Raw genomic sequence first — 49,698 nt, forward strand, 5'->3', positions numbered from 1 at the left:
TCGGCGGGGGAGGGTGGCCCCCGAAGGGGGGCAGGAGAGGGGAGCGACGGTGAAGGATGAGGCGGTGGCCTTCACCCCGGACCGGCGTTGTCCTGAAACCGGGGTCCGCTCTCCCGACCCCTGCTGACGCAGGGGCCACCCTCCCCCGCAAAGGGGGGAGGGAGAGCGGGTGCGTTGGGCCGGCGCCTGTGGCCAAGCTTGCCTTGTCAAAGCCATATCCCCGCGGTACGGCAACCCACGCCCAAGGCGCAAGCGCCGTCGGAGACATGGACCGGCGGCGGCCTGCGTCGTTCGTCCGTCAACACGCTCTCTGGGGGCCCGATGCGGCGCCGTCTCGTCCAGTCCTTTGCGCGCCTCGCCCTGCTCGGCCTCGCGGGCTCCGGCCTCGCCGGCTGCGTCAGCGAAGAGCTGCGCCACGGCTACCAGATCGACCAGGCCGCGCTCGGCACGATCAAGCCCGGCATGAGCCCCGAGCAGGTGTTGCAGATCCTGGGCACGCCGTCGACGGTCTCCACGGTGGGCAACAAGTCCTGGTACTACATCTCCCAGAACACCAGCCGGACGATCATGTTCCTGGGCGAGCAGGTCGAGGACCAGAAGGTCACGGCGGTCTACTTCACCCCCGGCTTCAAGGTCGAGCGCGTGGCGCTCTACGGCCTTCAGGACGGCAAGGTGTTCGATTTCATCGAGCGCACCACGCCGACCAGCGGCGCCGACCGGGCCTTCCTCAGCCAGCTGTTCCGTGGCCTGACCCGCTACGAGCCGTTCGGCTCCGGCAACGGCGCCAGCGTCGTCCCGGGCGCCAACCGCGGCCTCTGAACAAAAGCCAGGGGTTTCCAAAGGGCTCGGCCCTTTGGCGGGGTTCGGGGGCGGCGCCCCCGAAGCTTGCAGGGCTCTGCCCTGCACCCGCAAAAGGTCTCGGACCTTTTGAAACCCTGACTCGCGTCAGACCAATTCGGGCCGCCGCAATAGGCTCGTGATCTCCTCCGGCTCGGAGAACAGGTATTCCGGGCCGAGCGCCGCGAAAGCCCGCGCATCGGTGTACCCCCAGGCCACCGCCCCGAACGGGCAGCCGAGCGCCCGCGCCGCCTCGAGATCCCGAACCTCGTCGCCGACGCACAGGGTCCGCTCCGGGGCGACGCCCCGGCGGGCCAGCAGCGTCCGCAACCGCCGCCCCTTGCCGAACAGCGAGGCGCCACAGGCATAGGCCGCAATGCGCGCCGCGTTCTCCGGGCCGAGCACCCGGCGGACGGTGTCCTCGCGGTTCGACGACAGGATCGCCAGCGGCACGCCCGCCGCCGCGAGATCGGCCAGCATCGCCGGCACGCCGGGAAACAGCGCGATCCGGTCCGCGTCGCGCGCCGCGAGCGCGTGCATGTGGCGGGCGATGAACGGCAGCTTCCAGCGCGGGATGCCGAAATGGGCCACGATCGCCCGCGCGCCCTGCAGCCGCAGGGCCTCGACCTCGTGCGCCTCGACCCGGCGGAAGCGGTAGCGGTCAGCGACGCCGTTCAGGACCGAGCAGAACCAGTCGAAGCTGTCGGCGAGGGTGCCGTCGAAATCGAGCACGACGAGGTGCGGCGCGAATCCCCCCGGGCTGTGCGTCATCTTCAGTGGCGGAGATTCTCGAGGGGCACGCTGAGCCGCATCAGCAGGCCGCCCGGCGCCCAATCGTGCTCCAGCACGCCGTCGAGCTGGCCGGCGACGCTGCGCTCGGCCAGCACGGTGCCGAACCCCTTCCGGGAGGGCTTTTCCGTCACCGGGGGGCCGCCGGCCTCGGCCCAGGTGAGGGTGTAGCGCTCGCCGTCGCGCAGGCCGCTCAGGGTGACGCCGCCCTCCTTGGTGGAGAGCCCGCCATACTTCATCGCGTTGGTCGCTTGCTCGTGCATGATCAGCGCCAGCGCCGTGGCGGTGCGCTCGCCGATCGCGGCATCGTCCCCGGAAATCGCGACGCGCGCCCGGCCACCCTCCTCGTAGGCGGCCATGATCAGGCGCATCAGCCCGAGCACCGTCTGGCCCTCGACCTCGGGGGCGCTGTCGGGGGAATGCGGGCGGACGTATTCGTGGGCCCGGGCCAGGGCGCCGAGCCGCTCCCGGAAGGCGGCGGCGAAGGGCTTGGCCGCCGGGTCGCTCCGGGCGGTAAGGGCCGCCAGCCCGCCGACCACGGCAAAGATGTTCTTGATCCGGTGGGACAGCTCGCGGATCAGCAGGTCGCGGGCTTCCTCGGCGCGCTTGGCCTCGCGCAGGTCCCGGGTGACGGTGGCATAGCCGATCTCGGCGCCGGTCGGGTCGCGCACCGGGAAGATGTTGAACAGGACCGCGACCGGCTCGCCCGTGCCGAAATGCCGGAAGGCGAGCTCGCCCTCCCAGAAGCCGGAGCGCCGCACGGCCGGCATCACGGTCTGGGAAAGCACCCGGCGGCTATCCGCGCAGAAGAAATCCTCCATCCGGTGCTGCCGGGCGGTGGCGAGATCGGGCAGCCCGACCAGCGCCAGGGCGGCCTCGTTGAGATGGGTGATCGCCCCGTCCAGGGTGGTCAGGCCGATGAAGTCCTTGGAGGTCTCCACGATGGCGGCGAGCTTGCGCGCCTCGGCCTCGGCCCGCTTCAGGTCGTCGATATCGGTGCAGGTGCCGAACCAGCGCTCGATCCGCCCGTCCGCGTCGCGGATCGGCATGGCCCGGCCGAGCGTCCACCGGTAGGTGCCGTCGCGGTGGCGCAGGCGGTACTCGATCTCGTAGGGCTCGCCGGTGGCGAGCGAGTGGCGCCAGCGCGTCCAGGCCCGCTCCTGGTCGTCCGGGTGGAACACGCCGTTCCAGCCCTCGCCGTCGGTGGAGCCGTAGGGCATGCCGGTGAATTCGTACCAGCGGTCGTTGTAATAGTCGTGGAACCCGTCCGGCAGGGTGGTCCAGACCATCTGGGGCATCGCCGCGGTCATGACCCGGAAGCGGCGCTCGCTGGCGGCGAGCTCGGCCTCCCGGGCGGCGACCCGGGCATGGGTCCGCCGGTATTCCAGCAGGGTCGAGATCTGGCGCGCCAGGGCGGTGAGCGTCGCGGTCTGGTCGGCATCGAGGCCGTCGGGCCGCACCGTCCGGTCGAGGACGCACAGGGCGCCGAGGGGGATGCCCTGCGAGCCCCGGATCACCGCCCCTGCGTAGAACCGGAAACCCGGCCCCCCGGTCACCAGCGGGTTGTCGACGGTCCTCGGGTCGGCGGCGAGATCGGGGATGACGAGGCACGCGCCAGCCTCGATCGTGTAAGCGCAGACCGAGCAGTTGATCGGCAGCTCACGCTGGCCCAGTCCGAATTCCGACTTGAACCATTGCCGCTCGGCATCGACCAGGCTGACCAGGGCGACCGGCGTGCGGCAGACATGGGCGGCGATGCGGACGAGATCGTCGTAGAGCGGCTCCGGCTCGCTATCGAGTATCGCGAGGTCGTGCAGTTCCGCGAGCCGGTCCGCTCTGCTCCAGCGCCGGTCGGTCGGTTCGAGATCCGCGCGTGTATTTGAGGGCGGCACATCCATGGTCTCGCGCTCAAATAGGCGCGGGACGGCCGGCTGCCTAGGCGTGACCACAGATTATGGTTTTCACGACCGCGGCAACGGGCCACCTCTACCGTCATCGCGAGAGGCGCAGCCGAACGCCCCCTGGGAAAACGCCCCCCTGCGATCTCCACGGTGCCGGGGTCCGTCGCGCAGGCCCCGGCACCGCATCGACGCCGATCAGGCGGCGCGAGCTTCGCTTAAGGTCGGATAGTCGGTGTAGCCTTTCGGTCCCTGGCTGTACCAGGTGGCGGCCTCGTCCTTGGCGAGCGGGGCGCCCTTGGCGATGCGCTCGACCAGATCCGGATTGGCGATGTAGGTCCGGCCGAACGCGATCGCGTCGGCCTGCCCGGCATCCAGCACCTTCTGGCCGCTCACGCCGTCGTAATCGGCGTTGAGGATCAGCGGGTTGCGGAACACCTTGCGCATCGCCGGGGCAATCGGCGGATGGTCGGCCTTGCCGAAGGTGCCGTCCGGGCCGGGCTCGCGCATCTCCAGGAAGGCGATGCCGCTGTCGGCCAGCGCCTGGGCGGCGGCCACGAACAGCGGCTCCGGATCCGAATCGTTGCAGCCCTGAATCTCACCGTTCGGCGACAGGCGCACGCCGGTCCGCTCGGGCCCGGCGACGCCTGCGACCGCATCGGTCACCTCGCGCAGCAGCCGCACGCGGTTGGCGATCGAGCCGCCATACTGGTCGGTGCGGTGGTTGGTGCCGTCGCGCAGGAACTCGTCGATCAAGTAGCCGTTCGCGGCGTGGATCTGCACCCCGTCGAACCCCGCCGCCAGGGCGTTGGCGGTGGCGCGCTCGTAATCGGCGAGCAGCCGCGGGATCTCGGCGACCTCCAGCGGGCGCGGCTCGGCATAGGGCTTCTTGCCGGAATAGGTGTGCGCCTGGTCCGGGGCGACGATGGCCGAGGCCGCGACCGGCTTGTCGCCACCCAGGAAGTCCGGATGGACCAGCCGGCCCATATGCCAGATCTGGCAGACGATCTTGCCGCCGCGGTCGTGCACGGCCTTCACGATCGGCCGCCAGGCATCGACCTGGGCGTCGGACCAGATCCCCGGTGCGAACGGCCAGCCCAGCCCCTCCTGGGAGATGCCGGTGGCCTCGGTGAGGATCAGCCCGGCGCCGGCGCGCTGGGCGTAATACTCGGCCATGAGCGGGGTCGGCACGTGCTCGCGCGTGGCGCGGCCGCGCGTGAGCGGCGCCATGAAGATCCGGTTCTTCGCCTCGATGGCGCCGATTCGGATCGGGTCTAGCAGGGACGGCATGGAAACCTCGTGCTGGTGCGGCGGGGCCGCGTCCGGTGGTCAGGCGCCGAGGTGGCGTCGCGGCGCGGTGATGCCAAGGTGCAGCGCAACATGGGGGATCGGTCCGTGCGCGAGCGCACGTCTCATAGCGATGAAATCAGCCCGGGGTTTTTGGGATTCGGGGGTGGGGTGATTCCTCATGTGTCAGACTCACGCCGCACTCGGCCGCGAGCCAAGCGAGCCGCCGCGTCATCTCGTCTATCGCAGGAGCACGATCAGGCATGCGGACAAGTCGCGCCGCCATCGTGTGGAGCGAAAAGAGTTTCGCTCGGACTCCCGATTTCAGCCACGCCTTGTCCTTATCTCGCCAAGCAACGGCCTTGGACAGGGCAAGGTCGTCGGGATCAGGGACGACCGCTGTGACCCCGGGGCAGCCCGTACTCTCGTAGATGATTGTGCGTGCTTCCCAATCGGTCGGCATCACGGCAGTCCCGGGCGAGACCCCATCGCAATAGTAGCCGAATTGCCGGTGGAAGCTGGAGCCCTGGCCGATACTGGCCTCGATGGCATCCGAGAGATCCTCGGAGTTCCGGACGCCGGGCACGTACAGGTCAGCTTCCGGAGTCAGCAACATGTCTCCGGGGATGTTCCGGCAGCGTACGAGGACGACCGCGGAACCAACGAGCACGAATCGTCGGTGGCCTGTCACCCCCTCGGCGGCGCGAAGACAATGATCGAGCCTGTCGCGGCGCATCATGGCGTCAGCTTCGCTCTCCGCTTCTTTCCTGGGCGCGGGGCCCCTGCGTCCGTGTCTCTTCGGGTGGGAGCACCACGAAGACGGGCTGGGTGTCGCGCAGGAGATCCCCTTGGGCCGTGTCCTCCAGCATGCAACGGACGATCTGCCGGACATCTTGGTGGAGGAGATCGGTCCATAGGACATAGTACCGGGATTGCCGCAGGTCGGTTCGGACGTGCCGTTCCAGGTAATCCCGCGCATTCGCCAGCAGACCGGGCTCGTCGACGAGCCGCACGGCGACACGGCGGGTCCGCTCGTAGGACCGACGCTTGCTTAGGTCGTGGAAATCGACCTTCATCGGCAGCGCGCCGACGAAGCGCTCTCCATCGGTCATGAGACTCACCTCGAAGCTTGTCCTTACCCATCACGGCGAAGACCTGCCTTAGAAAATCACGCTGCTTGTCGAGGTCAAGCCAGGTCCGGACTCGCGAGGAACATCTGCGATAAGCTGGCTTCCGAGTTGCTCCCGGCAGCCCCGGTCGCTGAGTGAGCCGCTGAACTTCAGCGCCCGGACCCGATTTCGCGCGCCCGAAGGCGGCGGCGAATCCTTGCAAACCTCGGCGTGGCTTCAACAACGATCATTCATGGAGGACGGCCATGCCCCCCCTGATCGTAAGTCTGACGCCGGAGATGGTGGCGTTCGTGAACGGGCTGACCCGCTCCGGCGGCTCTGCGTCGGTGAGCGCGGTCGCGCGCGACGGCCTGCGTCGGCTGGAGTCGGAAAAGGCTTCCGCGGAAGAGAAGCACGCGATCCTGAAACGCGCGATCGAAGGCGGGCTGGCCGACGCGCAGGCCGGCCGGTTCAGCGACAGGAGCGCGCGCGAGATCGCCCGGGATATCCTCCGGACATAGTCGCCGCGGGGCAGGGAATGGGTCGCAGCCGCGCCCGCGAGTGCCTGCGCTAGCTCAGCGGCATGGATCGCATCTTCCCCATGACCCGGGATGCCGGGCTCGACCGTCTCTCCGCCTTCCTGGCGGAGGCGGGCGCCGATTACGCTGCCGCCCGCAACACCGACCGCGGCATGCAGGCGCGGCCGACCACCTCGGCGCTGTCGCCCTATCTGCGCCGGCGCCTGATCACCGAGGCCGAGGTGGTGGCGGCCGCCGACAGCGCCTTCGGCGACGGCGGTGCCGAGAAATTCGTGTCCGAGGTGTTCTGGCGGACCTACTTCAAGGGCCATCTGGAGACTCACCCGGCCGCCTGGACGGACTTTCTGGCGCTGGCTGCGGCGGATCGGGAGCGGCTCGCCGGCGAGCCTGGGCTGCGCCGGACCTACGAGCGCGCAGTCGAGGGCCGGACCGGCCTCGACGGCTTCGACGATTGGGTGCGCGAGCTGGTCGAGACCGGCTGGCTGCACAACCATGCCCGGATGTGGTTCGCCTCGATCTGGATCTTTACCCTGCGCCTGCCCTGGGCGCTCGGCGCCGCCTTCTTCCTGCGCCACCTCGTCGATGGCGACCCGGCGAGCAACACCCTGTCCTGGCGCTGGGTGGCGGGCCTACATACACGGGGCAAGCCCTACGTCGCCCGCGCCGAGAACATCCGGCGCTACACCGAGGGCCGGTTCGATCCCGCCGGGCTCGACGAATATCCGGATTCCCTCGACGAATCGAACCCGCCGCGCGAGGTCGCGCTGCCGCGGGCCGATGCGGCGCCAGCCGGCGACGTCGCCCTGTTGTTGCATCTCGACGACCTGCACCCGGAGAGCCTGCCCTTGGGCGACGCCCGGGTGGTCCGGGTCGGCGGCCTGGTCGCCCACGCCCCCGGTGCGTCCGATACGGTCCGGGCCGCAGATTCCACCGCGATGGCCGATGCCCTGGCGCGGGCGGAGGCGCATTTCGGCTGCCCGGCAGGACCGGTCACCCCGGATTGGTCCGCTGCCCATCCGATCGTCACGGGCTGGGCCCCGGTCGGCCCATCCGCGGATACCCTCCCGGCCGAATGCCTGCGCGTCCGGCGGACCTGGGACGAGGTCGCCTGGCCGCTGGCGACCCGCGGCTATGCCCGGGTGAAGAAGGCCATCCCGCAGCTGCTGCCGCATTGATCGTCGGGGCGGTGCCGAACGTCGCGGCCGGGATGGACAGGCCGCCGGCCGGACTGGCGCGACAGCCCCGCCAAGTGTCGAGGATCATGGGCCGGCTTCGGGGATGGGGCGGCGGGCCCGGCGGCTAGGACCAACGACCCGTGAAAGCCGGCGTCATTGCGTTTGCGACGCGCCCGCGCCCGTCACGTCAGGTCAAACCCGCTCCACCAGACGCCGCGACCAAACATTTGCCAATCCTCCGGCCCCGGCTCGAAACCCGCCGTTAACCTTAATCAGTGATTTGCCAGATCATGAGTGGCTTCGCGCGAACTGTACCTGTCGCCGCGCAAGGATAGTGAATTATGCGGCTGATCGTCGGCACCTTGATCGTCTTCGCCTGCGTCTTCGGCAGCTACGCGATGATGGGTGGCCACCTGCTCGTCCTTTGGCAGCCGTTCGAGTTCGTCATCATCCTCGGCGCAGCGATCGGTGCCTTCGTCATCGGCAATACCGGGCCGGTGCTCAAAGCCGTGCCCGCCATGCTGGGCACGCTCGTGAAGGGCCCGAAATACACGCAGAACTCCTATGTCGAGCTGCTGGGGATGCAGTACTCATTGTTCAAGCTTGCAAAGTCGAAGGGTTCGATGGCGCTCGAGCCGCACATCGAAGATCCGGGCGAGTCGACGCTGTTCAACGCCTTCCCGACCTTTGCGGCGAACCACCACGCGGTCGAGTTCGTCTGCGACTACATGCGGATGGTGACGCTGGGCGCCAACAACGTCTACGAGATCGACGCGCTCATGGACGAGGAACTGCAGACGCACCACCAGGAGCAGGAGCGCGTCGTCTCGGCCATGCAGTCGCTCGCCGACGGAACACCGGCGCTCGGCATCGTCGCCGCCGTGCTCGGCGTGATCAAGACGATGGGGGCGATCAAGGAGCCGCCGGAGGTGCTGGGCCATCTGATCGGCGGCGCGCTGGTCGGCACCTTCTTCGGCGTCTTCATCGCCTATGGCTTCTTCGGGCCCATGGCGCAGTCACTCAAGAGCCTCTTCGAGGCCGAGTCCAAATACTTCCTGTCCCTCAAGGCCGGTCTGCTCGCCCATATCGGCGGCCAGCCCCCGGTGATGGCGGTCGAATTTGCCCGCAAGTCTCTGATGAGCGACGTCCGCCCGACCTTCAACGAGGTGGAAGCGGCGACCGCCGCCCTGCCCGCCCAGAACTGACCCGGTATCCGGCAGGGACGCGATGACCACGATCATCATCAAGAAGGTCAAGAAGGCCGCGCATGCGCACCACGGCGGGGCCTGGAAGATCGCCTATGCGGACTTCGTGACCGCCATGATGGCGTTCTTCCTGCTGATGTGGCTGATCAGCATGACGACGCAGGAGCAGAAGAACGGTCTGGCGGAATACTTCGCGCCTTCGGCTTCGAGCCCTGCAACCAGTGGCGCTGGCGGCATGCTGTACGGCACCGCCCTGGACACGTCCGGCAACAAGGCGTCCACGCCCCGCGACGCAGGGAGGGGCTCAGCCGAGCCGGAGGACAAAGCGCGCGCGACCAGTCCGGGCCGCGCCAGCGATCGCGATGCCAGCCGCCCCGCCGCCAGCGTGCAGGCCGACTTCAGCGCCATCGCCAGCCTCCGGCAGGCGCTCCAGACGCTGCCCGACATCGCCGAGCTGTCGCACAACATCGTGATCGAGCCGACCAAGGAGGGCGTGAACGTGTCCCTCGTGGACGAGGACGGCCGCTCCATGTTCCGCGAGGGCTCCATCGACCCCTACGACCGCACCCGTCGCGTGCTGCAGGCGCTCGCGCCCGCCCTGCGCCAGTTGCCCAACCGCCTGTCGATAACCGGCCACACGGCCGCCGCGCGCCCGGGCTCGGCGCGGGCCGTCGAACCCTGGAACCTCACCGCCGGGCGTGCGCTCGCCGTGCGCGAGATCCTGTCGGGGGCCGGGGTTCCCAACGACAACTTCACGTCCGTGGTGGGACGCGCCGACACCGAGCCGGTTTTCCCCGACAATCCCTACCTCGCGCCGAACCGACGGGTGACGATCACGCTGCTCCACGCGAACCCGCCGGCGCCCCCGAACCTGTTCCGCTGACGACACGGCGCCTTGCCGCTTGAGAGCCTCTCACGAACGCCCTCTGCGCTGCGTCGTGGGGCCTGCTTAGGGGCGGCCAGAGGCCGGCCGCTTTTCCGGCGCGCCTTCTCCGAAGCCGACGCGCCGCTTTCGACCCAACCCAGCCGCCTGGAATTCCGTTTGCGTTTCTCCAAAGCAGTCGTTCGACGCACGTCCAGCAACTTCGGCTCGGGGTGGGTAGCGGTAGTTGGCCGTTTGCCCGGAAGCGGGCCTTCGGCTTTGCGCCCATCGCGGTCGTTCAGGAAGCCTTCGTCCATTCCCGCGACGTGTTGCCGCTCCTCCCCGGCGACGCGGCGTCCTGGCCCGGCCGGTGACGCGGTTGGTGGCCGCGCCAGTTCCGGTAAAGCGTCCGCCCTCAGGTGTTCGAGGCTCTGAAATCGCGCGGCGCGATTCCGAAGCGCCGACGGAAGGCGGTGCTGAAGCCCGACGCGTTGGTGAAGCCGCACCGGAGCATGATGGTCGCGATGCTGTCGCTGGCATGTGCAGGCGCCGATAACTGGCGATGCGCCCGGTCGAGGCGCGCGTCGCGGATCGCCGCCGCCACGCCCTCGCCGTCGGCGAAGGCGGCGTAGAGACGGCTGCGGGAGACGCACAACGCTCGGTACAGGGCGTCGGGACCGAACCCTGGATCGTGTAGGCTGCGTTCGATGTGCACGGCGGCCAGTGACCGCAGCGCGTCCGCTGTGACGTAGCCCATGGGAGCGCCCACCAAACCCCGGAACAGGTGGAGGGTGCCCTCGACCGCGATGCCGGCCTCGGCCTCCGTCATGCCCGGCACCAAGGCCGCGTAGGACCGGAGGTAGGTCGCGAACAGCGCATTGAGGGCGCCGTGGCCGATCAGGCGCCCGGCGTAGGCTTCCGGCTCGCCGACATGGGCCCTGAAGGCCGCGCGCGTCGCGCTAAGCCGGATCTCCTCGTAATCCTCGTAGGCCCCGATCAGGAACGGGCGTCCGGAGTCGGTGACGCTGATGTCGCCGGGAGCCATCCGCCCGCCCCGGGTCCCTTGTTCGAAGTACTGGGTCCCGCGCAGGACCAGGGCGATTGTGATGGTGTCGCGCCCGTCTTGGCGGACATGGCGCGCCGTGCGCTCGACATCGACCCGCGGGCCCTCGGTATGCAGCAAGGTGCTGTGGGCCGTGACGGCGACGAGGCGACTGGCTGCGAACGACCGCCGTTCCTCGGGCCCGGCGCTGGAGACGCCAGACATGGCCAGCGCCGTGTCGCGCCAGAACTCGAACGCGCGCTTCGACTCGACCTCGGCCGTGCTCTGCCTCAGCGTTTTGACGCGGGGGCGCTCGGTCAATCTATACTCCCTGGTTCAGACGCTTGGAGATCGAGACTCGCTCCGTCTGCAAGGTATGTCTGTTTCTAGATTAGCAAGACTTCGAATTTAGCATTTTTCGTATGCGTATGCACCGCATGCTGGGTCAGGGTCGGAAGCTAAAGCAGGTCGATGGTTGAATAAGCACCTGTAAAGGGAGGTGTCAGAGGCAGCGCCAGCTTTGATGGGCCGACTGTTTCAACGCAGGCAACCCCCTTCGGCCAGGATAGGTCACATAGCTGGGCCAGATTGACCGCAAGCGGACCTTCTGAACTTCATAGAAGGGTCGGAAGCAGCCGCTCAGACGGCCAAGCGGATCGAGTTGAGACCCTGGGTCTTTCGTGGAGCATCATCTTGCTCCGAAAACAAGAATCGTCTTTCGGGATGATGCGCCAGGGTTAGGTCAGGCCGAGACGTTCCCGACCGCGGCGACGGACGGTGACAAACGAGGTCAGGCCGCCGCCTCGTCGCGGTGGTCCTGCATGGCGGTGAGCGGCGCCTCCAGGTGGCAGACGAGGCCGGTCGGCGCGTAGGTGAGCCGGACTTGCCCGCCCACCTCGGCAGCGAAGCTGCGCTCGATCAGGCGCGAGCCGAAGCCCCGGCGTGTCGGCTGCGTGAGGATCGGCGGCCCGCCATGCTCCGACCAGGTCAGGCAGAAGCGCGACGCGCCGCCCTCGTGGACCACGTGCCAGCGCAGGTCCACGACGCCGACGTCGTTGGCGAGGGCGCCGTACTTGGTCGCGTTGGTGGCGAGTTCGTGCAGGGCGAGCGCCAGCGACAGCGCGGGCTTGGCCGCCAGGGGGACGTTCGGGCCGCTCGCGCGGATGCGATGCGGGGACACCCCGCGGTGCACCGCCAGCGCGCCGTCCACCACCTCCTGGATGGGGGCCTCGGTCCAGCTCGACGCGGTGAGGATGTCGTGGGCCCGTCCCAGGGAGATCAGGCGGGACGAGAACGCCTCGCGCATCGCATCGACGTCGGTGGCGCCGCGCAGGGTCTGGCTGGCGATGGCCTGGACGAGGGCCAGCGTGTTCTTGACCCGGTGCTGAAGCTCGCCCGTGAGCAGGCGCTGATGCTCCTCGGCCCGCTTGCGCTCCGTGATGTCGAGCATGGCGCCGATCATGCGGATGGCCCGCCCGGCCCCGTCGCGGATGACGTAGCCGCGGTCGAGGATGCTGGCGTAGGAGCCGTCCGCCCGCTGGAAGCGGTATTCGTCGCTCCAGACGAGGCCGGCGCCATCGATGACCGCATGGATCGAGTCGGCGATGCGCGCCCGGTCGTCGGGGTGGATGTGGCCGATCCACCAGTCGCCGGTGGGCTCCGCGGCGTCGAGCGCGTGGCCGTGGGCGGTCTGGAGGGCCTCGTTCCACAGGATGTGGTTCGTGATGAGGTTCCAGTCCCAGATCGCATCGTTGGTCGCCCGCGAGGCCAGCCGGTAGCGCTCCTCGGTCTCGCGCAGGACCTGCTCCGCCCGCCGGCTCTCGGTGACGTCGCGCGCCGTGCCGATCAGGCGCACCGGCCGGCCGGCCTCGAACAGCGTCTGGCCCTTGGCCGAGACCCAGCGCTCGACCCCGTCCTCCGGGGACACGGTGCGGTACGTAATGTCGTAGGCACCGCCGCCGGCCGGATCGAGCGCGGCCTGGACCGCCGCCTCCGCCCGGGCGCGGTCGTCCGGGTGCAGCCGGGCCAGGTAGACCGCGAGGTTCACCGGCGCGTCCGGTCCCAGGCCGAAGAAAGCGCGGGTGCGCAGGTCCCATTCCAGCACGTCCGCAACGAGGTCGTAGTCGAAGATGCCGGTCCCGGTCGCCTCGACGGCGAGGTGCAGCTGCTCGCGCGCCCGGTGCAGGTCCTCCTCGATCCGCTTGCGGTCGTGGATGTCGGTGTTGCTGCCGAGCCAGCCCGTGACGGCACCGCCGGCATCGCGCATCGGCTCCGCCCGGATCAGGTACCACCGGTACGCGCCGTCGTAGCGGCGCAGGCGCGCCTCGGTGTCGTAGACGCTGTCCCGGGCGCGGGCCTCGTCCCAGGCGCGCGTCAGGCCATCCCGGTCGTCCGGGTGGATGACCTCGCCCCAGCCGGTCGGCAGCGCCTGCTCGGGCGTCTGTCCGGTGTAGGCGTACCAGCGGTCGTTGAGGTAGCTGACCCCGCCGTCGGGATTGCCGAACCAGACGATGGCCGGCGCGAGCTCGGTCAGGGCCTTGAAGCGGCCCTCGGCGACCTTGCGCTCGTGGATGTCGAGCGACGTCCCGATCCAGCTCTGGAGGGTCCCGTCCGCGTTATGGACCGGCTTCGCCCGGGACAGGAACCAGCGGTATGCGCCGTCCGCCCGCCGAAGCGGGAACTCGACCTCGTAGGATCGTCCGGAGGTCGCCGCGGCCAGCCACGCCCGCCGGGTGGGCTCCCGGTAGTCGGGATGGATCACGGCCATCCAGCTCGCCTCTCCGGTGATTCCGGGCGGCAGGCCGGTGTAGTCGTACCAGTAGGCATTGCAGTAGGTGACGTTGCCCTCGGCATCGCCGAACCACACGACCTGCGGGCTGACCTCCACCAGCGAGCGGTAGCGCATCTCGCTCGCCTGCAGGGCCGCCTCGGTCGCGCGCTGCGCGGTGCGATCGCGCAGGATCTTGAGGAAGCCGATGACGTCGCCGCCATCCGACTTCAGGGGCATCAGCTCGCCCGAGGCCCAGAAGCGGCTGCCGTCCTTGCGCAGGTGCCAGCGCTCGTCGGGGGCGCTGCCGTTCTCCAGCGCCAGCGCCATCTCGGTTTCCAGCCGGGCGCCGATCCGGTCCTCCGGCGTGAAGAACACCGCCGCCGGGTGGCCCAGCATCTCGGCCTCGCTCCAGCCGAGCACGTTCTCGGCGCCCGCATTCCAGCGAGTGACGTTGCCGCGGGCGTCGGTCGCGATGATCGCGTAATCCGTCGCGCTGTCGAGGATACGCTCGTGGAGCAGGCGCTGCTCGGCCTGCTCCCGCAGGGACCGGCGCAGCTCCATCTGCGCCATGGTCTGCCGGGCCAGGCGCATCAGCCCCTTGCGCTGCCGCTCGGTCAGTTCGTGAGGCTTGGTGTCGAGGACGCAGACCGTGCCGACGGGATGGCCCTCGGCGGTCTTCAGCAGCGCACCGGCGTAGAAGCGCAGGCCGGGATCGGCGACGACGAGGGGATTTCCGACGAAGCGCGAATCGCGCGACGCGTCCTCCACGCAGAGGAACTCCTCCTGCAGCAGCGCCTGGCGGCAGAACGAGGATTCGAGCGGGGTCTCGCGTACGCCCAGGCCGATTTCGGCCTTGAAGAACTGCCGTCCGTCCCCGATCAGGTTGACCACGCCGATCGGGGCGTCGCACAGCTCGGCGGCGGCCTGCGCGATCTCGTCGAAGTCGCTCTCGCGCGGGGTGTCGAGCAGGCGGTAGCTCTCCAGCGCCCGGAGGCGCGCCGTCTCGCTCGTTGGGGTCGAACTCATCCTGAAGTCCCGCTCGGGGCTGGCAGATCGTTCCATCGCACACGGTTACGTCGAAAGTCCCGCAGGCCCCGGAAACGTCGCCCCGCTCCGCCCCTTGCGGCGCCGGGTGATCACCCGTCGAAGGATACGGGAGAGCGGCTCGACCGAGTAGGGTTCGTGCAGGAGATTGAGGCCGTGCGTGCAGTCCCGGGCCAGCACGTCGCTGTCGCTGGCGGTCAATACCACGGGACGGTCGCCGTGGGGCCGCCTGATCTCCCTGGCCAGGTCGCCACCGTCCATGCCCGGCATGACCACGTCCGAGAACACGGCGTCGACGCGCGTCGCATCCCGCTCAAGTTCCGCCAGCGCCTACCGCGCATCGGCGGTTAACACCGTCTCGTGGGCGAGGTCGTACAGCGTCCGGGTCGCGCGAACGACTGTGCTGGTGCTGGCGACGCGGCCCGATCGCAGCACCGTCTTGATGAGATCGTCCTGTTCCGGGTAACCGGGACGGTGATGGTTCTGCGCACGGCCGGGGCAATGGCACGGTCCAGTCAGACTGGGGCTTACAAGTCTCTTGCAAGGACCTCGCCTGCCGCAGCCGTGCGCCCGGAGGCGCCCGGCCGCATCGCTGTTCACGGATAGGCTGAGCGTCTGGTGGGTCGCCATGCTGTTCCGCCGCGCCGAGGGCCGGGCCGTCTCGCGCCGCGAAGCGCCCCGCCGAGAAGGCGGGGCCAAGTTCAGGCGTCCTGCGCGGCCGGGGATCGGATCGGCAGCGTCCAGCCCGGCCTGACGAAGTGGCAGGTATATCCATCCGGCCGCCGCTCGAGGTAATCCTGATGCTCCGGTTCGGCCTCCCAGAACGGGCCCACCGGCGCTACCTCGGTCACAACCTTGCCCGGCCAGAGCCCCGACGCGTCGACGTCGGCGATGGTATCCTCGGCGACCCGCCGCTGCACATCGTCGACATAGTAAATGGCCGAGCGATAGCTCAGGCCGCGATCGTTGCCCTGCCGGTTCGGCGTCGTGGGGTCGTGGATCTGGAAGAAGAACTCCAGGATGCGCCGGAAGCTCGTCTTGGCCGGGTCATAGATGATCTCGATGGCCTCGGCATGGGTGCCGTGGTTGCGGTAGGTCGCGTTCGGCACGTCACCGCCCGTGTAACCCACGCGGGTGGCGCGTACGCCGTCCTGGCGCCGGATCAGGTCCTGCATGCCCCAGAAACAGCCGCCCGCCAGTACCGCCCTCTCGTCCGTCATCGTGCTTCCTCCGTAGGACCGGAACGTCCCTTCGTGTCCCATAGATGGGAACGACGATCGCACTTCGCCCAGTCCGGGGGCGACATCGCCCGCATCGCGCAGGCCAGACGCCCTCAGCGCCCGGCGCCGGGCTCGTGGATCGGGCAGCCGTTAAAGCGCTGGCGGAACTCGGCCGAATGCCGGTAGGGGGCGTTGCGGGCGCGGTTGATGTTGCCGAGCGGTCGATGGGCGGCGAGCCCCGTCCAGACGCTGAAGCGCATCTCCTCGTCGACCGCCTGGACGCGGGTCTCGTCCCAGCTGTCCTGCGGGCGGACGGTGATCAGGCCGACCCGCTGAAACGGCGCCTCGTCCTCGTTCCAAGCGACGGTCGGGTCCTCGACGGGCTGGCGCGCGAGGTCGCGGCAGAGCTGGACCCGGAATTCCCACACGGCCTCGATCCCCTCCATCTCGGACCGGACCGTCTCGCGAATCGCGTTCGGGCGGCCGGAGGCATCGATCTCCGTGCCGGTGAGCGCGGTCAGGCCCGGGGCGACGGGGGCGACCGAGAACTTGGCGATATGCTCGCCGTACCGGAACGGGGTGACGCTGTAATAGGTCTCGCCGAGGGGATCGACGTTGGGCGCGCCCCCGAGCGAGCCGATGGTCGGGCTCTCGATGCCCACGGCCGTCAGGGCCTTGTTGACCCCGCGCAGCACCGTGGAGGCCGCGACCTTCAGGCCCTCCACCCGGTCGGTGGTGCCGGCGAGCAGCTTGAGGCTGCCCAGGAATTTTTGGGCGTTCGGGGCCTGGAAGACCTTGCCGTTGACCATGATGAAGTTCTGGGTGGTGCCCTCGGCATCAGGCAGCCGCTCGCCCGCGACGTCCAGGACCTTCAGGGCGAGGCCGCGGGGCAGCGAAACCGCGTCGGGCAGGATATCGCCGGCATTGGTCGACAGCCGCATGTAGACCTTGTGCTCGCCGGGCTTGGCGAACAGCCCCTGGGCCAGTTCCGGCGGCAGGTTCGGGTCGATCCTGAGGACGCCTTCCAGAATGCCGTGCGCCTTGGCGTGGACGGAGCGGACGGCATGACCCGAATCGTCGGCGACCGTCTGGAGAATGGTGTCGAAGGTCTCGTTCAGTCCCTCGATGGTTTTAGCCTCGTCGGGCTGCATGTGCTCGACATCGGGGCTGTAGTAGACAGGTGCTTGCAACATCAGGCGCTCCGGCTCGGCTCGGTATCGGAGTGAACACCGCCGGTCGTCCGCCGTTCCGAATTGCGCGCCATTCAATTATCTGTGAACAGCTTGCTGGAACGCAGGAAATGGGCGGTGATCGTTACCGATGGGGCGTGGCAAACGTCCGCTGTTCTCACCGCCTGGAGTTGTGAGGTGCGTCTCCAGCCTATCCTGCCGGACAACCCGGACTTGCCTCACGGCTTCCTTCAGATGAGGGCGCGCATTCCCGGCGCTGCTTCGCGGCAACGGAACAGCGTCGGGCCTCTCGGCGATACCGCGAGCCAACGGGGACCGCCCCCCCGATCGCATCGATCCGGTCGGACCCGAGGCTGACTCGGCAGGAACACCGAGCAGAGCCTTCAGCTGATAGAGACGCCGTTCCTGCCGGTCAGCCTTCGCGACGAAGGGCCGGTCGTTCTCCGGTCTCACAGATGGCCAGACGGGCGTGTCGGCTCCCAGCGTGATCCGGTGCCGTTGCTTGCGCTGACCGACCCTCGCTGCTCCAGACGCATGTAACGTGGTCGGAGGCACAGGTTCGACGCCGCTTGCGCGGGCTGCAGCCGTCGCCGAGCGATCGCACTGTTACCCAGCGTTACCCGGGTGCATTCGGCAGATTGTGAAATGATAACTGAGTGTTGGCGCGCCAGCCTGAACAAAAGCGCGAACACCTATGTCATTGAGATAGTGAGATAAATTTAAATCCCCCGCTGCTATCTCGGACTTCGCTGCCAAGGCATGCCCTTACCTTGCCGCAACGCGTCGTCCAAAAGCGGACGTAGAAGGTGGTCTGAAGTCCTCGGTTCGACGCCGACGGCCCATCGTGCGCCGAAGCCAACTGCTGCTACGAAGCTGAACTCGTGGAGGCTAAACTCGGCGCAACATCGGGGGCGTGATCGCCAATAGCCAGATGTGTTTCCTGGTCGACAATTCGCAGGAGTTGCGCGTAGGTGGACGCGACCGGCCAGAGGAGGCCCAGTTCTCGTCTGGGCGCCGGCTCGGGAAGGGCATGCTTCGTGAGGGTCAGGCCCTCCGGCCAGGGCAGCGTCCGATTGGGCACCAACGAGATGCCCAAGCCGCGATGAACCAGCACGGCGATGGCATCCAACGCGTCCAGCTCGATGCGGTCATTCGGGCGGATGCGCTGCTGGCGCAGGTAGTTCTCGGCGATCTGGCCGGACCACAGGGACCGGTCGTAGCGCACCAGAGGCCGCTCCCTAAGGAGTTGAAGCGGATCGGCGCCGGGGTCGCCCGCGGGCGCGATCACGACGTAAGGTTCTGCCCGAAGCGGCCGCCACATGAAGCTCTTCGGGAGCTTGAACGGAGGGTGGAAGAGGAACGCTCCGTCGATCTCAGAGCCGTTCAGCTTGTCAAAGACCTGTGCCGACGATCCCTTCTGCACGATGATCTCAAGATCCGGAAATTTCTTCGCCAGGGCGGGGAGAATGTCGCACAGGACAGTCGTGACCGCGGTCTGGGCGACGCCGAGCCGGATCTGCCCCCGGGGACGCTCCTCGTCCTGCAATGTCTTCAGCTCCCGCAGGTTGCGCAGGATCCCGCTCGCGCGAACCGCGACCTCTACGCCGGCCAGCGTCGGTTTCGAGGTACGGCCAGAGCGGGTCATGAGCGGGAAGCCGAGTTCCTCCTCCAGGCTGCGGATCCGCAGGGTGAGCGTGGTGGGGGCGATGTTGAGCCGCCGCGCCGCTTCCGCAACCGAACTACTCTCGGTAACGGCCACGAAGCTTTCGAGGAAGCGGGTGTCCACAATTCAGGATTCCTGAGGTCTGAACGCAGGCTTTACCCCGTTTATCGAAATTGCCCGCCTGTTCATAGTCACGCCAACAAGGCTCTCGGTCATACCAGAGCCAAAGGCGAAGGGCGCAGGCCCTTTCCGAGGGAGTTGGAGCGGCCATGCAGGACCAATCAGGAAGCGTGCTGTCTGAAGCTGAGCTGGGCGCGTTGGCGACACGGTCGCTTATCGGACTGGGTCTCGATCCCAAGGACGCAGCCGACACGGCCGGGATCCTCGTTTTGGCCGAGATGTTCGGCCTCGGAACGCATGGCGTCGGCCGGATCGAATCGTACGGCGAGCGGCTCGATATCGCCGGCATCAATCCGCGGCCGTCCATCACGGTGGAACCCGTGGCGCCCGCCCTGATCCGAGTGGATGGCGACAACGGCGTCGGCCCGCTGGTCGGAATGCGAGCCATGGAGGCCGCCATGCAGGCGGCGGCCACGACGGGCGTCGCGTTGGCGCTCGCCCGCGGCAGCAACCATTTCGGCCCAGTTTCGCCGTACAATTACATGGCCGCCCAGGCGGGGTTCGCGAGCCTGATCGGCAGCAACGCCACCACCACCATCGCGCCCTGGGGCGGCAGCGAAGCCCGGCTCGGCAACAGCCCATGCGGCTTCGGTTTCCCCAACCCGGGCGGCGACCCGATCATCCTCGACATGGCGATCAGCGTGGCGGCGCGCGCCAAGATCCGCAACGCCGCCAAGGCCGGGCAGCCGATCCCCGACACGTGGGCGACCGACCGGACGGGCCGGCCGACCACCGATCCGAACGAGGCCCTGAACGGCTTCCTCCTGCCGATCGGCGGGCACAAGGGCTACGGCCTCGCCCTAGTAGTTGACCTGCTCGCCGGGCTGCTGTCGGGCGCCGCCTACCTCACCCACGTAAAGTCATGGGTCGATGCGCCCGAGGAACCCCAGAACCTAGGCCATTACTTCCTGTTGATCGACACCAAGCGGCTCGGCGCCTCCGACTGGCTGTCCGGGCGGATGAGCGATTTCGCCGACATCCTCCACTCCACGCCGCCGGCGGACCCGAAGGCGCCGGTGCTGGTGCCTGGCGAGATCGAGAATCGGAACCTCGCGCGGGCGCGACGTAAGGGAGTCCGGCTCGATCCGTCGCTGCTCGCCAAGCTCCAGGCGCTTGCGGCGCGCGTGTCTCCCGGCTGATCCGAACACGTCGCCTATCGGCGACAGGCCGGCACCATTCGTCAAAGGCCCTGACCACAAGGGGCGTGAGCGGGGAGGCATCCATGAGCGAAGCCATTCGGTACTCCTTGGGCGCGGCGGTCGACGACGAGGCCCTGAAGAAGGCCGCCTTCGCCAAGGTGATTTGGCGGATGCTGCCGATCCTGACGCTGGCCTACGTCTTCAACTTCCTCGACCGTACCAATATCGGCTTCGCGGCCCTTCAGATGAACCGCGATATCGGTCTGTCGGCGACGCAGTTCGGCTGGGGCGCTGGCATCCTGTTCGTCGGCTATTGCGGCTTCGAGATCCCGGGCAACATGCTCTTGTACCGGTACGGTGCCCGGCTGTGGATCTCACGCATCATGATCTCGTGGGGCCTGGTGTCCTGCGCCATGGCGTTCGTGGCCGGCCCGACAAGCTTCTACCTGCTGCGTTTCGCGCTGGGCGTGGCCGAGGCCGGCTTCTTTCCCGGCATTGCGTACTTCCTGTCCGCCTGGTTCCCCGCACAATACCGAGCTCGCATCCTGTCCTGGTTCCTCGTGGCGATCCCGGTGTCGTCGGTCCTCGGTGGCCCGCTCGGTGGAATGCTGTTGGAGTTCGACGGCCTCGGGGGCTTGGCCGGATGGAAGTGGCTCTTCATCATCGAGGGTGTGCCCGCGACCATCATTGGGTTGGTGCTCTTGAAGATGCTCGCCGACAAGCCGCAGGACGCCACGTGGCTGAGCGCGGACGAGAAGCGGGTCATCATCGCCAGCGTGGAAGGCGAGAAACGCGACCGTGCCGTCAGCCATTTCGGGACCGCGCTGCGCGACATCCGAGTGTGGATGTGCACCCTCGTGTATCTCGGCTTCACGGTGGGCTCCTACGGCATCCAGATCTGGCTGCCGCAGATCCTCAAGGGGCAGAACCTCACCAACCTCCAAGTCGGCTGGATCTCGGCGATCCCCTACCTGGCGGCCAGCGTCGGCATGATCCTATGGGCACGCTTCGCCGACCGCTCGGGCAGGAAGATCACCAATCTCGCGCTCTGCTGCCTTCTAGCCGTCGTCGGCTTCCTGATCGCCATCTCGACGGGCCGGTTCGACCTCTCGTTGCTCGGTCTGACGGGTGCGCTCGTCGGTGTAACGGCTGCCCGGGCGATCTTCTGGTCCATCCCCACCCGCTTTCTCACGGGGATCGCGGCCGCGGGCGGCATCGCCTTTATCAACACGATTGGCACCACGGGCGGGTTCTTCGGCCCGACCATCGTGGGCTGGCTCAAGGACGCGACCGGTTCATTCGAGGCTGGGCTTCTCGCCATGGCCGGGTTCCTGGCGATGTCGACGGTCGTCGCCGTCCTGCTCAAGCGCGTCATCCGCGACGAGTGAACGGGTGGCCGCCGTCCACCCACAACGCGAGAAGAAGCCAACCGGATAGGAAACGCCACGTGATCGCCCGGAGAACCATCCTGACCGCCATCGCCGGCAGCATCGCCGCCCCCACGCTTTCGGCCGCTCAGCCCGCCACCGGCGCCCCCTCGAGCCGCTTGGCACTCTACGCCAATGTCGGCCCCGACCTCATCCACTATGACGTGGACGTCGAGGCCGCGACCCTCACACGGCGCGGCACGGTCACGCTGCCGGACAGCGTGCAATACGCTTGGCCGCACCGCTCGCGGCGCTTCCTCTACGTCGTGACCAGCAGCACGGCCCCAGGGAACGGCGCCGCCCCGAGCAACTCGCACCATCTCGTGGCGCTGAGGATCGGCGATGACGGCGCTTTGACGCCGCACGGGGCGCCCGTGGTGCTTCCGACGCGCCCCATCCACATGAGCACCGACATCCCGTCCGAGAACATCCTGGTCGCCTTCAACAAGCCCTCCACCCTGCGCGTCTACCGCATCCGGGCCGACTGCACGCTTGGCGAGGAGGTCCGCCAAACCGGGCCGGTCGAGGCCGGCATCTATGCCCACCAGGTGCGCGTGACCCCGGACAACAAGACGGCCATCCTGGTCACGCGCGGCAACGAGGGCACGGCCGCGCAGCCCGAGGAGCCCGGCGCCCTCAAGGTGTTCGACTACGCCGGGGGACAACTCAGCCACGAGATCTCGATCGCACCCGACGGTGGCCGCAATTTCGGGCCGCGTCACCTCGATTTTCATCCAAGCCGGCCCTGGATCTATCTGTCCATCGAGACTCAGAATCAGGTCTGCCTCCTGCACATGGCGGACGGCAAGATCGGCCCCGACCTGCTGTTTCGGACCGGAACGCTGGCCGAGCCCGGCAAAGATCGGGCGCGCCAAGCCGCGGGCCCGATCCACGTCCACCCGAACGGGCGCTTCCTGTACGGCTCGAACCGGGCTGAGCAGACGGAGGATGTTCAGGGCACACCCGTGTTCAAGGGGGGCGAGAACGGCATCGTGGTCTACGACCTGGACATGGGGACGGGCGAACCCAAGCCCATCCAGCATGTCGATACGCGCGGCATCCATCCGCGCACCTTCCACATTGACCCGAGCGGACGGATCTTGGTCGCCGAGCACAACCTGCCGGTCACGGTGCGCGACGGAGACGATTTGAGGGTGGTGCCGGCCGGTCTGTCGGTGTTCCGCATCGGGGCTGACGGAAAGTTGGACTTTGCCCGCAAGTACGACCTCGACGTGAAGGATCAGACGATGTTCTGGATGGGCATGGTGCAATCATGACTGCCTCCGCAACCCTGGACGACCTCACGTCGGTCCGCTCCGACCTTGCGCCCAGTGGCACGTTGCGGGCCGCCATCAATTTCGGCAATCCAGTCCTGGCTCAGAAAGACTCGGAGACGGGTGAGCCTCGTGGCGTCTCGGTCGTCCTCGCGACCGAGCTTGCCCGGCGCCTCGGCGTGCCTGTCGCGTTCACTACGTTCGAAGCCGCCGGGAAGGCTTTTGCAGCTCTGAAAGCAAACGAAGTCGATATCGCGTTCCTCGCACTCGAACCCGAGCGAGCGGCGGACGTCGTCTTTACGGCACCGTACGTCGTGATCGAGGGCACCTACTTGGTCCGCGACGACTCACCCCTCAAGGTGATCGACGACTTCGACCAGCCGGGAATACGCATCGCGGTCGGCCTGAACGCGGCCTACGACCTGTTCCTGACTCGTACCTTGAAGAACGCCGAGCTGGTTCGTGCGCCGACGTCGTCAGGGGCGGTGGATCTCTTCCTGAGTGAGGGCCTGGAGGCGGCGGCCGGCGTGCGGCAGCCCCTTGAGGACCACGCGCGTGCGCAAGACCGTCTGAGGGTAGTCGCCGGGCGCTTCACCTCCATCAATCAGGCAATGTGCATGACACCCGGGCGAAGCGCCGGCCTGCGTTACCTCGCAGCCTTCGTAGAGGATGCCAAAGCGTCCGGTTTGGTGTCGGTCGGTCTCGTCCAAAGCGGGCAGGACGGAGGTCTGGTGGCGCCCCGCTCGGACACGAGGTGAGTCTCATCACCGGAGATGCAGTGATCCAGCAGGTCCGCTTTCTCACTCCGACACCGCGGTAGCGGCCTTTCGGCTTTCGGCCAAACTCGGCTGCCAGGTTCGTCCTTGGGGTAGCTGAGCAGGGTGGTTTTGCGTCGGTCCGCTTTCATACATCTTTGCAACGAAGCGGACGTTGTCGCTGCGCCCGGTCGCTACCTTTCTCAGACGTGCGGTAAAGCTGGCGTAGGCCCGCATCCACTCATTGCAGGAGGCCGTCAAACCGCAACTTACCTGCCCCCGATCAATTGAAAAGTGTGAAAGCGAACGTGCAGACTATATTTTAGACCTCCACCACATCAGCGAAAGATGATTTCCCGCGCAGGCGCGACTACTCCGACGAGCGTCACGTACCGCATTGGCTGCTGAAGCGCTTCCGCCCTCGGGACCACGAGGGACCGCTACTCCTCATGGACAACGATGCCGACACCCGCGAACGAAGGTCGGCCCGCCTCACTCGAGACAGCTGGCGCATCGTCACGGTCGAGAACGAAAAAGTCGGGCTCGCGGCCATCGCGTCTGAGCAGCTCTGCCTCATCCTTCTCGACCTGATGATGCCCGAGATGAACGGCTTCGCCTTACTGAACATTCTCCGAGCCACGCCGGAATAGGGTTGGATACCGGTCGTGGTGCTGACCGCCGAAGCCGTGGATGGCGAGGACCGTCATCGCTTACCCGGGCGGGCTGATTGGAACCTTCAATAGGGCCAGATCGGCTTTGACGACTCGCCCACCCTGCTGCGTTTGGTGGTCTTGCCGACACCGGTTTAATTTTCCGAAGGCCATCGCGCTGACGGCTCGCGGAGTCTTGCACCACCGGACTGTAAGATTACCCAGAGGCCGCTGCCGTTTGGTGCTACGGACCCCGTGCCCCCACCGGATATCCCATGGCCCATACCGGATACAACCCGCTCCTCGTCACGCTTTCAATCGTCATCGCGGTGTTCGCGTCCTACGCTGCCCTCGACCTCGGTGCCCGCGTTCGGCGTCCGGATGCCGGTGCGCGGTGGGCCTGGGGCGCCGGCGCAGCAGTGGCGATGGGCGGCGGCATCTGGTCGATGCATTTCGTCGGCATGCTTGCCTTCGAGATGGGCATGACTGCGGCCTACGACCTGGGTCTGACGCTCCTGTCACTGCTGATCGCGGTAGGTGTCACGGCCGGCGCCTTTGCCTGGGTCGCACGCCGGGGAACGGGTGCGGGCTCGTTGCTGGTCGCGGGTCCGCTCATGGGCCTTGGCGTGGCGGCGATGCACTACACCGGCATGGCGGCGATGCGCGTGCCTGGCAACCTGGCCTACAACCCTACTGTCGTGACGGTATCGGTCGCCATCGCGGTAACAGCTGCGACTGCCGCCCTCTGGCTGACCTTCCGCCGTAATCGGCCCTGGCAGAAGCTGGCCGCCGCCTGCGTGATGGGGCTTGCGGTCGCCGGGATGCACTACACCGGGATGGCCGCGGCGACCTTCACCGCGCAGGAGGCCGGCGCCCATGCGGCCCACGTAGCCACCCTGGCGGCCGGCCAACGCGACCTCGCCCTGGCGGTAGCGGGAGTCACCTTCCTCATCCTGTTCCTGGCGATGATCGCCTCCTCGCTCGACCAACGTCGGGTACAGCGACGCCTGCACGTCAGCGAGGCGCGCTTCCGATCCGCCGTTAGGGCCGTCAACGGCGTGATGTGGACCACCGACGCCGCCGGGCATTTCGTCGAGGAGCAGGCAGGGTGGGCGGAGATCACCGGGCACACCCCGGAGCAGTACATGGGCGCGGGCTGGGCCAAGGCGATCCATCCCGAGGATCTTCCGGCGACAGTCGCGACGTGGACCGAAGCGTTGCGTGCTGAGGCCCCGTACACGGTCGAGCATCGCGTGCGTACCGCCGAGGCGGGCTGGCGCCGGTACGTGGCGAGGGCAGTGCCGGTGCGCGATGCCGACGGCGCGATCCGGGAGTGGGTGGGCGTCCACGAGGACATCACCGAGCGTCACGCGTTCGAGCTCGCACTCAAGGAGGCGAGGGACGCCGCCGAGGAGCACAGTCGGGCCAAGAGCCGGTTCCTGGCTAACATGAGCCATGAGCTCCGGACGCCGCTCTCGGCCGTCATCGGCTACTCCGAAATGCTTGAGGAGGAGGCGGAGGAACTCGGTCAGGAGAGCCTTCTCAAGGACCTCGGCAAGATCAAGTCGAACGCCCAGCACCTCCTAGGCCTGATCAACGACGTGCTCGACCTGTCGAAGGTCGAGGCCGAGAAGATGGAGCTCTATCCCGAGGACATTGACGTCTCTGCCTTCGTCACGGACGCGGCGGCCACGGTCGAAGCCCTGATCGGGAAGAAGGGAAACGTCCTTGTGCTCGACGTAGCCGATGGCGTGGGCCAGGCTCGAACGGACGCGGTGAAGCTGCGCCAGTGCCTGTTCAACTTACTCTCGAACGCCGCCAAGTTCACCGAGGGCGGCACCATCACCCTTGAGGCCGGGCGGGAGGCGGGCGCCCGCGGCGACTGGCTCAAGTTCACGGTACGGGATACCGGCATCGGCATGAACTCCGAGCAGGTCGGGCGCCTGTTCGAGCGCTTCACGCAAGCCGACGAGAGCACCACGCGCAACTACGGCGGGACCGGCCTCGGGCTGGCTCTCAGCCGCGCCTTCGCCCAGTTGCTAGGCGGCGACATCTCCGTCACGAGCGTCGAAGGCGAGGGAACAAACTTCACCCTGCGCGTGCCGGCGGCGGCACCGGACCGGACGGTCGATATCGCGCCGGACGCGGTACCGGAGAACGGCGAACGCATGGATGACCTGGTACTCGTCATAGACGACGAGGCGTCCCAGCGCGAGCTCATGACCCGGTTCCTCGAACGCCAGCGCTTCTCCGTGCGCACGGCGGGGGACGGGCGCACCGGCCTCACCCTAGCCCGGTCGCTCAAGCCTCGCGCCATCCTCCTCGACGTGATGATGCCCGAGATGGACGGCTGGTCGGTCCTCGCTGCCCTCAAGTCGGATCCCGAAACCGCCGGTATTCCGGTGGTCATGGTGAGCTTCGTCGCCGACGCGACGCTCAGTGCGTCGCTCGGAGCCATCGAAGCTGTTCCGAAACCAGTGGACTGGGTGCGCCTCCGGACGATCCTGGACCAGTTCCGGGCAGCGGACGGCGACGTCCTCGTCGTCGACGACGACGCGGACATGCGGCACCGCCTACGAACAGCCCTGGAACGCAACGGCTGGAGCGTCCGCGAGGCCGGCGATGGCCGTGAGGCGCTGGATCAGGTCAGGCTCGGCATGCCGCGCCTGGTCCTCCTCGACCTCACTATGCCGGTGATGGATGGGTTCTCGTTCCTCGACCGCCTGAGGGGATTGCCGGGTTGCGCCGACGTGCCGGTGGTGGTCCTCAGTGCCCGGGATATTACGGCCGATGAGCGTGACCGGTTGTCTGAGGCCGATCGCGTCCTGCGCAAGGGAGATTCTAGTCTCCAGGACATCGCCACCGAGTTGCGCAAACTCGACAACCGCCAAGTCATCAGGTCGACCTAGGACATCTGATCGGACAACCGTGCTCATAGCGACACGACGGTCGAGCGCTGGCATTATGGGGACTACGACGAGCTGCGTCGCCACCACCAAGTGTCTGTAGAGGCCTACAATTACGGCCGCCTCTCGACGACCCTACGGGGGCCGCACACCCTACGAATTTATTTGCTAAACCTGGGCGAAATAGCCTCAATGCTTCAGGCTCCATCAGTCACGCCATATGCTTAGACCAAATATCTAGGAACGTCCGCTTGCTGGCCGTGCAATGGGGCAAAAACCTTCGACCAGAACGGGTGAATTTCAGCTAGTCTGCTTTGGGGCAGCGGTGCATGGAAGCGGACATTCTCGCCGAGCTTGCTCACGACCCGTTGCAGACCCCAGGAACGTCCACTTCCGGGCAGCTTGGTGGACGATGTCTAACGGCCGGAGTGGGTGGATTTCCACCGGTCTGTTTCTGAGGGCATGAGGTTCACCCTATTCGGCAGCGACGTGGGCTCGGCCATCCGGCCGCTCGCGGGCACCGCCTGGAGCCGGATGGCGTCCATCGGTAGAGCCTACAGCTGCGCCCTGCCAGGCCAGTCGCAGGCGCGCGCACGCTTGGCCCAGCCGTTTGAGGACCGGTTCTTCTTCGCGGGCGAGGCGACGCATCCCTTCGACTTCACGACCGCCCATGGGGCCCATGACAGCGGTCAACGGGGCGCCGACGAAGCCATGGCGGCGTTTCGGAACAGGCATCCGCTCGGTCGGCGAGGTTTCAATGTCACCGCGGGAGCGCGATCCATCCGGTAGGACCTCAGTCCCGATCGCGCAGAGCCGTAGTCGACGACGACCTCGACATCGGCGCACGCTCCATCCTCGTGCGCCGCGCTCTCAGATGTGGAACCCGAAGGTGTCCGCGAACCCGCGCCGGCCGGTTGGGGTCAACGTGACGACCCGCCCGTCCCGGGCCCGATCAATCCAACCAAGTTCCTCGCAGCGGCAGCACAGCGCAGCCCCGAGGCGGCCGGCGAGGTGCGGTCGCCGCTCGCTCCAGTCCAGACATGGGCGACAGAATAGGCGCTTGGTCCGGCCGACGGGCTCGACCGGCACCCCGAACCGCGCGAGCCAAGCACGGCCAGCCTCAGTCGCCTCGCCGGCCTCTTCGCCCAGAACGATCAGGCCGCGCGATACGAGCGCGTCGGCGATGGCTACACCGAGACGTCCTGCAAGGTGGTCGTAGCAGGTTCGAGCCTCGCGCAGTTCCGGACTGATCCGGGGCGTTGCGCGCCGCGCGATTGACTCCGGCCCGGCTGCCGCCACCACCAGAATGGTCTCCAGCATCCGGGCGACCTCGGGCGTGGCGAGCCGGAAGTACCGATGGCGGCCCTGGACGGTGACGCCGAGCAGGCGTCCCTCGACCAGCTTCGCGAGGTGACCGCTCGCGGTCGGTGCCGTGACGCCCGCCGTGTGGGCCAGTTCCGTCGCCGTCAGTGCACGGCCGTCCAGAAGGGCCGTGAGGATGTTGGCCCGTGCCGGATCCCCTATCAGGGCGGCTGTTCCGGACATGCTGGCGGCGCTCGTCATCACGGGATCATAAGGCCTGCCTGGTCGTCGATCACGACGAAACGCTTCGGTCGAGGCCGAAGCGTTCACCGCAGACATCGGACGCCTCCCATCGCAAACTCCTCGTCAATCCGCTGGAGACGACGCCACGCCATGAGATCCCTCTCGGCGGAAGCATCTCAGCCTGACCCAACCCACCGTGGAGGGGAACCATGTTCTCGGTCATCTTCGAGGTTCATCCCGGCGCAGGGCGGAGGGAGGCCTATCTGGAGCACGCCAAGATGCTGAAACCGGAACTGGAGGGCATGGACGGCTTCATCGACAACGAGCGCTTCGTGAGCCGCACGCGACCAGGTCGGGTGTTGTCGCACTCGACCTGGCGGGACGAGAAGTCGGTGATCCGCTGGCGCACGCATGCCGGCCATCACCTCATCCAGGAGAAGGGCCGGTTCGAGATCTTCTCGGACTACCACCTTCGCGTCGGCGAGGTAACGGCGGACAGCCACCCGCCCCAGGGTCATGCGGTGCGCGAGCAGCGCCTCGACGCGACTGAAGTCGGCCGCAGCAAGGCGTGCCTGCTCATCGAGGCAGCGCCTCGCGAGGGCCAATCCCTGCCCGACGACTTGGTCGGCGCGTTGGGGCTCGCCCCAGCGGGCGACGGCCTTGTCGCCGCAGACGTGTTCGATTCCTTCTACAATCCGGGCAAGGTCATGCTGCTGTCGTCGTGGATCGATGCAGATGCGGCCTCGGCGTTCACCCCCGCCGTGCCGGCCGAGGCCGCGCGCATCCGTGTACGAAGCGTTCGCGTAATCCGAGATTACGGCATGTTCGACCGGCGCGAGAGCCCGCAGTTCTACCCGCCGGTCGACCAACGGGAGCGCCGCTGAACGCCTAAGATATCCTGAACCAGTCTGAGATGTCCCAGGTCCGCGCTGCTTCAGGATTTTCGGCGTCGGGCGATCCGCCCGCTACAGTGCGTTGCCGGCCGCCCGCAACGGCGGGATGCGTTTCGCCGGTGACACGTTGGGTTTCACCGTGGAGGGTACTCGGATCAGGTCCGTCTGAGGTGTGATCCGTTGGTTCTGTGCTCATCGTCCTGAAGCTCCATCGCGGGAGAGTTGAAGCTGCCCGGACCATCCAGGACGCGCCGCCCTCAGGCATGTCAGGCCGCTGTGTCGGCCAGGCTCGGATCGGGGGTCGCGTTGCAGCCGCCTGCCCTCAGAACCCGCTTGGTCGAGGCCGGGTACTTAGCCAGGCCACCGACCGGCCCGGCGAGCGGGCGGACCGGCCTGGGCGTGAGGTTGCCCAGGCAGTTCGGGCAGTGCCCGTCCAGCACGCCGGTCGTGCAGTCGTGGCAGAACGTGCACTCGAAGGTGCAGATGTAGGCTTCCCTGCTGTCAGGCGGCAGGTCGCGGTCGCAGCACTCACAGTTCGGACGCAGTTCCAGGATCGCCATCGACACCTCCATGCTTCGGGTCGCCGTCGTCCGGGACGGGCTCGCGCGAGACACCGACCAGGTAGGGGGCGCGTGCCGGGACCGTGCACGCGAAAAGGACCTCGGCCGGAGGACGCGAGGGTTGCCCGGCCGGCCAGCCCTCGCGGAGCCAGGTCCGGTAGGGAACGAGGGTGCCGCGCCCGCGCCGGGCGGCCTTGCGGCGGGCGTTGCCGGTGTTGATCGGGGACACGAAGGCTTGGTCCCCGAACTGGTCCAGCACAGCGGCGCCGTCGAAGGTCAGCAGCACCTGGGGGCGACCGCCGCAAGCTCCCCAATGGCGCTCCATGCGCGCGCGGTCGGGCCAGAGGAAGACGAACCCGTTGAGGAGCGCGTACCAGTCCCCAGGGTCCATCCCGTCGTCGAGCGCCGGGGAAAGGGCCGCCGGCGGCATCGGCCGCTGGTCGCGGACCACGACGCCGTTCGGCAGGCGCAGGCAGTCTGGCCGGTGGCCGCGCAGGATGGCGGCGCGCTCGGTCTCCACGAGCCCGGCCCGCACGAGCAGGCTCTCGGCGCTCATCAGCCCATGCGCTTGGATCGAGTCGAGATTGCTCGCTTCGGCGAGGTGATACAGGCGGCCGGGCGGCCGCCTCAAGCGGCGCGTCGGGGGCCCGGACCGCCCGCCAACGCCTTGCGGTCCGGGCGTCACGCCAGAACCTTCCGGTTGGACGCGGACGCGAGCGCAACGACCGGCGGCGTGTCGGTGGCGCTCACGAGGCGCCACGTGACGAACGTCGCGACGAGCATGAAACCGAGGCTTGCCAGGAAGAGGGCCTGGTATCCCCCGGCGAAGCTCGCATGCGCGAGTTCCGCGAGGGCCGGCGTCCCGGCTCGCGACAGGTCGCCGGCCGTGATCTCGCCGATGAGCCGGAGCCGCTCGCCCGCGTCTAAATCCGGCATCGCGCCAGCGATCATGGAGGCGACCCTGCCGTAGAGGACGGCCCCGAGTGCCGCCAGGCCGAGCGAGATGCCCATGAAGCGCATCGTGCCGGCGATGCCCGAGGCCATCCCGCCGCGTTCCCTCGGGATCAGCGACATGCCGATCTTGGTGGTCTCGCTGTTGAGCAGGCCTGAGCCGGAGCCGATGAGGAGCATGCCGGGCACCATCGGCTCGTATGCGCGCAGCCGCACGACCGCGGCGAAGGCGAGCAGGCCCACGCTGACGCTCGCCAGACCCAGGGTCAGGATCGCGCGGCCGGAGTACCGGATGATGAGATGTCGGTTCACCAGCCGCGGCACGAGGAAGAGCGGCAACACCATGGGCAGCATCATCAGCCCAGCCGTCCCGGGGCCGTGGCCGAGCCCGCTCTGCAGAAGGATCGGCACGAAGGTTAGCATCGTGAGGATGCCGCCCGAGAACGCCAGCTGCGCGACGTTCACGCCCAGGTACGACGGGCTGCGGAAGTAGGCGAGCGAGACCATCGGTCGGTCCTGCCGCAACTCCACGAGGACGAAGGCGGCGAGGAACAGCAGGGCGCCGGTCAGGCCCCCGTCGATCCAGGGGTCGGCCCAGCCGCGATGGTTGCCCTCGATGAGCGCGAACGTTGCCAGGAACAGTCCGGTGCCGAAGCAAAGGACGCCGGGCAGGTCGAGGCGGACCGCGCCGGGGTCCTTCGAGTTCTCGATGACCTTCGCGGCCAGGACGATGAGCGCGGCGCCGATGGGCAGGTTGACGTAGAACGCCCATTCCCAGCCGAGGTATTGGGTGATGAGGCCGCCGACCACGGGGCCGGAGGCCATGCCGATCCCGATGACCGAGCCCCAGAACGCGAAGGCCCGGGCGCGGGCCTCGCCATGGACGGCGTGCGAAAGCGCGGCCAGGGACGCGCTGAGCTGCATGGCCGCACCGGCCCCCTGAAGGGCCCGACCAGCGACCAGCACGGAAAGGTTCGGCGCGGAGCCGCACAGCAGCGACGCGAGCGTGAAGACCGCCAGCCCCGCAACCAGCAGGCGCTTCCGGCCGAAGCGGTCCGCCAGCGCGCCGGCCGGCAGCAGCAACGAGGCGAAGCTCAGCATGTAGGCCGTCACCACCCACTCGATGCCGGCGAAGCTCGCGTCGAGTGAGCGGGCGATGGCCGGCAACGACACCGAGACGATGTTGGCGTCGAGCTGGAGCATGAACGCCGGCACCGAGGTGCAGAGCAGGACGAGGAGGTGGCCCCTCGCAGGCTTCGAAGGCATGGTCATTCGGAAGCCTCGCACGTCGCTAGGTTTTGATGCTTCGGTCGCGACCGAAGCATCGTCTCGGACGGCCTCCATCCTGCCGGGAGCCGGTTCGCAATCGCCGTCCGACGCCGTGTCATCCAGCCGTCCTCGGTACCGCTTCGGTGGCCTGGCCGATACGACTAGCCGCGCCGCGAACCTGATCGAACGTGGCCTCTCCGGCCGCAAAGGGAGGCGCCTCGATCGCAGAGATCCGCGCCGCGCTCCCCTTCGCGGTGTCGGAGGACAGTCGTACCTGGCCGACCAGCGTCGGCATGTCGGGGTCGTGCCGCGCCAGGGCGTAGGACGATGGATCCGCACCGGCCACGGCCGCGTGGGCCTCCGCCTTGTCGAGCGAGGTGGGGAGGATGGCCGGACCGCGCGTGTACACGGGTACGGACGCCCCGTGGAGGAAGAGGGACATCATCAGTTCCTTGTGATGCCTCGAAGCGAACCGGGACGGAACTTCAGTCCTCGTTCCAGGTAAGGGGCCCAAGGAAGTCGAGCTTGCCGACGTCGACGCCGTCATGGCGAAGGATCGCGTAGGCCATCGCCACGTGGAACAAGACGTTCGGTACGACCATCTGCAGGAGGTAATCCTTGCCGCCGAGAGTCTTCCCGCCCGCCCAGTCGATCCTGACCCGGCGCTCGCCCGCGCCCTCGTATTCCTCGCGCGCCACGCTTTCCGCGAAGGCGACCGTCTTCCGGATGCGGGCGCGCACCTCGACGATGGTCCGCTCGTCGTCCGCGTGCCGGGGCGGTGTCTGCCCCGACAGCCAGGCCGCCCCGCCCTTGAGGTAATCGCAGGCGCTCTGAACTTGGTAGACAAGGTTCCTCATGTCCGGCGCGAGGCGACCGGTCATGAGGACGCCGACGTCGAAACCCCTGGCCGCCGCGTGCGCCTCAGCCTTGTCTAGGAAGGTCTCGACGTTCCTAAGCGCCTGGACGCACTGGGTGATCACCTGAAAGTACATTCTCGGCCCCCTCACGGATCGGCTTGGGTTCAGCCGTGGCTGGCTTGGGACGACACGGGTCCGTCGCGGCGCTCCCGCTCTTGGGAGTGCCTGGCCCGGGTGGGACGGTCCGCTACCGGCGCCGGCCAGGCGGCCATCGCGATCCTGCCGACGTTCAGGAGCTTCTCGCGGCTCGCCCCATCGCGGGACAGGACGGCCAGGCCCCGCACGAGTGAGTGCACGAAGGCGGCGAGACCTTCGACGTCGACGTCTGCCGGTACGTCGCCGTCCTCGATGCCCTTCCGGATGCGCTCGCCGAGGTAGACCTCGGACGATGCGCGGTGGCTGATCATCATGTCGCGGATCGGTGTGAGGGCCGGCGCCTGGTGCGTCCCGGACAGCGAGACCATGCAGCCCCGCGGCAGGTCTTCGCGCGTGAACTCGACCGCGACCTCCGCAAGAAGGCTCTCGATGGCCGCTCGGGTACCCAGGCCGTCCTTCCACAAGGCGCCGAGGATCCACTTGCGTGCAGCGCCGAGGAAGTTCTCCGTCGCTTCTCGGTAGAGCTGCTCCTTGCTTCCGAACGCGTTGTAGAAACTCGACGGGCTGATGCCCATGGCCGAGATCAGGTCGTCGAAGGACGTGCCCTCGTACCCGTTCTCCCAGAACAGCCTCATCGCGCTGTTCAACGCCGTCGGGCGATCGAACTTCGGGGGGCGCCCGCGACCCCGCTTCTGGACCTCGTCCATCTTTTGGATCCTTCGCTCCAAAATCCGTTCACACGACCCGCGGGTCGACCTTATCCGCTGTTATAGGAGCCTTCGCTCCATAAATGAAGTCCCGTCTGCGGGCAAGACGGAGAAAAGCCATGCGCTTCCAGGACAAGGTCGGGATCGTGACCGGTGGTCCGTCGCGGATCGGCGAGGAGGTGGCGGCGCGCTTCGTCGCGGAGGGCGGCTTGGTGGTCATCAACGGCCGCGACGCCGGCAAGGCCGAGGCCGCGGCGAAGCGGGTTGATGCGACGGGCAAGCGCATCGCCGCCCACGTCGGGCTGCCGGCCACTGGGAAGGCGCTGGCCAAGGCCGCCGTCGAACGCTTCGGCCGTTTGGACGTGCTGCTCAACGACGCGGGCGTGTTCGCGCCGAAGCCGTTCGTCGACGTCACAGAGGCCGAGTTCGACTGGTTCCTCGACATCTCCTCAAGGGCACGTTCTTCACCGCACAGGCCGCGGCTAAGGCTATGAAGGCATCCGGAAACGGCGGTGCCATCGTCCAGACCGGTTCGATGTGGGCCCTGCAAGCCATCGGCGCGACACCCTTGTCCGCCTACTCGGTGGCGAAGGCTGGCGGGCACGCCCTCGTCAAGAACCTCGCCATCGAGCTCGTATCCAACCGGATCCGGATCAACGGAATCGCGCCCGCCCTCCGACCACCTCGCAGGAAGTGAAGCTCCGTTGGACTTCGTGCCGCGGCCCGAAGACGTGACGAACGCCCGGCGCCCGCGGGAAGGCCGGCGCTGCGACGTCAGCGCGTCCCGCAAGGCTCACTGCCGGCCGACGGCCGAGGACCGACTGCCTCTTTCGTGGCTCAGACCTTTTTCAAGCTTTCGCTCCAAAAATGTATTGACGGGATCGTCGACCTCGCCCTATGCATATTTATCGGAGCGTTCGCTCCACAAATAAGGACTCCTTGGGGTCCGCGTTTGAAGGAACCCAGGTCATGATCGACGTCGCCCCCAAATCCCTAACCGACTTCGAGGCCATTCCGCGGGAGGGCACGAGGACGAAGCCCGGCAAGGGCCGGCTGTTGGCGATGCCGCTGGTCGCCATGCTCCTGGGCAGCGCCGGCTGGTACGGCCTCACGCAGTTCGAGGGTTCGCACGCGGCCGTCGCCGTGGCGGGACCCGTGCCGGACGTGACGGTGGCGACGCCCGCCACCCGGGACGTCGACGTCCGGCTCACCGGCCTCGGCCAGTTCTCCGCTATCGACCGCGTCGAGCTGCGCGCCCAGGTCGGCGGAACGCTGACCGAGATCCACTTCAAGGACGGCGACATCGTCCGCAAGGGCGATCTGCTCTTCGTCATCGACCCGCGCCCCTACGAGATCAAGCTCGCCCAGGCCAAGGCAATGGTCGAGACCGCCAAGGCACGACTGGGTCTCGCCGACAGCCAGCTTGCCCGGTCGCAGTCGCTGGCGCGCAGCCAGTTCGCCACCCAGGAGACCCTCGACCAGCGCGTCAACGAACAGTCCGCCGCGCGAGCTGCAATCGACGACGCCGAGGCCAGGGTCCGCGATGCCAAGCTCGACCTCGAATACACCCGGGTCACGGCCCCGTTCAGTGGCCGCCTGGGCGCGCGGCAGGTCTCGCTGGGCGGGCTGATCGCCGGCAGCCGCGCCGCCGCGAGCGCCACCACGCTGCTCGCCACCATCGTGTCGCTCGACCCGATCTACCTCGATTTCGACATGAGCGAGCAGGACTGGATCAAGTTCCAGCGCAGCCGCGACCAGAAGCAGCCGCTCGCAAAGACGGTCACGGCCTCCCTCAGCGACGAGGCGGGCTTCGACCGACAGGGCAAGCTCGACTTCGTCGACAACGTCATGAACCGCTCCAGCGGCACGATCCACGCCCGCGCGACCTACGCCAACCCGGACCTGTTCCTGTCTCCGGGCCAGTTCGCCCGCGTCCGCGTCGCGCTCTCGAAGCCCGCGCCCGCGCTGCTCGTGCCCGACGCGGCCGTGCTGCCCGACCAGTCCGACTCCGTCGTCATGACCGTCGGCGACGACGACGTCGTGACGCCGAAGAAGGTCGAGGTCGGCGACCTGCGCGACGGGCTCAGGGTGATCCGCGCAGGCCTGACGCCGACCGACCGGGTCATCGTCGACGGCATCGTTCGTGCGCGGCCCGGGACGAAGGTCTCGGCGAAGCTCGCCACGGTCGCGGTCGCACCCGCCCAGAACTGACGTCGATTCCACGCATCGTCACGGCCGGGGGTTACCATGAGACTCGCGCATTTCTTCATCGACCACCCCCGGTTCGCGGTGGTGCTCAACGTCTTCATCGTGGTGTTCGGCTTGGCGACGATGGTCTCGCTGCCAATCGCCCAGTACCCGAGCATCGTCCCGCCGACCGTCCAGATCACGGCCATCTATCCGGGCGCCTCCGGGGAGACCATCGCCAAGACCGTCGCGACACCCATCGAGCAGTCGGTCAACGGCGTCGAGGGCATGGACTACGTCACCAGCCAGTCGACCGGGAACGGCGCGCTCACGGTGACCGTGATCTTCAAGATCGGCACCAACGTGAACACGGCGCTGATGCTGACCCGCAATCGCGTTCAGGACATCCTGAGCCGGCTGCCGCAGGAGGTCCAGCTCCAGGGCGTGCAGGTCAAGAAGACCATCCAGGCCCTCCTGCTGGGTGTCCACGTCTACTCGCCGGACGGGTCCCGCTCGCCCGAGTACATTTCCAACTACATGCTGCGCATCCGGGACGAGATCGCGCGTATCCCGGGCGTCGCCGACTTCCAGATCTACGGCGAGCGTCAGTACGCCATGCGGGTCTGGATCGACCCCGACAAGGCCGCCGCCTACGACATCGCCGCGCACGAGATCCTGAACGCCATCCGGGCTCAGAATGCGCAGGTCTCGGCCGGCGTGCTCAACAAGCCGCCGCTATCGAGCTCGGCGGCCTACCAGATCAACGTCGAGGCCCTCGGCCGACTGACCACGCCGGAGGAGTTCGAGAACATCATCGTCAAGTCGGACAACCAAGGTCACGTCACCCGCATTCGCGACATCGGCCGCGCCGAGGTCGGATCGGCCGACTACAGCTCCAAGGCCTACGCCGACCGGTACGCCTCCGCCCCCTGGTTCGTCATCGCCACGCCCGACGCCAACGTCTACCAGCTGCACCACGCGATCTGGGACAAGATGGCGGAGCTCAAGAAGAAGTTCCCGACTGGCATCGACTACATCAAGATCTACGATCCGACCAACTTCGTCGATCAGTCCATCGAGGGTGTCATCCACACCATCATCGAGGCGGTCCTGCTCGTCGTGGCCGTGGTCTTCCTGTTCCTCCAGAGCTGGCGGGCGACCCTCATCCCGGTCATCGCCATTCCGATCTCTCTCGTCGGCACCTTCACGCTGCTCGCGCTGTTCGGCGCCTCGATCAACAACCTGTCGATGTTCGGCCTGGTGCTGGCGGTGGGTATCGTGGTCGACGACGCCATCGTGGTGGTCGAGAACGTCGAGCGGAACATGGCCGCCGGCCTGTCGCCACGGGACGCAGCCCACAAGACGATGACCGAGGTGTCGACGGCGCTGATCGCCATCGCCTTGACGCTTTGCGCCGTGTTCGTCCCGACGGCGTTCATATCGGGCATCTCCGGATTGTTCTTCAAGCAGTTCGCCATCACCATCGCCGCCTCGACGGTGATCTCGTGCTTCGTCTCGCTCACCCTCAGCCCGGCGCTCTGCGCGGTGCTGCTGAAGCCCCATGACCACCATGCACGGAAGGGCTTTCTCGGCCGCATCGTGACGGCCCTGTTCGGTCGCTTCAACCACGGCTTCGAATGGCTGTCGTCGAGCTATGGCCGGTTCACCGGCCGTCTCATCCGGGCCTCGGCCATCGTCGCTGTCGTCTATGTCGGCCTGATCGGCCTGACGGGTTTCCAGATGTCGCGGATGCCGTCCGGCTTCATCCCCGACCAGGACATCGGCTACCAGGCGGTCGTCGTCATGCTGCCACCGGGCTCCAGCCTGGAGCGGACCGACGCGGTCGTCCGACAGGTCAACGACATCATCCTGGACACGCCCGAGGTGAAGGGCATCACCCACACCTCGCCGGTCACCGGCTTCGACGTAACCACCGGCACCGTCGCGCCGAACGTCGGCACGATCTTCTACGGCCTGCCCTCGCTCTACGACGAGCACGTACCCGGCATCAACGCGGCGTCGATGCTGCCCAAGATCCGCGCACGCCTCGCCGGCATCCAGGGCGCCTACGTCATCGTGGTCAACCCGCCGCCCGTGCAGGGGCTCGGCGCTGCGGGCGGCTTCAAGCTGATGATCCAGGACCGCGGCGACCACGGACCCCAGGCGCTGGCGAAGGCGACCAACGACCTCGTCGCGGCCGCCAACAAGTCCGGGCAATTCGCAGGCGTGTTCACGCTGTTCAACGCCGGCGCACCCTCCCTCTACGCCGACATCGACCGCCTGAAGGCCGAGAAGGTCGGCCTGACCCCTGCCGACGTGTTCTCGACCCTGCAGCTCTACATCGGCTCGCAGTACGTCAACGACTTCAACTTCATCGGGAGGACCTACCCGGTCTTCGTCCAGGCGGACGAGCAGTTCCGCCGGACGGCCGACGACATCGCCCGGCTGAAGGCCCGTAACGCGAGCGGCGAGATGGTGCCGGTCGGCTCGGTCGCGAGCTTCAAGAGCCAGACGGCCCCCTACCGCGTGCCGCGCTACAACCTCTACCCGGCCGCCGAGATCATGGGCGCGGCGGGACCGGGCGTGTCGTCGGGCACGGCCATCAAGACGATGTCCGAACTAGCCAGACAGGTGCTCCCGGCCGACTTCGACTTCGAGTGGACCGACCTCGCCCACCAGGAGGAGCAGCAGGGCACCCCGACCATCGCCATCTTCGCCGCGGCGGGCCTGTTCGTCTTCCTCGTGCTCGCCGCCCAGTACGAGAGCTGGATGGTGCCGCTGGCCATCGTGCTGATCCTGCCGATGTGCCTGCTCGCGTCGGCGACCGGCCTCGATTTGCGCGGCATGCCCATCGACATCCTCGCTCAGATCGGCTTCGTCGTCCTGGTCGGGCTGGCCGCAAAGAATGCGATCCTCATCGTCGAGTTCGCCCGGCAGGCCGAGGAGCACGGCGCGACGCCCCGAGAGGCGGCCGTCGAGGCGGCGCGGGTGCGGCTGCGCCCGATCCTGATGACCTCCTTCGCCTTCATCCTGGGTGTCGTGCCGCTCGCGATTGCCACGGGCGCCGGCTCCGAAATGCGTCAGTCGCTCGGGACCGCCGTTCTGACGGGCATGCTGGGCGTCACCGTCTTCGGCCTGCTGTTCACGCCGACCTTCTACGTGATCGTCCGGCGGTGGGGCGCGAAGCGGGACCCCGTGCGAGTTCCCGTCCCGCAGGTGCAATAGCACCCGACGGAACCTGTCCGGGCGTAGCATCCGGGCATTCGACCCAACCGCGCGGCACGCGGTCGGCAGACGTGATGTCGGCGCGCCGACCCAAAAGCCGACCCTCAACGAACGAGATCAGGAGATCATCATGAACGGTATCGAGAAAGCCGAGCGTTTCGCGGCACTGCATGTCAAGGGAACGCCGATCCGGCTCTACAACGCCTGGGACGCGGGAAGCGCCAAGGCCATCGTCGCGGCGGGCGCGAAAGCCGTCGCGACCAGTAGCTGGGCGGTCGCCGACGCGCAGGGCTTCCGCGATGGCGAGGACATCCCGGTCGATTTCGTCGAGCGCATCGTCGGGCGGGTCGCCACGGCCGTCGACGTTCCCGTGACCGTCGATTTCGAGGGCGGCTACACCGACGACGACGGGACCCTGTCCGCGAACGTCACCCGCCTGCTCGATCTCGGCATCGTCGGAATCAATTTCGAGGACCGCATCGTCAAGGGCGACGGCCTCCACGACAAGGTCCGTCAGGCGCGCCGCATCTCGCTCATCCGGCACGCGGCCGAAGTCCACGGCGTGAACCTTTTCATCAACGCCCGTACGGACCTCTTCCTGGGCCGGGAATGGGACCCCGTCCGATCCATCGACGAAGCCATCGAACGGGCGGCCGCCTACGCCGCGGCCGGGGCATCCGGGTTCTTCATCCCGGGGCTGACGGACGAAACCCTTATCGGGCGTATCTGCGAAGCCGTATCGATCCCCGTCAACGTGATGATGATGGAGGGCGTGCCGCCGGTCGAGCGTTTGGCCCGCATCGGCGTCGCACGTCTCAGCTACGGCGCGGGGCCTTACGCCCAGGCGATGGCGACGCTGGGACAAGAAGCGAGGACGGTCCTCGCATGACACGCATCGGAACGTGGTAGGCGGAGGGGGATCACCCCCTCCGTTTACATCCGTATCGCCATGGCCGATGGGCCGGCTTCAGTTGGCACGCGATACCTCGACGAGGTTGTCCGAGAACGACGGGGCGTGGCCCATGTCGGTGAAGGCCCCCGACGAGATGCTGTTGACCGTACCCTCGTTCAGTTGACGCCAGTAGCCCAGCGTCGCGACCACGATGCCGGCCTTCACGTCCTCGGTGATGCGGGCCACGCCCTTGAAGGCGCCCCGGTCGTTGGCGACTTGCACCCGATCGCCGTCCACGATCCCGCGGGCCTCGGCGTCGTGCTGGCTGATCATCACGAACTGCTCGCCCTGGCCCTTCTGCTTGTCCTCCATGTTGGCGTAGCAGGAGTTCAGGAAGTAGTGGCTCTTGGGCGAGACGATGTTGAGCGGGAAGCGCTTGGCCAGGGCCGGATCGTTCGTGTGGGACTCGCGCGGACCGAGGTAGTCGGGCAGCGGATCGAGCGCTTCGCCGGGCTGGAAGCCCTCATACATTTGCCGGAACGGCGGTGCGACGAAGTTCGTGGCGCCCTCGACCTTGAGCATGCACTTGCCGGTCGGCGTCGGGAAGTTGCCGTCCCGGTGCGGCGCCCGGTCGTCGGGCGTGCCGACCTTGAGCCGGGCGAAGCCGTGCTCGCGCATATAGGCGAGGTCGATGCCCTCGCAGGCCGGCGAAGACCAATCGACGTAGTGCTCGAGGCACTCGCTGTCGCTCCACTTGAAGTTCTCTTCCTCGAAGCCGAGCCGGGCCGCGAGCTGGCGGAAGATCTCGTTGTTGGGGATGGCCTCGCCGGGCGCGTCCGCGCACTTGGTGTTGTAGGTCAGGTAGAGATGGCCCCAGGACAGGATCATGTCCTCCATCTCCGCGCCCATCGTCGCCGGCAGCAGGATGTCGGCGTAGGAGGCGGTATCCGAGATGAAGTGCTCGGCCGAGACCATGAACAGGTCCTCGCGCATCAGCCCTTCCACGATCTTGTCGGTCTCGGGCGCCTGCGTGACCGGGTTCGAGTTCCAGCACATCATCGACATGATCGGCGGGTCGAGCTGCATCTCGCCGGTGAGCGCACGGCCGATCTGCAGGTTCGAGACCACGCGAGTGCCCTCGGGGATCAGGTCGGGACGGCACATCACGTCGAACTTGTAGGGGTGCTCCCAGACGCCGAACTGCGTGACGCCGCCGCCGACGTGGCGCCACGCGCCGGTCAGCGCCGGGATGCAGGTGACGGCGCGGATGGTCTGGCCGCCGCCGTAATGCCGCTCCAGCGCCACGCCCATGCGGATGCCGACCGGCTGCTCGGTCGCCATCTCATAGGCGAGCTTGCGGATATCGGCCGCCGGCACGCCCGTGATCCCCTCCGCCCATTCCGGCGTGCGGGGGCTGGCCCGCTCCTTCAGGTCCTCGAAGCCGACCGTGTGGTTGTCGACGTAGTCCTGATCGACCAGGCCCTGTTCGATGATCGAATTGATCAGCGCCATGGCGAGCGCGCCGTCGGTGCCGGGCTTTGGGGCGATGTGCCAGTCGGCGGCCTTAGCGGTGCGCGAGGCGTAGGTGTCGATGACGACGACCTTGGCGCCCTTCTTCTGAGCGTCCTTCACGATGGCCCAGTGGTGCAGGTTGGTGCTGATGCTGTTGCAGGCCCAGATCACGATGTATTTGGAATGGATGTAGCTGTCCGGGTCGAGGCCGGCCGTCGGGCCGACCGTCAGCAGCCACGCCGTGCACGAGCCCTCGCCGCAGAAGGTCCGCTCGGTGACGGTCGCGCCCATGCGGTTGAAGAAGGCGTCGCCGCCGTTCAGCCCGTGCACGAGGCCCTGGTTGCCGAGGTAGCTGTAGGGCGCGATGGCTTCGGGCCCGTACTGGTCGATGATCGCCTTCCAGCGCGTGACGATGGTGTCGAGCGCCTCGTCCCAGGTAATGCGCTCGAACTGCCTCTCACCCTTCGGCCCGACGCGCTTCATTGGGTAGAGCAGCCGGTCGGGATGGTAGTGGCGCTTCTCGTAGTCCTTCAGCTTCACGCAGAGACCGCCGCGGGTCATCGGGTGGTCGGGGTTGCCCCGTACACCGAGCAGCTTCCCATCCTTGACCTCGAACAGCATCGAGCACGTGTCCGGGCAATCGTGGGGGCAGCCGCCGAAGAAGGTCTCGGTCAGGCTCTCCGCCTGGGCAACGAGCAGGGAGTCGGGCTTGACGATCTCGTTCATGTGTCCTCCACGGACGAGCGTCCCGCCTTATTCTTCCTGGCGAGCCGGCCCGATGTGCCGTCAGGATGCACTTAAGTGCAAATAATTCCAACTTTCAATTGAGTGAGTGCCCCTCGAACCGACGTCTGCTTTTGGGAAGTTGGCACCCGCCTGAGTGAGGCGAAGTTGGGTCCGATGCGGAATGGCGGCTCGGGGTGGTATCAAGAAACCGGGTGGCGATCCGGTGATCCCACCGACGTCTGCTTTCGAGATCGACGCACCGCAGCCGAAGCGGCCGGGTTGAGTTGGATGCGGAACGTCCGCATATGCTCGCCCTCACCGCAGCGGTATTTCTCGGGTGTCTTCTCGTCTCGTCGGCATAGGCCGGCGAGGAGATCGACGATGGGACACTCTGCATACGATCCGGCCACGAAAGGGCGGCAGCCCTGGAACGCCGGCCGCAAGCTCGGCGCCAAACGTGCCCTCAAACCTCAGCAAGTCTGGGCCATCCGGTTCTGGCTCGACCGCGAACGGCGCGTGCGTGACCGCGCGATGTTCGACCTGGCCATCGATAGCAAGCTGCGAGGCTGCGACATCGTCAAGCTTAAAATCGGCGATCTCGTCAGTGGTGGTCGCGTCCGCACACGAGCCATCGTCACTCAGCGCAAAACCGGCCGGCCAGTATAGTTCGAGCTTCTCGAACCAGCCCGCAGCAGCATCCTGGCTTGGCTGGAAGTTCGGGGTGGGACGCTCGACGACTATGCCTTCCCGAGCAGGATCGACGGCGTCACGCATATCAGGACCCGGCAGTATGCGCGTTTGGTCGATGAGTGGGTGACGGGCATCGGGCTGCGGTGCGAGGACTGCGGAACCCATTCTCTGCGGCGAACGAAGGCGTCGTTGATCGACAAGCGGACCGGCAACCTGCGCGCCGTGCAGATCCTACTGGGCCACACGAAAATCGAGAGCCCGGTCAGGTACCTCGGCGTCGATATCGAGGATGCGCTCTCGCTTGCGGAAGGGACTGAGATTTGAGCCTTCAGCCCCTCGGCTTCAGGGGCGAGAGGCTTTAAAACCGGCCGGGTAGCAGTGCGCGCATCCAAGACATTTAGTCTTTGACGTTGTATCCCGTAAACGGACCTTCGTACGCCGCTGTGAGCCATTCGCGTTAGGATCGCGAGCAGGCCGGGGTTGCGGCCGCCAAGCGTACCTTCGACCGACCGCGCGCTTCGACCTGTACCCGGCTCGGATGGTTCAGATGTAGGCTGAGGCGAGGGCCGGCGAGCCTTCCAGGGCGTGGGCGAGCACTTCCAGTCCGTGCGTGATCTGCTGTCGGGTGGAGGGGCCGCCAAGACAGAGACGGACCGCCTCCGGCGGCGTCCCCGCGACGCAAAAAGGGTCGCTGGCGATGACGCCGAGCCCGGCCGACCGACCTTGGCTGGCGAAGGCCGAACGCGTCCAGCCCTCCGGCAGCGTGATCCAGACGTGGAAGGCATGCGGATCGGCGGTGTAGGTGCCGGCGGGAAGCATCGCGGTAGCGATGCGCTGGCGCGCGGCCGATTCCTCGCGAACGAACTGCACGATGGCCTCCGCCGTGCCGTCCATGATCCAACGCGTCGCCAGTGCCGTGGAAATCGGCGAGGCCATGACCGTGGCGGCGCGCAGGGCGCCGCCCAGTGGAAGGGCGGAGCGGGCGCTTGGAGCGACCAGGAAGGCGAGCCGAAGTCCGGCGCCCAGGCACTTGGCGAGGCCTGCCACGTAGTAGGTGATCTCCGGCGCGAGTTCCGCAAAACTCGGCGGCGGAGTCGGACAGATGCGGGCGTAGGCATCGTCCTCGATGATGGTGACGGCGTATCGCCGCGCGACCGCGATCACGGCCTCGCGCCGCGTCCCGGGCAGGGTCGCGGTGGTGGGGTTCTGCAGCAACGGATTCAGGTAGATGGCCTTCGGTGCCACTTTGGTGCAGGCGGCGGCAAAGGCATCAGGATCGACCCCGTATCGGTCCATGGGCAGATCGACGAGGCGGAGGCGCAAGTGCGCGGCGAGCGCGCGGATGCCGGGATAGGTGATCCGCTCGGCGCAGATCGTGTCGCCCGGCCGGGCCACCTGCCCCAGAATGCTGAACAGAGCGCTGTGCGCCCCTGGACAGATCAGCAGACGCTCGCGGGACGTGACGACCCCACGGCCTTTCAGCCAGCGCAGAGCCGCCTCTTTATCCTCCTCGGTCCCGCCGAAGCCCTGGTAACGCAAGAGGTTGGAGATATTACCGGACAGGTCCACGAACGCGGCTTGCATGCGGGCTTGCAGGGCCGGCGCGTCGGGCTCGGGGGGCAGGTTCATGGTGAAGTCGACCGGACCAATCCGACGCGCTGCCGCGGCAGCGGTCGAACGGGGCGGGCGAGCCGGATCGACCACGAAGGTCCCCTGGCCGACGCGTCCCTCGATCAGTCCGCGCTTATGGGCCTCGACGTAGCCGCGTGAAACGGTCGTGAAGTTCAAGTCGAGCGCCTCGGCGAGGGCGCGCTGGGTCGGTAGGCGCGTCCCCACCGTCAGGCGCCCAGTCCGGATGTCGTCGGCCAACGCCTCCGCAATCGCGAGGTAATGAGGCTTGCCCCACCGCTTCAGATCCGGCGTCCAGGCCCCGGCCCCGCCCTTCTGCGGGTTCGGTCGTTCGTCTCGCTCGGGCGAAGTCATTCGTGGCGGCCCAGATCATGATGCGATCAATGCTTGATTGTATGGCTTGCAATAGCCGTACCGCGATCATGCTTCCAATGATCATTCTCTCGCATGCATACAATGCCGACAATTCTCGCTCCGCAAATGGGCATCATTTGGTGAATGTGTGCTCGTACTTCGCCCTATAAATAGGCTCTGGGCGTAATGCCGATGAGCTCAAGCCAGCCGCATTGATCGCATTATTGTATGAATATCGCTCCGTCATCTTGTATGGCCGATTGATCGAAGTCCTCTGGCACACCGCTTGCCATGAATGGTTTACGGCCGCTCGAAGTTCAGTCTTCCGCGGTCCAATCCTTCGAGGAGAGAGATCAATGCCTGCTGTGAACCGCGAGCCTCACAAAAAGGGCGACTTCCTGGTCGATTATGAGGAGAAGGTCTTCGAGGACGTCAAGGCCGAGCCGGGCCAGAAGGCGCTGGTGACCTTCCACACCGTCGCGTTCGAGGGCTCCATCGGCCTCGTCAACCTGCTTCAGGCCACCCGCCTGCAGCGCAAGGGCTTCGAGACCTCCATCCTTCTCTACGGCCCGGGCATCACGCTGGGCGTCCAGCGCGGCTTCCCACGGCTCGGCGACGAGGCCTTTCCGGGTCACCTCAACTTCAACAACCAGCTTGAGAAGTTCATGGCCGAAGGTGGCAAGGTCTACGCCTGCCGGTTCTCGACCCAGGCCCTCTACGGCCACGGCGAGGCCGCCTTCATCGAGGGCATCCGCATGATCAATCCCCTCGACGTCCTCGACTGCATCCTCCTGCACAAGCGCGACAACGCGGTGATCATCGACACCTGGACCGTCTGACCGGCCTTTGGCCCCCAGTCCGGGACGTCGCTTCCGGCGGCCGCACGCGACGTGGCCGCCGCCACAACCGGAGGATCACCCATGTCAGACAGCCGGATCGTGCGGGCCGCCGCCATCCAGATCGCGCCCGACCTCGACCGCCCGGACGGCACTCTGGAGCGGGTGCTTAATGCCATCGATGAGGCTGCTTCCAAGGGCGCGCGCTTCATGGTCTTTCCCGAGACCTTCGTCCCCTATTACCCTTACTTCTCCTTCGTGCTGCCGCCGGCGATGCAGGGCGCCGAGCATCTGCGCCTCTACGAGCGGGCCGTAACGGTGCCGGGGCCCGTGACCCAGGCCGTCTCCGCCGCCGCACGCCGGCACGGGGCGGTCATCGTGCTCGGGGTCAACGAGCGGGATCACGGCTCGCTCTACAACGCGCAGCTGGTCTTCGACGCCGACGGGAGCCTCAAGCTCAAGCGCCGCAAGATCACGCCGACCTATCATGAGCGCATGATCTGGGGTCAGGGCGACGGCGCCGGCCTCACCGTGGTCGACACGGCGGTCGGGCGCGTCGGCGCGCTGGCCTGCTGGGAGCACTACAACCCGCTCGCCCGCTACGCCCTGATGGCGCGCCACGAGGAGATCCACGCGGCGCAGTTCCCGGGCTCGCTCGTGGGCCAGATCTTCGCCGACCAGATGGAGGTGACGATCCGCCACCACGCTTTGGAAGCGGCCTGCTTCGTGGTCAACGCCACGGGCTGGCTCACCGACGCGCAGGTGGCGCAGGTCTGCCCGGACGAGCGCCTGCGCGGCGCCTGCCGCGGCGGCAACTGCACCGCCATCGTCTCGCCCGAAGGCAAGCACCTCGCGGAGCCGCTGGGCGCCGGCGAGGGCATCCTGATCGCCGACATGGACCTGGCGCTGGTGACCAAGCGCAAGCGGATGATGGACTCGGTCGGCCACTACGCCCGGCCCGAACTCCTCAGCCTGCTCCACGACGACCGCCCGGCCTCGTTCGTGCACCAGCCGATCCATTCCCAGACCGATTTCCGGAGTCTCGACCATGAGCAGCAGCCCGCTTCCGACGAGCCTTCCCGCGTTTCCGCCGGTGGTGGCGGGCTTGGTCGGGATGCCGACGGAGCGCCTGATCAACGCGTTGCAGTCGTACGGCGTTAGGCTCGCCGACAGCCGCGCCGGGGCGCCGAGCCGCCGCGGCGGGGCCGGTCCGTCGGACCACAAGGCCATGACCATCGCGGGCCGGACCGTGATGGTGCCGGTCCACACCGAGGCCGCCTTCGAGTCGCCCTTCCTGGTCCGCCGCCCGGACGCCAACGGGGTCTCGGTGATCGAGCATGACGGCGTGGTGATCGGGCAGGCGACCTTCCCGGGCAAGCCGCGCTTCTACGCGCTCTCGACCTTCGACGGCGTGCCGTATTCGAAGATCGCCGTCCTGCACGGGCGGGACGTGCTCGCCACCACCGTGCTCCAGACCTGTATCCGCTACGCAAGCCGCACGAAGACCTGCCAGTTCTGCTCGATCGGCCAATCGCTCGCCGCCGGTCGCACCGTCGCGCACAAGACGCCCGAACAACTCGCCGAGGTCGCCCGCGCCGCCGTGCTCCTCGACGGCGTCAAGCACATGGTCATGACGACCGGCACGCCGAACGCGACCGACCGGGGCGCCGCCGTGCTCTGCGAGAGCGCCTTCGCCGTCAAGGCCGCGGTCGACCTGCCGATCCAGGCGCAGTGCGAGCCGCCGGATGACGACCGCTGGTTCGAGCGGATGAAAGCGTCGGGCATCGATGCCCTCGGCATGCACCTGGAGGCCGTCACGCCCGAGGTCCGGGCGCAGATCATGCCCGGCAAGGCGAGCGTGCCGCTGGAGCGGTACTATGCGGCTTTCGAGGCCGCCGTCCCCGTCTTCGGGCGGGGCCAGGTCTCGACCTATATCCTGGCCGGGCTGGGCGACACCCCGGAGGCGATCCTGGAGATGGCCGAGCGCCTGATCGGGATGGGCGTCTACCCGTTCGTGGTGCCGTTCGTGCCGATCTCGGGCACCCCGCTGGAGAGCCACCCGGCGCCCAGCCCCGACTTCATGCACGGCATCCTCAGGCCCCTGGCGGACATGCTGATCGGCGCGGATCTTCGCTCGACCGACATCAAGGCGGGATGCGGGCGCTGCGGCGCCTGCTCAGCGCTCTCCACCTACGAGCGCGCAGGGGCGGTCTCATGATCTTCGAACCCGTGCCGCCGTACTGGCCGAGCCACTTCCGCATCAAGTTCGCCACGAGCTCGTGGGAGCGGAACGCCTGCGCGGCCCTGCGCCGGCAGGTCTTCTGCGCGGAGCAGCGCATCTTCACCGAAGACGACCGGGACGCCGTCGACGCGCGCGCGATCCCGATCTGTGCCCTCTCGACGCTCGGCGGCGACGCCGACGCGGTCGTCGGCACCGTACGCATCCACGAAGCGTCGGAGCGTGCCGGCGCGTGGTGGGGCTCGCGCCTGGCCGTCGCCGGACCGTTCCGCGGCACCGCCGCTTTGGGCGCCGGGCTCATCCAGGTCGCGGTCTCCTCGGCCCATGCGCGGGGCTGCACGCGGTTCCTGGCCCATGTGCAGGATCGGAACGTCCCGTTGTTCCAGGCCCTGCACTGGATGAGCCTCGACGCGATCGAGCTACACGGGCGGCCGCATCACCTGATGCAAGCGGACCTCGCGGCCTACCCGCCGATGCACGACCCCGAGCACGGGCTCGTCACGTTCCGCAGGGCCGCGTGATGAATGCGGGCTTCGACCTCCAATCCCTGGCCGGCCAGATCCGTGACGCGCGCGGCCTCGCTCACAAGCGCGACATCGATGCCGTGGTCGAGCGGCTCGGATTGAACAGCCGGCACGCCGCGGTGCCGGTCGGTGACGATTGTGCCGCCATACCGGATCGCGACGGCCACCTGCTGTTCGCCATCGAGGGCTTCCTCGACAGCTTCGTCTCGGCCGATCCGTACTTCGCTGGCTATTGCGGCATCATGGTCAACCTGAGCGACATCGCCGCCATGGGTGGGCGCCCGCTCGCGGTGGTCGACGCGCTGTGGAGCCGGGACGCCGCTGCGGCGGACCCGATCCTGGCTGGCCTGTCCGACGCGGCCGCGCTCTACGGCGTCCCAATCGTCGGCGGTCATACCAATACGCGCGCGCAGGCTGGCAACCTCGCTGTCGCCGTGCTCGGACGGGCTGGCCCGCGCCTGCTCACCAGCTTCGACGCGGCGCCCGGCGATGATCTCGTCGCGGCGATCGACCTGCGCGGACGCTTCCGCGACCCATACCCGTACTGGGATGCCTCGACTGGCACTGCCGGCGAGCGTCTGCGCGGTGATCTCGCGTTGCTGCCGGCCCTCGCCGAAGACGGGCTGTGCCGGGCGGCCAAGGACATCAGCATGGCGGGTGTCGTCGGCACCGCCCTGATGCTGCTGGAATGCTCGAACGTCGGTGGCGTCATAGACCTCGAAGCGATCCCACGGCCTGCCGCGGTCCCGCTCGACCGCTGGCTCACCGCCTTCCCGAGCTTCGGCTACCTTCTGAGCGTGCACCCGGATTGCACGCCCGCTGTCCGCACGCGGCTCGCCGAACGGGACATCGCAGTCGCCACGGTGGGTAAGCTCGATGCAAGCCGGGTCGCCCGGGTGCGCGATGCCTCCGGCGGAGAGGCCGTGGTCTGGGACTTTACGGTCAGCCCGCTGATCGGCTGTGGCCAGGACGGCATGGATGCCGT

At 67.6% G+C, this 49,698-nt stretch carries 40 protein-coding genes and 3 pseudogenes; 23 read left to right on the forward strand and 20 right to left on the reverse strand.

What is annotated here, in order from left to right; all coding sequences use genetic code 11:
• Positions 1–321 precede the first annotated feature (321 nt).
• Positions 322–819: an outer membrane protein assembly factor BamE gene (locus tag MKL09_RS18235; protein ID WP_244022413.1), complete on the forward strand. Its 498-nt coding sequence runs from the start codon at positions 322–324 to the stop codon at positions 817–819.
• A gap of 126 nt (positions 820–945) precedes the next feature.
• On the opposite strand, the gene MKL09_RS18240 is transcribed toward MKL09_RS18235, so the two are convergent.
• The 5 genes from MKL09_RS18240 to MKL09_RS18260 all read right to left on the reverse strand — a co-directional run bounded on the left by MKL09_RS18240 (position 946) and on the right by MKL09_RS18260 (position 5,923).
• A complete protein-coding gene (locus tag MKL09_RS18240) occupies positions 946–1,608 on the reverse strand; it encodes an HAD hydrolase-like protein (protein ID WP_244022415.1) in 663 nt (220 codons plus the stop codon).
• Between the two features lie 2 nt (positions 1,609–1,610).
• Entirely contained in the window at positions 1,611–3,524 is a 1,914-nt protein-coding gene (locus MKL09_RS18245) for a PAS domain S-box protein (RefSeq protein WP_244022417.1), read from the reverse strand.
• A gap of 198 nt (positions 3,525–3,722) precedes the next feature.
• The gene (locus MKL09_RS18250) at positions 3,723–4,814 is read right to left on the reverse strand and encodes an alkene reductase (RefSeq protein ID WP_244022419.1); all 1,092 of its coding nucleotides are present in this window, start codon (positions 4,812–4,814) and stop codon (positions 3,723–3,725) included.
• Positions 4,815–4,950: 136 nt separating this feature from the next.
• Positions 4,951–5,550 carry a DUF6036 family nucleotidyltransferase gene (locus MKL09_RS18255; RefSeq protein ID WP_244022421.1) on the reverse strand — a complete coding sequence of 200 codons (600 nt, stop codon included), beginning with the start codon at positions 5,548–5,550 and terminating at the stop codon, positions 4,951–4,953.
• Between the two features lie 4 nt (positions 5,551–5,554).
• A complete protein-coding gene (locus MKL09_RS18260; protein WP_244022423.1) occupies positions 5,555–5,923 on the reverse strand; it encodes a hypothetical protein in 369 nt (122 codons plus the stop codon).
• A gap of 263 nt (positions 5,924–6,186) precedes the next feature.
• Here MKL09_RS18260 and MKL09_RS18265 point away from each other — a divergent pair, with 263 nt between their 5' ends.
• The 4 genes from MKL09_RS18265 to MKL09_RS18280 all read left to right on the forward strand — a co-directional run bounded on the left by MKL09_RS18265 (position 6,187) and on the right by MKL09_RS18280 (position 9,722).
• The gene (locus MKL09_RS18265; protein WP_244022425.1) at positions 6,187–6,441 is read left to right on the forward strand and encodes a type II toxin-antitoxin system ParD family antitoxin; all 255 of its coding nucleotides are present in this window, start codon (positions 6,187–6,189) and stop codon (positions 6,439–6,441) included.
• Between the two features lie 62 nt (positions 6,442–6,503).
• Positions 6,504–7,634 carry an FAD-binding domain-containing protein gene (locus tag MKL09_RS18270; protein ID WP_244022427.1) on the forward strand — a complete coding sequence of 377 codons (1,131 nt, stop codon included), beginning with the start codon at positions 6,504–6,506 and terminating at the stop codon, positions 7,632–7,634.
• Between the two features lie 341 nt (positions 7,635–7,975).
• A complete protein-coding gene (gene motA, locus MKL09_RS18275) occupies positions 7,976–8,839 on the forward strand; it encodes a flagellar motor stator protein MotA (protein ID WP_244022429.1) in 864 nt (287 codons plus the stop codon).
• A gap of 22 nt (positions 8,840–8,861) precedes the next feature.
• Positions 8,862–9,722: a flagellar motor protein MotB gene (locus MKL09_RS18280; protein ID WP_244022431.1), complete on the forward strand. Its 861-nt coding sequence runs from the start codon at positions 8,862–8,864 to the stop codon at positions 9,720–9,722.
• Positions 9,723–10,116: 394 nt separating this feature from the next.
• On the opposite strand, the gene MKL09_RS18285 is transcribed toward MKL09_RS18280, so the two are convergent.
• The 6 genes from MKL09_RS18285 to MKL09_RS18310 all read right to left on the reverse strand — a co-directional run bounded on the left by MKL09_RS18285 (position 10,117) and on the right by MKL09_RS18310 (position 18,753).
• On the reverse strand, positions 10,117–11,064 hold the full coding sequence (locus tag MKL09_RS18285) for a helix-turn-helix domain-containing protein (protein ID WP_244022433.1): 948 nt from the start codon (positions 11,062–11,064) through the stop codon (positions 10,117–10,119).
• A 469-nt stretch (positions 11,065–11,533) separates the two neighbouring features.
• The gene (locus MKL09_RS18290) at positions 11,534–14,539 is read right to left on the reverse strand and encodes a PAS domain-containing protein (protein ID WP_244022436.1); all 3,006 of its coding nucleotides are present in this window, start codon (positions 14,537–14,539) and stop codon (positions 11,534–11,536) included.
• Positions 14,540–14,584: 45 nt separating this feature from the next.
• The gene (locus MKL09_RS18295) at positions 14,585–14,827 is read right to left on the reverse strand and encodes a hypothetical protein (protein ID WP_244022438.1); all 243 of its coding nucleotides are present in this window, start codon (positions 14,825–14,827) and stop codon (positions 14,585–14,587) included.
• 431 nt (positions 14,828–15,258) lie between these two features.
• On the reverse strand, positions 15,259–15,777 hold the full coding sequence (msrA, locus tag MKL09_RS18300; RefSeq protein ID WP_244022440.1) for a peptide-methionine (S)-S-oxide reductase MsrA: 519 nt from the start codon (positions 15,775–15,777) through the stop codon (positions 15,259–15,261).
• A gap of 113 nt (positions 15,778–15,890) precedes the next feature.
• The gene (locus tag MKL09_RS18305) at positions 15,891–16,970 is read right to left on the reverse strand and encodes a catalase family protein (protein WP_244022442.1); all 1,080 of its coding nucleotides are present in this window, start codon (positions 16,968–16,970) and stop codon (positions 15,891–15,893) included.
• 862 nt (positions 16,971–17,832) lie between these two features.
• Complete coding sequence (locus MKL09_RS18310) at positions 17,833–18,753, reverse strand: LysR family transcriptional regulator (RefSeq protein WP_244022444.1); 921 nt, start codon at positions 18,751–18,753, stop codon at positions 17,833–17,835.
• A gap of 167 nt (positions 18,754–18,920) precedes the next feature.
• On the opposite strand from MKL09_RS18310, the gene MKL09_RS18315 reads away from it, so the two are divergent.
• The 7 genes and pseudogenes from MKL09_RS18315 to MKL09_RS18350 form a co-directional block, all read left to right on the forward strand.
• Entirely contained in the window at positions 18,921–19,949 is a 1,029-nt protein-coding gene (locus MKL09_RS18315) for an Ldh family oxidoreductase (protein ID WP_244022446.1), read from the forward strand.
• A gap of 83 nt (positions 19,950–20,032) precedes the next feature.
• Complete coding sequence (locus MKL09_RS18320; protein ID WP_244022448.1) at positions 20,033–21,337, forward strand: MFS transporter; 1,305 nt, start codon at positions 20,033–20,035, stop codon at positions 21,335–21,337.
• Between the two features lie 59 nt (positions 21,338–21,396).
• The gene (locus MKL09_RS18325) at positions 21,397–22,653 is read left to right on the forward strand and encodes a lactonase family protein (protein WP_244022450.1); all 1,257 of its coding nucleotides are present in this window, start codon (positions 21,397–21,399) and stop codon (positions 22,651–22,653) included.
• Complete coding sequence (locus MKL09_RS18330) at positions 22,650–23,408, forward strand: transporter substrate-binding domain-containing protein (protein ID WP_244022452.1); 759 nt, start codon at positions 22,650–22,652, stop codon at positions 23,406–23,408. Before MKL09_RS18325 ends, MKL09_RS18330 begins: the two co-directional genes overlap by 4 nt.
• Positions 23,409–23,854: 446 nt before the next feature.
• On the forward strand, positions 23,855–24,055 hold the full coding sequence (locus tag MKL09_RS18335; RefSeq protein ID WP_244022453.1) for a response regulator: 201 nt from the start codon (positions 23,855–23,857) through the stop codon (positions 24,053–24,055).
• 275 nt (positions 24,056–24,330) lie between these two features.
• Positions 24,331–26,964: an MHYT domain-containing protein gene (locus MKL09_RS18340; protein WP_409566945.1), complete on the forward strand. Its 2,634-nt coding sequence runs from the start codon at positions 24,331–24,333 to the stop codon at positions 26,962–26,964.
• 471 nt (positions 26,965–27,435) lie between these two features.
• Positions 27,436–27,750: pseudogene (locus tag MKL09_RS18350) on the forward strand (FAD-dependent oxidoreductase); the annotation flags it as partial.
• Positions 27,751–27,831: 81 nt separating this feature from the next.
• On the opposite strand, the gene MKL09_RS18355 reads toward MKL09_RS18350, so the two are convergent.
• Positions 27,832–28,524: an ArsR/SmtB family transcription factor gene (locus MKL09_RS18355; RefSeq protein WP_244022457.1), complete on the reverse strand. Its 693-nt coding sequence runs from the start codon at positions 28,522–28,524 to the stop codon at positions 27,832–27,834.
• Positions 28,525–28,715: 191 nt separating this feature from the next.
• On the opposite strand from MKL09_RS18355, the gene MKL09_RS18360 reads away from it, so the two are divergent.
• The gene (locus tag MKL09_RS18360) at positions 28,716–29,390 is read left to right on the forward strand and encodes an antibiotic biosynthesis monooxygenase family protein (RefSeq protein WP_244022459.1); all 675 of its coding nucleotides are present in this window, start codon (positions 28,716–28,718) and stop codon (positions 29,388–29,390) included.
• A gap of 275 nt (positions 29,391–29,665) precedes the next feature.
• Here MKL09_RS18360 and MKL09_RS18365 read toward each other — a convergent pair whose 3' ends face one another.
• From MKL09_RS18365 to MKL09_RS18390, 6 genes are all read right to left on the reverse strand, one after another.
• The gene (locus MKL09_RS18365; RefSeq protein WP_244022488.1) at positions 29,666–29,953 is read right to left on the reverse strand and encodes a DUF1272 domain-containing protein; all 288 of its coding nucleotides are present in this window, start codon (positions 29,951–29,953) and stop codon (positions 29,666–29,668) included.
• A complete protein-coding gene (locus tag MKL09_RS18370; RefSeq protein ID WP_244022461.1) occupies positions 29,928–30,590 on the reverse strand; it encodes a DUF7002 family protein in 663 nt (220 codons plus the stop codon). The genes MKL09_RS18365 and MKL09_RS18370 overlap by 26 nt, the downstream gene beginning before the upstream one ends.
• 50 nt (positions 30,591–30,640) lie before the next feature.
• On the reverse strand, positions 30,641–32,182 hold the full coding sequence (locus tag MKL09_RS18375; RefSeq protein WP_244022463.1) for an MFS transporter: 1,542 nt from the start codon (positions 32,180–32,182) through the stop codon (positions 30,641–30,643).
• A gap of 112 nt (positions 32,183–32,294) precedes the next feature.
• Positions 32,295–32,621, reverse strand: coding sequence for a DUF1993 family protein (locus tag MKL09_RS18380; RefSeq protein WP_244022465.1), 327 nt, complete (start codon positions 32,619–32,621; stop codon positions 32,295–32,297).
• 43 nt (positions 32,622–32,664) lie between these two features.
• Positions 32,665–33,171 (reverse strand): DUF1993 family protein, encoded by a 507-nt coding sequence (locus MKL09_RS18385; RefSeq protein WP_244022467.1) that lies wholly within the window; start codon positions 33,169–33,171, stop codon positions 32,665–32,667.
• A 29-nt stretch (positions 33,172–33,200) separates the two neighbouring features.
• Entirely contained in the window at positions 33,201–33,899 is a 699-nt protein-coding gene (locus tag MKL09_RS18390) for a TetR/AcrR family transcriptional regulator (RefSeq protein WP_244022469.1), read from the reverse strand.
• A gap of 119 nt (positions 33,900–34,018) precedes the next feature.
• Between MKL09_RS18390 and MKL09_RS18395 the strand changes: the two are divergent.
• From MKL09_RS18395 to MKL09_RS18410, 4 genes and pseudogenes are all read left to right on the forward strand, one after another.
• Positions 34,019–34,596: pseudogene (locus MKL09_RS18395) on the forward strand (SDR family NAD(P)-dependent oxidoreductase).
• Positions 34,597–34,868: 272 nt separating this feature from the next.
• Entirely contained in the window at positions 34,869–36,110 is a 1,242-nt protein-coding gene (locus tag MKL09_RS18400) for an efflux RND transporter periplasmic adaptor subunit (RefSeq protein WP_244022471.1), read from the forward strand.
• Between the two features lie 36 nt (positions 36,111–36,146).
• Positions 36,147–39,311: an efflux RND transporter permease subunit gene (locus MKL09_RS18405; RefSeq protein WP_244022473.1), complete on the forward strand. Its 3,165-nt coding sequence runs from the start codon at positions 36,147–36,149 to the stop codon at positions 39,309–39,311.
• A 130-nt stretch (positions 39,312–39,441) separates the two neighbouring features.
• On the forward strand, positions 39,442–40,200 hold the full coding sequence (locus MKL09_RS18410; protein WP_244022475.1) for an isocitrate lyase/phosphoenolpyruvate mutase family protein: 759 nt from the start codon (positions 39,442–39,444) through the stop codon (positions 40,198–40,200).
• A gap of 78 nt (positions 40,201–40,278) precedes the next feature.
• Here MKL09_RS18410 and MKL09_RS18415 read toward each other — a convergent pair whose 3' ends face one another.
• Positions 40,279–42,441: a molybdopterin-dependent oxidoreductase gene (locus MKL09_RS18415; protein WP_244022476.1), complete on the reverse strand. Its 2,163-nt coding sequence runs from the start codon at positions 42,439–42,441 to the stop codon at positions 40,279–40,281.
• A 381-nt stretch (positions 42,442–42,822) separates the two neighbouring features.
• On the opposite strand from MKL09_RS18415, the pseudogene MKL09_RS18420 reads away from it, so the two are divergent.
• Positions 42,823–43,455, forward strand: a pseudogene (locus MKL09_RS18420) (tyrosine-type recombinase/integrase).
• Between the two features lie 219 nt (positions 43,456–43,674).
• Here MKL09_RS18420 and MKL09_RS18425 read toward each other — a convergent pair.
• Complete coding sequence (locus tag MKL09_RS18425) at positions 43,675–45,114, reverse strand: PLP-dependent aminotransferase family protein (protein ID WP_244022478.1); 1,440 nt, start codon at positions 45,112–45,114, stop codon at positions 43,675–43,677.
• 356 nt (positions 45,115–45,470) lie between these two features.
• On the opposite strand from MKL09_RS18425, the gene MKL09_RS18430 reads away from it, so the two are divergent.
• The 5 genes from MKL09_RS18430 to MKL09_RS18450 all read left to right on the forward strand — a co-directional run.
• A complete protein-coding gene (locus MKL09_RS18430) occupies positions 45,471–45,953 on the forward strand; it encodes an MSMEG_0572/Sll0783 family nitrogen starvation response protein (protein WP_058191264.1) in 483 nt (160 codons plus the stop codon).
• 81 nt (positions 45,954–46,034) lie between these two features.
• Positions 46,035–47,111 carry a Nit6803 family nitrilase gene (locus tag MKL09_RS18435; RefSeq protein ID WP_244022480.1) on the forward strand — a complete coding sequence of 359 codons (1,077 nt, stop codon included), beginning with the start codon at positions 46,035–46,037 and terminating at the stop codon, positions 47,109–47,111.
• On the forward strand, positions 47,065–48,168 hold the full coding sequence (locus MKL09_RS18440) for an MSMEG_0568 family radical SAM protein (protein WP_244022490.1): 1,104 nt from the start codon (positions 47,065–47,067) through the stop codon (positions 48,166–48,168). The genes MKL09_RS18435 and MKL09_RS18440 overlap by 47 nt, the downstream gene beginning before the upstream one ends.
• Positions 48,165–48,710, forward strand: a complete 546-nt coding sequence (locus MKL09_RS18445) for an MSMEG_0567/Sll0786 family nitrogen starvation N-acetyltransferase (protein WP_244022482.1) — start codon at positions 48,165–48,167, stop codon at positions 48,708–48,710. Before MKL09_RS18440 ends, MKL09_RS18445 begins: the two co-directional genes overlap by 4 nt.
• Positions 48,710–49,698, forward strand: a 989-nt coding sequence (locus MKL09_RS18450) for a sll0787 family AIR synthase-like protein (protein WP_244022484.1), incomplete at its 3' end; no start/stop codon positions are given. The genes MKL09_RS18445 and MKL09_RS18450, both read left to right, overlap by 1 nt.

It is taken from the genome of Methylobacterium sp. J-048 (genome assembly GCF_022829515.1).
GTDB lineage: Bacteria > Pseudomonadota > Alphaproteobacteria > Rhizobiales > Beijerinckiaceae > Methylobacterium.

Bases quoted from the DNA above. Each gene is read 5' to 3' on its own strand.
- MKL09_RS18305 (WP_244022442.1), bottom strand. From the start codon at position 16,970: ATGTTGCAAGCACCTGTCTACTACAGCCCCGATGTCGAGCACATGCAG.
- MKL09_RS18255 (WP_244022421.1), bottom strand. From the start codon at position 5,550: ATGATGCGCCGCGACAGGCTCGATCATTGTCTTCGCGCCGCCGAGGGG.
- MKL09_RS18260 (WP_244022423.1), bottom strand. From the start codon at position 5,923: ATGACCGATGGAGAGCGCTTCGTCGGCGCGCTGCCGATGAAGGTCGAT.
- MKL09_RS18415 (WP_244022476.1), bottom strand. From the start codon at position 42,441: ATGAACGAGATCGTCAAGCCCGACTCCCTGCTCGTTGCCCAGGCGGAG.
- MKL09_RS18265 (WP_244022425.1), top strand. From the start codon at position 6,187: ATGCCCCCCCTGATCGTAAGTCTGACGCCGGAGATGGTGGCGTTCGTG.
- MKL09_RS18360 (WP_244022459.1), top strand. From the start codon at position 28,716: ATGTTCTCGGTCATCTTCGAGGTTCATCCCGGCGCAGGGCGGAGGGAG.
- motA (WP_244022429.1), top strand. From the start codon at position 7,976: ATGCGGCTGATCGTCGGCACCTTGATCGTCTTCGCCTGCGTCTTCGGC.
- MKL09_RS18390 (WP_244022469.1), bottom strand. From the start codon at position 33,899: ATGGACGAGGTCCAGAAGCGGGGTCGCGGGCGCCCCCCGAAGTTCGAT.
- MKL09_RS18430 (WP_058191264.1), top strand. From the start codon at position 45,471: ATGCCTGCTGTGAACCGCGAGCCTCACAAAAAGGGCGACTTCCTGGTC.
- MKL09_RS18445 (WP_244022482.1), top strand. From the start codon at position 48,165: ATGATCTTCGAACCCGTGCCGCCGTACTGGCCGAGCCACTTCCGCATC.
- MKL09_RS18280 (WP_244022431.1), top strand. From the start codon at position 8,862: ATGACCACGATCATCATCAAGAAGGTCAAGAAGGCCGCGCATGCGCAC.
- MKL09_RS18435 (WP_244022480.1), top strand. From the start codon at position 46,035: ATGTCAGACAGCCGGATCGTGCGGGCCGCCGCCATCCAGATCGCGCCC.
- MKL09_RS18410 (WP_244022475.1), top strand. From the start codon at position 39,442: ATGAACGGTATCGAGAAAGCCGAGCGTTTCGCGGCACTGCATGTCAAG.
- MKL09_RS18425 (WP_244022478.1), bottom strand. From the start codon at position 45,114: ATGACTTCGCCCGAGCGAGACGAACGACCGAACCCGCAGAAGGGCGGG.
- MKL09_RS18270 (WP_244022427.1), top strand. From the start codon at position 6,504: ATGGATCGCATCTTCCCCATGACCCGGGATGCCGGGCTCGACCGTCTC.
- MKL09_RS18320 (WP_244022448.1), top strand. From the start codon at position 20,033: ATGAGCGAAGCCATTCGGTACTCCTTGGGCGCGGCGGTCGACGACGAG.
- MKL09_RS18440 (WP_244022490.1), top strand. From the start codon at position 47,065: ATGCCGACGGAGCGCCTGATCAACGCGTTGCAGTCGTACGGCGTTAGG.
- MKL09_RS18340 (WP_409566945.1), top strand. From the start codon at position 24,331: ATGGCCCATACCGGATACAACCCGCTCCTCGTCACGCTTTCAATCGTC.
- MKL09_RS18400 (WP_244022471.1), top strand. From the start codon at position 34,869: ATGATCGACGTCGCCCCCAAATCCCTAACCGACTTCGAGGCCATTCCG.
- MKL09_RS18295 (WP_244022438.1), bottom strand. From the start codon at position 14,827: ATGCCGGGCATGGACGGTGGCGACCTGGCCAGGGAGATCAGGCGGCCC.
- MKL09_RS18235 (WP_244022413.1), top strand. From the start codon at position 322: ATGCGGCGCCGTCTCGTCCAGTCCTTTGCGCGCCTCGCCCTGCTCGGC.
- MKL09_RS18335 (WP_244022453.1), top strand. From the start codon at position 23,855: ATGGACAACGATGCCGACACCCGCGAACGAAGGTCGGCCCGCCTCACT.
- MKL09_RS18385 (WP_244022467.1), bottom strand. From the start codon at position 33,171: ATGTACTTTCAGGTGATCACCCAGTGCGTCCAGGCGCTTAGGAACGTC.
- MKL09_RS18245 (WP_244022417.1), bottom strand. From the start codon at position 3,524: ATGGATGTGCCGCCCTCAAATACACGCGCGGATCTCGAACCGACCGAC.
- MKL09_RS18355 (WP_244022457.1), bottom strand. From the start codon at position 28,524: ATGACGAGCGCCGCCAGCATGTCCGGAACAGCCGCCCTGATAGGGGAT.
- MKL09_RS18290 (WP_244022436.1), bottom strand. From the start codon at position 14,539: ATGAGTTCGACCCCAACGAGCGAGACGGCGCGCCTCCGGGCGCTGGAG.
- MKL09_RS18250 (WP_244022419.1), bottom strand. From the start codon at position 4,814: ATGCCGTCCCTGCTAGACCCGATCCGAATCGGCGCCATCGAGGCGAAG.
- MKL09_RS18375 (WP_244022463.1), bottom strand. From the start codon at position 32,182: ATGACCATGCCTTCGAAGCCTGCGAGGGGCCACCTCCTCGTCCTGCTC.
- MKL09_RS18405 (WP_244022473.1), top strand. From the start codon at position 36,147: ATGAGACTCGCGCATTTCTTCATCGACCACCCCCGGTTCGCGGTGGTG.
- MKL09_RS18330 (WP_244022452.1), top strand. From the start codon at position 22,650: ATGACTGCCTCCGCAACCCTGGACGACCTCACGTCGGTCCGCTCCGAC.
- msrA (WP_244022440.1), bottom strand. From the start codon at position 15,777: ATGACGGACGAGAGGGCGGTACTGGCGGGCGGCTGTTTCTGGGGCATG.
- MKL09_RS18380 (WP_244022465.1), bottom strand. From the start codon at position 32,621: ATGTCCCTCTTCCTCCACGGGGCGTCCGTACCCGTGTACACGCGCGGT.
- MKL09_RS18240 (WP_244022415.1), bottom strand. From the start codon at position 1,608: ATGACGCACAGCCCGGGGGGATTCGCGCCGCACCTCGTCGTGCTCGAT.